Origin of the sequence: Clostridium sp. (genome assembly GCF_021372645.1) — a bacterium.
Lineage (GTDB): Bacteria > Bacillota > Clostridia > Clostridiales > Clostridiaceae > Clostridium.
Map to the genome: position 1 here is coordinate 57,672 of NZ_JAJFUC010000015.1, position 55,327 is coordinate 112,998.

Annotated in this window: 93 protein-coding genes and 1 tRNA gene (2 of these 94 only partly in view); 58 read left to right on the top strand and 36 right to left on the bottom strand. The window is 28.0% G+C overall.

The features are described 5' to 3' along the window. The 36 genes from LLF98_RS02115 to LLF98_RS02290 form a co-directional block, all read right to left on the bottom strand. Positions 1-425: the 5' portion of a hypothetical protein gene (locus tag LLF98_RS02115; RefSeq protein ID WP_291700373.1), read on the bottom strand. It extends 358 nt beyond the left edge of the window; only the first 425 of its 783 coding nucleotides appear in the window; it begins with the start codon at positions 423-425; its stop codon lies off the left edge, out of view. Between the two features lie 69 nt (positions 426-494). After that, positions 495-1,244: a hypothetical protein gene (locus tag LLF98_RS02120; protein ID WP_291700375.1), complete on the bottom strand. Its 750-nt coding sequence runs from the start codon at positions 1,242-1,244 to the stop codon at positions 495-497. 10 nt (positions 1,245-1,254) lie between these two features. Then, complete coding sequence (locus LLF98_RS02125; protein WP_291700377.1) at positions 1,255-1,734, bottom strand: hypothetical protein; 480 nt, start codon at positions 1,732-1,734, stop codon at positions 1,255-1,257. A gap of 13 nt (positions 1,735-1,747) precedes the next feature. Further along, positions 1,748-2,926 carry a hypothetical protein gene (locus LLF98_RS02130; protein ID WP_291700379.1) on the bottom strand — a complete coding sequence of 393 codons (1,179 nt, stop codon included), beginning with the start codon at positions 2,924-2,926 and terminating at the stop codon, positions 1,748-1,750. Between the two features lie 24 nt (positions 2,927-2,950). Beyond that, positions 2,951-3,493, bottom strand: coding sequence for a hypothetical protein (locus LLF98_RS02135; protein WP_291700381.1), 543 nt, complete (start codon positions 3,491-3,493; stop codon positions 2,951-2,953). Continuing rightward, complete coding sequence (locus tag LLF98_RS02140; protein ID WP_291700382.1) at positions 3,468-4,424, bottom strand: hypothetical protein; 957 nt, start codon at positions 4,422-4,424, stop codon at positions 3,468-3,470. Before LLF98_RS02140 ends, LLF98_RS02135 begins: the two co-directional genes overlap by 26 nt. A gap of 114 nt (positions 4,425-4,538) precedes the next feature. Further along, positions 4,539-4,862 (bottom strand): hypothetical protein, encoded by a 324-nt coding sequence (locus tag LLF98_RS02145; RefSeq protein WP_291700385.1) that lies wholly within the window; start codon positions 4,860-4,862, stop codon positions 4,539-4,541. Further along, positions 4,862-5,311, bottom strand: a complete 450-nt coding sequence (locus LLF98_RS02150) for a hypothetical protein (protein ID WP_291700387.1) — start codon at positions 5,309-5,311, stop codon at positions 4,862-4,864. Before LLF98_RS02150 ends, LLF98_RS02145 begins: the two co-directional genes overlap by 1 nt. A 15-nt stretch (positions 5,312-5,326) precedes the next feature. Further along, positions 5,327-6,040 (bottom strand): translation initiation factor IF-2 N-terminal domain-containing protein, encoded by a 714-nt coding sequence (locus LLF98_RS02155; protein ID WP_291700389.1) that lies wholly within the window; start codon positions 6,038-6,040, stop codon positions 5,327-5,329. 81 nt (positions 6,041-6,121) lie between these two features. Next, a complete protein-coding gene (locus LLF98_RS02160) occupies positions 6,122-7,120 on the bottom strand; it encodes a hypothetical protein (RefSeq protein WP_291700391.1) in 999 nt (332 codons plus the stop codon). 36 nt (positions 7,121-7,156) lie between these two features. After that, positions 7,157-7,690, bottom strand: a complete 534-nt coding sequence (locus LLF98_RS02165) for a hypothetical protein (protein WP_291700393.1) — start codon at positions 7,688-7,690, stop codon at positions 7,157-7,159. 16 nt (positions 7,691-7,706) lie between these two features. Continuing rightward, a complete protein-coding gene (locus LLF98_RS02170) occupies positions 7,707-8,657 on the bottom strand; it encodes a zinc-ribbon domain-containing protein (protein WP_291700395.1) in 951 nt (316 codons plus the stop codon). Between the two features lie 135 nt (positions 8,658-8,792). Next, positions 8,793-10,253 carry a hypothetical protein gene (locus LLF98_RS02175; RefSeq protein ID WP_291700397.1) on the bottom strand — a complete coding sequence of 487 codons (1,461 nt, stop codon included), beginning with the start codon at positions 10,251-10,253 and terminating at the stop codon, positions 8,793-8,795. Positions 10,254-10,477: 224 nt separating this feature from the next. Beyond that, positions 10,478-10,753 (bottom strand): hypothetical protein, encoded by a 276-nt coding sequence (locus LLF98_RS02180; protein WP_291700398.1) that lies wholly within the window; start codon positions 10,751-10,753, stop codon positions 10,478-10,480. Between the two features lie 35 nt (positions 10,754-10,788). Next, positions 10,789-12,306 (bottom strand): hypothetical protein, encoded by a 1,518-nt coding sequence (locus LLF98_RS02185; protein ID WP_291700400.1) that lies wholly within the window; start codon positions 12,304-12,306, stop codon positions 10,789-10,791. 50 nt (positions 12,307-12,356) lie between these two features. Further along, positions 12,357-14,219 carry a hypothetical protein gene (locus LLF98_RS02190; RefSeq protein WP_291700401.1) on the bottom strand — a complete coding sequence of 621 codons (1,863 nt, stop codon included), beginning with the start codon at positions 14,217-14,219 and terminating at the stop codon, positions 12,357-12,359. Continuing rightward, complete coding sequence (locus tag LLF98_RS02195; RefSeq protein ID WP_291700403.1) at positions 14,209-15,264, bottom strand: hypothetical protein; 1,056 nt, start codon at positions 15,262-15,264, stop codon at positions 14,209-14,211. The genes LLF98_RS02190 and LLF98_RS02195 overlap by 11 nt, the downstream gene beginning before the upstream one ends. Before the next feature lie 41 nt (positions 15,265-15,305). Further along, a complete protein-coding gene (locus tag LLF98_RS02200) occupies positions 15,306-16,349 on the bottom strand; it encodes a hypothetical protein (RefSeq protein ID WP_291700405.1) in 1,044 nt (347 codons plus the stop codon). Between the two features lie 222 nt (positions 16,350-16,571). Next, entirely contained in the window at positions 16,572-17,123 is a 552-nt protein-coding gene (locus tag LLF98_RS02205) for a hypothetical protein (protein ID WP_291700407.1), read from the bottom strand. A 49-nt stretch (positions 17,124-17,172) separates the two neighbouring features. Beyond that, positions 17,173-17,463: a hypothetical protein gene (locus tag LLF98_RS02210; protein WP_291700409.1), complete on the bottom strand. Its 291-nt coding sequence runs from the start codon at positions 17,461-17,463 to the stop codon at positions 17,173-17,175. A gap of 37 nt (positions 17,464-17,500) precedes the next feature. Then, positions 17,501-18,694 carry a hypothetical protein gene (locus LLF98_RS02215; RefSeq protein ID WP_291700411.1) on the bottom strand — a complete coding sequence of 398 codons (1,194 nt, stop codon included), beginning with the start codon at positions 18,692-18,694 and terminating at the stop codon, positions 17,501-17,503. Positions 18,695-18,729: 35 nt separating this feature from the next. Next, a tRNA-Thr gene (locus LLF98_RS02220) sits at positions 18,730-18,805 on the bottom strand. A 241-nt stretch (positions 18,806-19,046) separates the two neighbouring features. Continuing rightward, the gene (locus LLF98_RS02225; RefSeq protein ID WP_291700413.1) at positions 19,047-19,433 is read right to left on the bottom strand and encodes a hypothetical protein; all 387 of its coding nucleotides are present in this window, start codon (positions 19,431-19,433) and stop codon (positions 19,047-19,049) included. A gap of 119 nt (positions 19,434-19,552) precedes the next feature. Then, positions 19,553-19,828, bottom strand: a complete 276-nt coding sequence (locus LLF98_RS02230) for an HU family DNA-binding protein (RefSeq protein WP_291700414.1) — start codon at positions 19,826-19,828, stop codon at positions 19,553-19,555. A gap of 39 nt (positions 19,829-19,867) precedes the next feature. Next, positions 19,868-21,088, bottom strand: a complete 1,221-nt coding sequence (locus LLF98_RS02235; RefSeq protein ID WP_291700416.1) for a PhoH family protein — start codon at positions 21,086-21,088, stop codon at positions 19,868-19,870. 317 nt (positions 21,089-21,405) lie between these two features. After that, positions 21,406-22,257 carry a hypothetical protein gene (locus tag LLF98_RS02240; RefSeq protein ID WP_291700418.1) on the bottom strand — a complete coding sequence of 284 codons (852 nt, stop codon included), beginning with the start codon at positions 22,255-22,257 and terminating at the stop codon, positions 21,406-21,408. Positions 22,258-22,267: 10 nt separating this feature from the next. Next, complete coding sequence (locus tag LLF98_RS02245) at positions 22,268-22,855, bottom strand: hypothetical protein (protein WP_291700420.1); 588 nt, start codon at positions 22,853-22,855, stop codon at positions 22,268-22,270. Between the two features lie 283 nt (positions 22,856-23,138). Next, positions 23,139-23,825, bottom strand: coding sequence for a GIY-YIG nuclease family protein (locus tag LLF98_RS02250; protein WP_291700422.1), 687 nt, complete (start codon positions 23,823-23,825; stop codon positions 23,139-23,141). Between the two features lie 163 nt (positions 23,826-23,988). Beyond that, positions 23,989-25,926, bottom strand: coding sequence for a hypothetical protein (locus tag LLF98_RS02255; RefSeq protein WP_291700423.1), 1,938 nt, complete (start codon positions 25,924-25,926; stop codon positions 23,989-23,991). Between the two features lie 12 nt (positions 25,927-25,938). Next, positions 25,939-26,154 (bottom strand): hypothetical protein, encoded by a 216-nt coding sequence (locus tag LLF98_RS02260; protein ID WP_291700426.1) that lies wholly within the window; start codon positions 26,152-26,154, stop codon positions 25,939-25,941. 20 nt (positions 26,155-26,174) lie between these two features. Next, complete coding sequence (locus LLF98_RS02265; RefSeq protein ID WP_291700428.1) at positions 26,175-26,444, bottom strand: hypothetical protein; 270 nt, start codon at positions 26,442-26,444, stop codon at positions 26,175-26,177. Further along, a complete protein-coding gene (locus LLF98_RS02270; protein ID WP_291700430.1) occupies positions 26,431-26,757 on the bottom strand; it encodes a hypothetical protein in 327 nt (108 codons plus the stop codon). The genes LLF98_RS02265 and LLF98_RS02270 overlap by 14 nt, the downstream gene beginning before the upstream one ends. Before the next feature lie 242 nt (positions 26,758-26,999). Further along, positions 27,000-27,329, bottom strand: coding sequence for a hypothetical protein (locus LLF98_RS02275; RefSeq protein WP_291700432.1), 330 nt, complete (start codon positions 27,327-27,329; stop codon positions 27,000-27,002). 266 nt (positions 27,330-27,595) lie between these two features. Continuing rightward, positions 27,596-29,473, bottom strand: a complete 1,878-nt coding sequence (locus LLF98_RS02280; RefSeq protein ID WP_291700434.1) for an ATP-dependent helicase — start codon at positions 29,471-29,473, stop codon at positions 27,596-27,598. 7 nt (positions 29,474-29,480) lie between these two features. Further along, positions 29,481-29,984, bottom strand: coding sequence for a winged helix-turn-helix domain-containing protein (locus tag LLF98_RS02285; RefSeq protein ID WP_291700436.1), 504 nt, complete (start codon positions 29,982-29,984; stop codon positions 29,481-29,483). 452 nt (positions 29,985-30,436) lie between these two features. Beyond that, a complete protein-coding gene (locus tag LLF98_RS02290; RefSeq protein ID WP_291700438.1) occupies positions 30,437-31,033 on the bottom strand; it encodes a site-specific integrase in 597 nt (198 codons plus the stop codon). Positions 31,034-32,317: 1,284 nt separating this feature from the next. Here LLF98_RS02290 and LLF98_RS02295 point away from each other — a divergent pair. From LLF98_RS02295 to LLF98_RS02580, 58 genes are all read left to right on the top strand, one after another. Beyond that, positions 32,318-32,575 carry a hypothetical protein gene (locus tag LLF98_RS02295; protein ID WP_291700440.1) on the top strand — a complete coding sequence of 86 codons (258 nt, stop codon included), beginning with the start codon at positions 32,318-32,320 and terminating at the stop codon, positions 32,573-32,575. Between the two features lie 90 nt (positions 32,576-32,665). After that, positions 32,666-33,043 (top strand): hypothetical protein, encoded by a 378-nt coding sequence (locus LLF98_RS02300; protein ID WP_291700441.1) that lies wholly within the window; start codon positions 32,666-32,668, stop codon positions 33,041-33,043. Between the two features lie 5 nt (positions 33,044-33,048). Then, complete coding sequence (locus LLF98_RS02305; RefSeq protein WP_291700443.1) at positions 33,049-33,684, top strand: class II glutamine amidotransferase; 636 nt, start codon at positions 33,049-33,051, stop codon at positions 33,682-33,684. Between the two features lie 144 nt (positions 33,685-33,828). Beyond that, a complete protein-coding gene (locus tag LLF98_RS02310) occupies positions 33,829-34,233 on the top strand; it encodes a hypothetical protein (RefSeq protein WP_291700445.1) in 405 nt (134 codons plus the stop codon). A 95-nt stretch (positions 34,234-34,328) separates the two neighbouring features. Next, positions 34,329-34,691, top strand: coding sequence for a DUF4258 domain-containing protein (locus tag LLF98_RS02315; protein ID WP_291700447.1), 363 nt, complete (start codon positions 34,329-34,331; stop codon positions 34,689-34,691). A gap of 38 nt (positions 34,692-34,729) precedes the next feature. Next, on the top strand, positions 34,730-35,164 hold the full coding sequence (locus LLF98_RS02320) for a hypothetical protein (protein ID WP_291700449.1): 435 nt from the start codon (positions 34,730-34,732) through the stop codon (positions 35,162-35,164). 184 nt (positions 35,165-35,348) lie between these two features. Continuing rightward, on the top strand, positions 35,349-35,537 hold the full coding sequence (locus tag LLF98_RS02325; RefSeq protein ID WP_291700451.1) for a hypothetical protein: 189 nt from the start codon (positions 35,349-35,351) through the stop codon (positions 35,535-35,537). A 122-nt stretch (positions 35,538-35,659) separates the two neighbouring features. Next, entirely contained in the window at positions 35,660-35,890 is a 231-nt protein-coding gene (locus tag LLF98_RS02330) for a hypothetical protein (protein WP_291700453.1), read from the top strand. A gap of 82 nt (positions 35,891-35,972) precedes the next feature. Next, the gene (locus tag LLF98_RS02335) at positions 35,973-36,197 is read left to right on the top strand and encodes a hypothetical protein (RefSeq protein ID WP_291700455.1); all 225 of its coding nucleotides are present in this window, start codon (positions 35,973-35,975) and stop codon (positions 36,195-36,197) included. Between the two features lie 160 nt (positions 36,198-36,357). Further along, on the top strand, positions 36,358-36,570 hold the full coding sequence (locus LLF98_RS02340) for a hypothetical protein (RefSeq protein ID WP_291700458.1): 213 nt from the start codon (positions 36,358-36,360) through the stop codon (positions 36,568-36,570). Between the two features lie 95 nt (positions 36,571-36,665). Further along, positions 36,666-36,833 (top strand): hypothetical protein, encoded by a 168-nt coding sequence (locus LLF98_RS02345; protein WP_291700459.1) that lies wholly within the window; start codon positions 36,666-36,668, stop codon positions 36,831-36,833. Positions 36,834-36,886: 53 nt separating this feature from the next. Further along, positions 36,887-37,273, top strand: a complete 387-nt coding sequence (locus LLF98_RS02350) for a hypothetical protein (protein WP_291700461.1) — start codon at positions 36,887-36,889, stop codon at positions 37,271-37,273. A gap of 39 nt (positions 37,274-37,312) precedes the next feature. Beyond that, entirely contained in the window at positions 37,313-37,468 is a 156-nt protein-coding gene (locus tag LLF98_RS02355) for a hypothetical protein (protein WP_291700463.1), read from the top strand. 152 nt (positions 37,469-37,620) lie between these two features. After that, positions 37,621-37,800 (top strand): hypothetical protein, encoded by a 180-nt coding sequence (locus tag LLF98_RS02360; RefSeq protein WP_291700465.1) that lies wholly within the window; start codon positions 37,621-37,623, stop codon positions 37,798-37,800. Between the two features lie 120 nt (positions 37,801-37,920). After that, complete coding sequence (locus tag LLF98_RS02365; protein ID WP_291700467.1) at positions 37,921-38,172, top strand: hypothetical protein; 252 nt, start codon at positions 37,921-37,923, stop codon at positions 38,170-38,172. A 72-nt stretch (positions 38,173-38,244) separates the two neighbouring features. Beyond that, complete coding sequence (locus LLF98_RS02370; protein WP_291700469.1) at positions 38,245-38,784, top strand: hypothetical protein; 540 nt, start codon at positions 38,245-38,247, stop codon at positions 38,782-38,784. A 353-nt stretch (positions 38,785-39,137) separates the two neighbouring features. After that, entirely contained in the window at positions 39,138-39,578 is a 441-nt protein-coding gene (locus LLF98_RS02375; RefSeq protein ID WP_291700471.1) for a helix-turn-helix transcriptional regulator, read from the top strand. Positions 39,579-40,003: 425 nt separating this feature from the next. Next, on the top strand, positions 40,004-40,174 hold the full coding sequence (locus tag LLF98_RS02380; RefSeq protein ID WP_291700473.1) for a hypothetical protein: 171 nt from the start codon (positions 40,004-40,006) through the stop codon (positions 40,172-40,174). Between the two features lie 56 nt (positions 40,175-40,230). After that, positions 40,231-40,410, top strand: a complete 180-nt coding sequence (locus LLF98_RS02385) for a hypothetical protein (protein WP_291700475.1) — start codon at positions 40,231-40,233, stop codon at positions 40,408-40,410. Between the two features lie 39 nt (positions 40,411-40,449). Next, positions 40,450-40,662, top strand: coding sequence for a hypothetical protein (locus tag LLF98_RS02390; protein ID WP_291700477.1), 213 nt, complete (start codon positions 40,450-40,452; stop codon positions 40,660-40,662). Positions 40,663-40,748: 86 nt separating this feature from the next. Next, a complete protein-coding gene (locus tag LLF98_RS02395) occupies positions 40,749-40,994 on the top strand; it encodes a hypothetical protein (RefSeq protein WP_291700479.1) in 246 nt (81 codons plus the stop codon). 129 nt (positions 40,995-41,123) lie between these two features. Continuing rightward, entirely contained in the window at positions 41,124-41,336 is a 213-nt protein-coding gene (locus tag LLF98_RS02400; RefSeq protein ID WP_291700481.1) for a hypothetical protein, read from the top strand. A 73-nt stretch (positions 41,337-41,409) separates the two neighbouring features. Then, positions 41,410-41,631, top strand: coding sequence for a hypothetical protein (locus LLF98_RS02405; protein ID WP_291700483.1), 222 nt, complete (start codon positions 41,410-41,412; stop codon positions 41,629-41,631). A 34-nt stretch (positions 41,632-41,665) separates the two neighbouring features. Further along, a complete protein-coding gene (locus LLF98_RS02410) occupies positions 41,666-41,899 on the top strand; it encodes a hypothetical protein (protein ID WP_291700485.1) in 234 nt (77 codons plus the stop codon). A gap of 40 nt (positions 41,900-41,939) precedes the next feature. Then, positions 41,940-42,122, top strand: coding sequence for a hypothetical protein (locus tag LLF98_RS02415; RefSeq protein ID WP_291700487.1), 183 nt, complete (start codon positions 41,940-41,942; stop codon positions 42,120-42,122). A gap of 51 nt (positions 42,123-42,173) precedes the next feature. Beyond that, positions 42,174-42,590, top strand: coding sequence for a hypothetical protein (locus LLF98_RS02420; protein ID WP_291700489.1), 417 nt, complete (start codon positions 42,174-42,176; stop codon positions 42,588-42,590). Between the two features lie 59 nt (positions 42,591-42,649). Continuing rightward, positions 42,650-42,946 carry a hypothetical protein gene (locus LLF98_RS02425; protein ID WP_291700491.1) on the top strand — a complete coding sequence of 99 codons (297 nt, stop codon included), beginning with the start codon at positions 42,650-42,652 and terminating at the stop codon, positions 42,944-42,946. An 82-nt stretch (positions 42,947-43,028) separates the two neighbouring features. Continuing rightward, entirely contained in the window at positions 43,029-43,265 is a 237-nt protein-coding gene (locus LLF98_RS02430) for a hypothetical protein (protein ID WP_291700493.1), read from the top strand. Positions 43,266-43,315: 50 nt separating this feature from the next. Then, entirely contained in the window at positions 43,316-43,534 is a 219-nt protein-coding gene (locus LLF98_RS02435; protein WP_291700495.1) for a hypothetical protein, read from the top strand. A 36-nt stretch (positions 43,535-43,570) separates the two neighbouring features. After that, entirely contained in the window at positions 43,571-43,810 is a 240-nt protein-coding gene (locus tag LLF98_RS02440) for a hypothetical protein (RefSeq protein ID WP_291700497.1), read from the top strand. 50 nt (positions 43,811-43,860) lie between these two features. Next, positions 43,861-44,097 (top strand): hypothetical protein, encoded by a 237-nt coding sequence (locus LLF98_RS02445; RefSeq protein ID WP_291700499.1) that lies wholly within the window; start codon positions 43,861-43,863, stop codon positions 44,095-44,097. A gap of 33 nt (positions 44,098-44,130) precedes the next feature. Next, a complete protein-coding gene (locus tag LLF98_RS02450) occupies positions 44,131-44,532 on the top strand; it encodes a hypothetical protein (protein WP_291700501.1) in 402 nt (133 codons plus the stop codon). 43 nt (positions 44,533-44,575) lie between these two features. Further along, positions 44,576-44,857: a hypothetical protein gene (locus LLF98_RS02455; protein ID WP_291700503.1), complete on the top strand. Its 282-nt coding sequence runs from the start codon at positions 44,576-44,578 to the stop codon at positions 44,855-44,857. A gap of 210 nt (positions 44,858-45,067) precedes the next feature. Further along, a complete protein-coding gene (locus tag LLF98_RS02460) occupies positions 45,068-46,081 on the top strand; it encodes a DUF262 domain-containing protein (protein ID WP_291700505.1) in 1,014 nt (337 codons plus the stop codon). A gap of 50 nt (positions 46,082-46,131) precedes the next feature. Then, the gene (locus LLF98_RS02465) at positions 46,132-46,317 is read left to right on the top strand and encodes a hypothetical protein (RefSeq protein WP_291700507.1); all 186 of its coding nucleotides are present in this window, start codon (positions 46,132-46,134) and stop codon (positions 46,315-46,317) included. 71 nt (positions 46,318-46,388) lie between these two features. Further along, entirely contained in the window at positions 46,389-46,730 is a 342-nt protein-coding gene (locus LLF98_RS02470; protein ID WP_291700509.1) for a hypothetical protein, read from the top strand. A 111-nt stretch (positions 46,731-46,841) separates the two neighbouring features. Then, complete coding sequence (locus LLF98_RS02475) at positions 46,842-47,672, top strand: AAA family ATPase (protein WP_291700511.1); 831 nt, start codon at positions 46,842-46,844, stop codon at positions 47,670-47,672. Between the two features lie 53 nt (positions 47,673-47,725). Further along, entirely contained in the window at positions 47,726-48,076 is a 351-nt protein-coding gene (locus tag LLF98_RS02480) for a hypothetical protein (RefSeq protein WP_291700513.1), read from the top strand. A 25-nt stretch (positions 48,077-48,101) separates the two neighbouring features. Beyond that, positions 48,102-48,278 (top strand): hypothetical protein, encoded by a 177-nt coding sequence (locus tag LLF98_RS02485; RefSeq protein ID WP_291700515.1) that lies wholly within the window; start codon positions 48,102-48,104, stop codon positions 48,276-48,278. Between the two features lie 47 nt (positions 48,279-48,325). Continuing rightward, positions 48,326-48,487 carry a hypothetical protein gene (locus LLF98_RS02490; protein WP_291700517.1) on the top strand — a complete coding sequence of 54 codons (162 nt, stop codon included), beginning with the start codon at positions 48,326-48,328 and terminating at the stop codon, positions 48,485-48,487. Positions 48,488-48,666: 179 nt separating this feature from the next. Next, complete coding sequence (locus tag LLF98_RS02495; RefSeq protein WP_291700519.1) at positions 48,667-48,849, top strand: hypothetical protein; 183 nt, start codon at positions 48,667-48,669, stop codon at positions 48,847-48,849. 25 nt (positions 48,850-48,874) lie between these two features. Continuing rightward, positions 48,875-49,303, top strand: coding sequence for a hypothetical protein (locus LLF98_RS02500; RefSeq protein WP_291700521.1), 429 nt, complete (start codon positions 48,875-48,877; stop codon positions 49,301-49,303). A gap of 46 nt (positions 49,304-49,349) precedes the next feature. Then, positions 49,350-49,637 (top strand): DUF1653 domain-containing protein, encoded by a 288-nt coding sequence (locus tag LLF98_RS02505; protein ID WP_291700523.1) that lies wholly within the window; start codon positions 49,350-49,352, stop codon positions 49,635-49,637. 31 nt (positions 49,638-49,668) lie between these two features. Further along, positions 49,669-49,926, top strand: a complete 258-nt coding sequence (locus tag LLF98_RS02510; RefSeq protein WP_291700525.1) for a hypothetical protein — start codon at positions 49,669-49,671, stop codon at positions 49,924-49,926. A 57-nt stretch (positions 49,927-49,983) separates the two neighbouring features. Next, complete coding sequence (locus LLF98_RS02515) at positions 49,984-50,145, top strand: hypothetical protein (protein WP_291700526.1); 162 nt, start codon at positions 49,984-49,986, stop codon at positions 50,143-50,145. Between the two features lie 15 nt (positions 50,146-50,160). Continuing rightward, the gene (locus LLF98_RS02520; RefSeq protein ID WP_291700528.1) at positions 50,161-50,298 is read left to right on the top strand and encodes a hypothetical protein; all 138 of its coding nucleotides are present in this window, start codon (positions 50,161-50,163) and stop codon (positions 50,296-50,298) included. After that, a complete protein-coding gene (locus tag LLF98_RS02525; protein ID WP_291700530.1) occupies positions 50,291-50,476 on the top strand; it encodes a hypothetical protein in 186 nt (61 codons plus the stop codon). The genes LLF98_RS02520 and LLF98_RS02525 overlap by 8 nt, the downstream gene beginning before the upstream one ends. Beyond that, the gene (locus LLF98_RS02530) at positions 50,469-50,633 is read left to right on the top strand and encodes a hypothetical protein (protein ID WP_291700532.1); all 165 of its coding nucleotides are present in this window, start codon (positions 50,469-50,471) and stop codon (positions 50,631-50,633) included. The genes LLF98_RS02525 and LLF98_RS02530 overlap by 8 nt, the downstream gene beginning before the upstream one ends. A gap of 86 nt (positions 50,634-50,719) precedes the next feature. Then, positions 50,720-50,932, top strand: coding sequence for a hypothetical protein (locus LLF98_RS02535; protein ID WP_291700535.1), 213 nt, complete (start codon positions 50,720-50,722; stop codon positions 50,930-50,932). Positions 50,933-50,993: 61 nt separating this feature from the next. Next, a complete protein-coding gene (locus tag LLF98_RS02540) occupies positions 50,994-51,347 on the top strand; it encodes a hypothetical protein (RefSeq protein ID WP_291700537.1) in 354 nt (117 codons plus the stop codon). 18 nt (positions 51,348-51,365) lie between these two features. After that, entirely contained in the window at positions 51,366-51,632 is a 267-nt protein-coding gene (locus tag LLF98_RS02545) for a hypothetical protein (RefSeq protein ID WP_291700539.1), read from the top strand. Positions 51,633-51,679: 47 nt separating this feature from the next. Further along, entirely contained in the window at positions 51,680-51,841 is a 162-nt protein-coding gene (locus tag LLF98_RS02550; protein ID WP_291700541.1) for a hypothetical protein, read from the top strand. 19 nt (positions 51,842-51,860) lie between these two features. Further along, positions 51,861-52,379, top strand: a complete 519-nt coding sequence (locus tag LLF98_RS02555; protein ID WP_291700543.1) for a 3D domain-containing protein — start codon at positions 51,861-51,863, stop codon at positions 52,377-52,379. A 1-nt stretch (position 52,380) separates the two neighbouring features. Continuing rightward, positions 52,381-52,557 carry a hypothetical protein gene (locus LLF98_RS02560; RefSeq protein WP_291700545.1) on the top strand — a complete coding sequence of 59 codons (177 nt, stop codon included), beginning with the start codon at positions 52,381-52,383 and terminating at the stop codon, positions 52,555-52,557. Between the two features lie 29 nt (positions 52,558-52,586). Next, positions 52,587-53,483, top strand: coding sequence for an HNH endonuclease (locus LLF98_RS02565; protein ID WP_291700546.1), 897 nt, complete (start codon positions 52,587-52,589; stop codon positions 53,481-53,483). 8 nt (positions 53,484-53,491) lie between these two features. Continuing rightward, positions 53,492-54,076: a DUF5317 family protein gene (locus tag LLF98_RS02570; protein ID WP_291700548.1), complete on the top strand. Its 585-nt coding sequence runs from the start codon at positions 53,492-53,494 to the stop codon at positions 54,074-54,076. A gap of 77 nt (positions 54,077-54,153) precedes the next feature. After that, positions 54,154-54,951, top strand: a complete 798-nt coding sequence (locus LLF98_RS02575) for a hypothetical protein (RefSeq protein WP_291700550.1) — start codon at positions 54,154-54,156, stop codon at positions 54,949-54,951. A gap of 269 nt (positions 54,952-55,220) precedes the next feature. Next, positions 55,221-55,327, top strand: partial view of a type II toxin-antitoxin system PemK/MazF family toxin gene (locus LLF98_RS02580; protein WP_291700552.1) — the 5' portion only. The gene runs 745 nt beyond the window's last position; only the first 107 of its 852 coding nucleotides appear in the window; the start codon lies at positions 55,221-55,223; the stop codon falls past the right edge of the window.

Below are 55,327 nucleotides of genomic sequence, written 5' to 3' on the forward strand. Positions count from 1 at the left end.
TCAGAAGCTTCATATACAAGGATATCAGCAGCAGCTTCATTAGGTGTAAATGCTAATGTAATTGCACCACCAGAAGTAGCAGTTAAAGGATAATTAACTCCTTTATTAGTCATTACACTATCAACTGTTTCCCATACAGTAGATTGACGCATATGGATTGTTGCTGCCCCAACAGTCACAGCATTGCCGGAAAGCATAGAAAATGATTTAGGACTCATTAGGGCATCCTGGACTTTCATGCTTGAAGTCCTATTGAAATCCCATGTCAAAAGTTTTGGATTTCCCTTACCACCTCTTGCATCAGATTCATCAGCAGCATTTTCAAGACTAGAAAGTTTTAAAGTATCACAAAACAAAACAGGTTTACCAGTTACAGTATCATAGAAAGTTACATCCATAACTTCCTTTACACCAAATTTTGACATATTATAATTCCTCCTTAATTATATTTATAAAATAAAAGAGACTAATAATAATTAATCTCTTAATTGGTATTATTTAATTTTTGACATCCAATGTTTTAATTCAATTTTCTTTGGATCGCCACCAGCTAATAAACTACGAATATTAATATTAAAATCTTCAAGCATTTTCATTCTATTAAATTGATTATTAAATTGATAAATAGTTAAATCCCATACATTAAAAAGATTTATATTATTACCATTAGCACACAATATTGATACTAAATCAGATAATGTTAAAGGTTCACTATCTCCATCTGCATTTTTAACTTTAGCAAGAACTTCTCTTGCTTTTTGACGTTTCTCTAAAATTTCTTTTGCTTTAGCATTAGCAGGATTTAAATCAGTATCCATAGAAGAAATATTATTTAATTGTTTTATTAACTCAACAATCTCATCAAAATTATCCCTATAAATAACTCTCTTACTTTCACCACTTATAATTTCATTAATGTCACCAAAATAAAAAAACCCATCTCCAATAGAAACAGGTTCTTTAAAAAATAACTCTAACATATCAAAATACTCTTTAAGAAAATCTTTATGATGCAAACAATTCTCATATATAATATCAAAATTTTTAATTTCACTTAAATCAATATCTACACCTTGATTTTCTAAATATGATTTATCAATTGTTAATAAAGTAAGATAATAATTATATTTACTGTAACCCAATTCAACTATTTCATCTAATGTTAAAGGATGTATTGTGCCAATTTCTATAATAATTGGTTTTCCTCTAAGTAATTTTAATTCCAAATCTTCTTTACTGAACATTTTAAATCACCTACTGAAAATCGGTGAATTTATATGACATCATTGCACCAAAATAATCATCATTTACTTGAAAATCTCCACCACCATTACTTAATTCTAAACCAAATACCCCAACATCATATTGCTTATTAAATAAAGCATCAATCTCACTCAAAATATAATCATACCTTAAACCTACGTCTGTTGGAATCAATGATTTATGCATAAATATATAAAAAGTTACAATTCCAGATTTAAAACAATTATTAATATATTTAAAATTTCCAAAAGACATAGTGATATAAGATTTCGGTGTTGTTTCAATTGAAGGATTTACTCTCCAAGGAAAGATTTGTGTATAAATTAAACTTGTAGAATCAAAATTATTTGGCAGAGGTTGATTTAAAAAGTCACGGGTATTATTAACTAATGCTTTAACTAAATCTTCATTGGTAATCAGTTTATATGCAATATTATTTTTATATTGTGTAAGTTCTAAAAAATGGCTCAATAATCCACCTCCTTTAGAATAATGGTTTAATCTGCACAACATATTCACTATAAACCGAACCATCATCACTCTTACTTACTCGAACCACAACATATTTACCAACATAACTACTATTATTTGTTGCTTTTAATGTAATACTTCCACCATCTTGAGATACAATAGTAATATATGAATTGCTAGATTCATCTTGATTAGATACATTCCAAACAACACTCTTACTTGAATCTAAAACTCCATTGTTATATACACTAGCATTTAAAGTAATATTACTATTTAATTTAACCAAAGTATCTCCCGTGATTGAAACAGTATAATTATCTTGAATTTGTTCAGTTTGGACAGTTAAATTCAAAGTATCTGAAATACCATTAAATGTTACCGTTATTACTGTCGTACCTTCTGCAATACAAGTCAAAACTCCATTTGAAATAGTAGCAACTTCTGTATTAGAGGATTGATAAGTTAGGGTAGGGGATGTAACTTGTTGTGAATTATCAGTACAAATCACATCTAATGTTAAAGTATCGTTTACATATAATGTTGCATCACTGTTTTGAATATCAACAGTATAAATATGATTCACTACACTCTCGGCACTAAATTTCAATTCAGCAACCAACAGCCCAGGTTCAATAATGTCATTCAAATCTTTAATACTATAACTCTGTGTTCCAATTTTATAAACCTCGTCCCTAGCAATTAACCTAGTTATTGCAGTATTAGGTAATCTCATAGTAATAGTACTTGATGGCATTTCAATATAGGTGTTTTCATCTGTACCTAGTTGAGAGGTTTTTATACCAGATTGTATGACACAGGGGATTTGGTAGGATGTGTTGTTTTTGTAAATGGTAATAGTTTGTGTAGATAAATATACTTTCCCATATTGAAATACAGGATTTGTTTTATCAACCTCAGTACACAACCATGTTTTACTATCAAAAACTATTAAATCACCAACATCAATAACTTCATTAGGTTTCATTTGTATTGTTTTAATATAATATTTATCACTATCAATTATCTGTATATCGGTGGCAGTTGTTGAACCATTAAAATATGCAGAACGGAAAGATGGACTATTATTAAAATTGTTTAATATACCATCTTTCATTAAATTAATTTGTCTATCTCTTGTGGTATTGCCATTAATTTTTAATTTACGTTCATATAATGTCCAATCAATAGACAATAGTCCATCCTCCTTTCAATTATTTTAATAGGTTTCAGGGGTAAATCTTTCCCATGCAACATCATCTTTGTTTCCTGCAGTTGTACATATATAATGATAAGTAGTATCTTTAACAATTGTATTAACTTCTGGACAAGGAGTACCAAATTGACCTCCACTTAATGCAGTAACATCTACACCGAAAGATGCATTTGTGCAGGTAGTAGCTACTGTAATTGCATTTCCTTCTGTACCAACTATATGATATGCAAGACCACAATAATCATGCTCATTGCTATCTACTCCAACAGATGCTACAACATTGTCTAGAGTGGCAGTAATAGCAGTTACTAATTTTGCAACTGCATTTACGGATGTTAAAGTTGTACCTACAACAACAGGAATGTTAGTAGGTTCAGCAATATCACCAGCAGCAGCAACAAATTCAAACACTGTACCATCAATTGTAACTGTCTCTGCCGCAACAACCACATCAGTAAAAACTAAACTAGCAGTTGCATGTTTTGGATTCACCGGAGCCGATTCTGCGAACCAACGACTTTTAAGATACCATTCTTGATATATCAAAATTAAAAACCTCCTTTTCTAAAATTGTTTCAATATTATTAAATTCCCAATACGGAATCCTTAATAATTTTATATTGTTATTTTTACAATAATCATTTTTTAATTTATCATGATGTTGTGTTATTCTTAGTTTTTCTAAAGCATCTTCTTTATTTTTATAATTATATGGTTTATAATGTAATTCACCATCATACTCAATTAACATTAATAAATTATTATCTTTATCAAATATAGCAAAATCAAAAGGTAATTTATTTTTATCTCTACAGTTATTAAATTTATATTGAGATATAAATATAATATCTTTTAATATTAAATAATTACTAATTCTTTTTTCTCCTTTTGATTTTTTACAATTAGGACAACCAGAATTTTTACTAAGAAAATTGTTTGGTGTAACTTTAAAAATATAACCACAAGTATTATGTTTCATTTTTACATATTCTATCGCACTTATATATTCAGATAAAACTCTATACTCATCTCCAACTGAATTGTAAACATCTAATAAAAATTGATTATTTGACTTTATTTTATTTATACCAACCATTTTCATTGTACAATCATTACACTTAAAATATTTACTTCTTGTTCCTATCTCTATTATATTTCCGCAAGAACATTGGATTTTTAAAGAAGTCTTGCTGTCTATATAAGATTCGGATAATAATATAGAACCATCTTTTTCAACTAACTTCTTATAATAATTAAACTTCTTCCACTGTAAATATGTTTTATTTCTTTTTTTACATTCTGGACAGTTATATCTACCTGAATGAAAACGGGCAAATGTTTTTTGTGTTATATTCCCGCAACGACAAATATAATTCAATAAAGTATCACAATTTATATATTCTTTAGATAATAAAATACAACCGTATTCTTTAAATTCATTATAAACTATTTCATATGTAAATTTTGTTTTTCCCATTAATTTCTCCTTCCTTAATAAGAGACAAAATGGGAAAGAGACTGTGCCTAAGGAAACACAGTCTCTACTATTACCCCATATACGTTTCGAACCATATATGAGAACCATATTAAATTAATTTTTATATTTATCTATCAACTTTTTAATAATATCAATACACTTAAACACTTCAGATTTTATCACTTTATGAGTATATTGATTTTCGGACAAAGATTGTAATGTAGCGATCAAAGATAAGAAACTAGCATCTTTTTTTAACTTCAAAATCAAATCCTTACTGCCTAATAATTCAAGCACTAAAGAATCCAAGTAAGACCTTAAAGTTTCAGGTTCGCCCTCACTTATAGGTAAAATTTTGTACACACGACCAATCAAAAAATTTAAATAATTTAAAAAGAACTCGTTATCTATAATGTTGTCAATGTTTACTTTAACCATTATGAATCTCCATAGGTATATAAAGTATAGTCAACGATCATTCTTGATATTTCCTTGTCGAGTTCCTGATTTAAAACCGTAAGTCTCAATAAATGCTCACTTTGTGAAAACATCTTCCAATCTTTATTAGTCATCCTTTGTTGCAATAATTCAAGATTATAAATCTTATCATTCAACCAATATTTTCTCATTATTGTAGCAAGAATTAATTTTTCTTCTTCTGTAAGAGTTTCATTAAATTGTCCCTCTATTGCTAGTTCAGTTTCATTTGCTTCAATTGCTTCAGTTCTATCAGTTAAATCTTTTTGACAAGCCTTAAACCTTGTAATAGCTTTTATCCTTAAATCATTTAAAATACTTAATCTTTCTGCTTCAGTAAAATCTAAAAAAGTATCATCTTTTATATCAGCAAGAAACATATTGTCAATTTCACTATATAGGGTTGCCATATATTTCCAACCCCTTTACTTTATATTAATAGAATTATCAACTGGTTTGCTATCAGATTGTAAAAGAATATCTAACTCAATACCCATTTCTTTTTCGATATAATTTTTTATCTTAATAGAATCAAGTTCACCATTCTTAATCATTTGTGCAGCTTGTTCTACTACTGAATTCTTATATCCACTAGGTAATTTATCAAATTTCTTTTTGAATTTATTAAAATCAAGTCTTAAAATATCTGATACATTTTTCAAACCAAGAATCTCTTCATAATGTTTAAATATGTTTGCATATTTCAAAATCTCAATTTCATCATCTTCAATGATTCTTACCCAAGGTTCTGTTACAAACCTAGAATCTGAGTTTTTAAGATTAATAAATTCGCCTAATTCTATATAATTGGTATCTCCTGGTTTTTCCCATTCAATCTTATATCCAATCTGACGTTTAGATACATAAATCAATTTACCACTTGCTATATTTTTAAGACAAATCATACGATTAAGATCAGGTTTAAATTGTTTTGTCGATTGTTTATTTGTATCACTTTTTTTAGATGAAGTGTCTAAATCAATCAAATCTGTTAAATTTAATGTTTCTTTTATCTTTTCAACTTGATTATCTTCAAGATTTGATAAATGACTTTTAACATCTATATCTAATCCTTGTATGACTTCAAGTAATTCTTTACTTTCAACGTTCAATTCTTTTGCTAATTCAAAAACTTTCACAATAAACATCCTTTCATTCCAATATAATTAAAAGGAGAGGATATACCTCTCCTAAAAATTATATTTATAAATTAATTATAATTATGCAGAAATTTCATATTTACCAAAGAGGTCAGTTATAACTACACCAGTACCATACTGGTTGGCACAGAAATGATCCTGAGTCAAATCTTGGTTAGCAAGAGCATCACCAGCAATAATTCTCATTTCACCTTCAGTTACGAATTTTACAGGTTTTGCATCAGTAGCAACTATATAAATATCATTCTCAGAAAGTTTGAAAGTATATGTGCCAACGGTATGAACCTGTTTAATTCTCATCATAGCAGTACCATTGAAACTACCATAGAATCCCATCTTATAAATATCTTCTTTGGCAGAATCGGAAACTGTAGCAGTTGTGACTTTTCTTAAAGCCTTACGGGTTCCTGCAAGCATAGCAGTTTTGCCAGTTGATGCTTCAACATGCTCAATAACATCAAGCATTGAATCTTCATCAAAAGAACCAGAAGCAGTAAATCCAGCAGGTAAACCAGAGAAAGCACCAGTGAATGCGGTGTAAACATCATCATTGATTTTAAGTCTAAATGCTTTATCTAATGCTTGAAGCATTTCATTAAAATCTACTCTACCACTCAAGAGACGAGACAAATGTTCGTATATCTTGATGCCTTTCCAAGAAGTGGTAATGGAAGTGTTAGTTCCAACGTCCATTCTCTGTCTACGGAGAGATTGGGTTCCGTCTGCAATTTGAGATATTACAAGCATAGTCTTGTCGGGGACGTAGAATGAATTCTGATCGCCCAATGCGAGGTTTTTATACTCCACAAAGTTTTCAAAGAAATTATCTTCAGGAAGTCCTTCAAGAACGGTATTCTGAAGTATCTCTTCCATAATTTCAAACATCTGTGCACCATTTCTACGAAGGGATTTATAATCTAATTTGGTTGAACCACCGTTGAGTTCTATGAAATGCTGACGCAATGCCTCTGTTGCATCGGATTTACTAAATTTATCATGTGAAAATTTATTTTTATAAATATCTTTCGCTAATTTTACCAAAGTTTTATTATCTTCCATTTTACAATATTCCTCCTTATTATATTAATAAAATAATTACCTAACCATTTCCATTTCAATTACATTCAATACTTTTGTACCATTATAAACTTCTCTAGCAATTATTTTTCCACGAAAAACTTCTGTATTAAGAGATGTTGCCAGTATTTCTGTCCATTTGACACCAGTAGCAGAAGGAGTTACATAGTTATCAACGGCGGGAATGTCATCCGTATCGTTAATTTCAGTAATCACATCATCAGAAATACTAAAAGTGTCACCAACTTCAAGGGGTACTAAAGTAATATTTGCTCCAGCCGCATTTTGAAATTTATCTAATGCACCAGAACTTTTTAAAGTCTCGTCATAAATAATCTCCGGAGTTGCGACAATGTATAAATTTCCAGCCGTAATCGCGCCAGGAGCAACGACTTTCCATAAATCTCTTTCACCGGAAATAAGAGAATCTAATTTTACTATACAACCATTATCAATAGCAGTAGGAGTAGTACCTACATAGTACCGTCCACTCTTAATTCCACCAGCTTTAGTAGCTTTAACTGAATCTGTTCTTACGATTCCGTATGCCATATTATAAATTCCTCCTTTAAATTTTTAGTTCATTTTTTAAAATTTCCTCAATATTATCAAATTCCCAATAGGGAATACGAAGCAAAATTATATTATGCTTTTTACAATATTCATTTTTTAGTTCATCATGAATTTGTAAAGTTTCAAACTCCTTCTTGGTCATCATACCTTTAACCCATTCATAATGTTGTTTCCCGTCATATTCAATCAACATTCTTAATTGGGTTTTTTCTTTGTCCCAAAATACAGGGACATCAAATTTAAGTAAACCTCCTCCAACGCCCTTTAAATCATCAAAAGTATATTGGGTGTGATGTGGAATATCATATTTTGTAAGTAAAATATCTAATTGTTTCTCTCCTTTAGATTCTGCACACTGGGAACAACCTCTATTATTGCAACTTCTACTGAATATTTTTGCTTTCCATTCATACCCACATTCTAAACATTTCCACCAAGCGTACTTATTACAACCATAAGTTATATCATAGGGAGTTAAATCACCATTTTTGGTAGGATGCCACTCTAAGGTTAGGTCTGGTCTTTTAGTAGCGAGACAGTTTGATAATGTTACTTGCGCCCCTACGCAAACACCACATCCATTACCACTATAAATACCACTCCAATCAGCTAGAAAAATTTCTCCACAATCTTCTTTTAAACATCTCCATTGCATTTTAGTTTTTGCATTGCTATAATTTGTACTTATTAACTCAAAAGGTTTATTATTTAATACACACCAATTTTTCATATTTTGAATTGTGTATGGATTAGAAACATCAAATTTCATTGGATTGCTTCTTAAAAATACCGATATACTTTGAAAATAATAATAACTATCCATATCTTTAAATGTTAATTTTGAAAGCGCATTCTTATATTTCAAATCAATCAAAATATAACCTTTTGCTAATAAAGTTTCCTTCACTAACTCATAAGTCCATTTAGTACCACTTGTATAACCCATAAATTCCTCCTCATCCTTGTTTACAAACAAAAATAAGGAGAGGGAAGGTTTTTATCCTTCAAATCTCCTTTTATATAAAGAGGTAGTGGGAACATACCCCACCAGGAGTAACCTCCAAATCTTAATCAATATTAATTATCTTTTTGAATATTTTTCAATAAATTCATCAACATCATTTGTTTTAACATCAACCTTACCGAAATCTAACCTAACCTTATCATTCTTATTTTTATCTTTTGGTTTTGCTGAAAAATTTGCACTTTTCATACCAAGAATTACATAGCATTCTTTTTCTAAATCTTTAAGTTCAAACTCTGATGCAGTTTCTTTAAGTTTTTCATATTCTTCTACACCTTTAAGTTTTTCATCAAATTGAGAGAAAAGAGTATCTTCTGCTTCTTTACGTACTTCGGTAAATACATTCTGTTGGAATTCACGCAATTTTTCAACTTCTGCTTCAAGAGCAGAATAATTACTTCTCATTTTATCAAGATTATCTTTTTCTTCTTTGGTAAGTCTCTCTTGGAAAAGTTCAACTCTATCTCCTTCAAAAGATACAATATCATCTTCTTTTTTATACCCTTGACGATATATTTTTGTTCCTTCCCAATTCTCATATTCAAAACGATCATCATAAACCTGATCTACAAAATACCATTCATTATCTTCATTTTCTATAGGAGATAATAATTGATATAAAGCATATCTTATCTCTGAATGTGAAAGTTCAAAAGATTTTATGAATTTTTCAGGTTCATTATTATCTTCTTCTAAATTATTATTTGAATATAATTCTTTTAGTTTTTCCTCAATTTCTTCAAATTGCATTTCTTCTATATTAAAAGGTAATTCTTCTTGATTTACCTTATATTCAGAAAGCAAAGTAATTATCTTTTCATCCACTTTACTACCTCCTTCTTCAGTTTTATTTATATCATAATTAGAAAGAGTTTCTTTTAACTCTTCCATCATTAAGATAAACCTTTGTTTTGTATTTTCTTCAAATGTTCCAGTAGTAGCTAAAGCATTTTCCATACCTGTACCCAAATCTTTGTTTAAAAATGTTATGCCTTGATATCTATAGTCGGTTATATTAAACACCTTTTCTTTGGCATTGAAATTATAGGCATCAACAAGAATTTCCATTGAGAGTTTAACATCTTCATCTCTCTCAATAATATCCTGGGCATAATTTGAATACTCTTTCCACACATACCCATCAACAAATACATAATTTTTCCCATTATATTCACTTATTTCATGATTGCATGTTTCTGGAATAAGACCAATCGGAACTTCTTTATAAATTAATTTATACTCTCCCTCTTTAACTTTACTAGATTCTAATTCCATATCATGACCACCAAATTGAGGTTGCCCATCTTCATCAAATATTACATTTGCAAGAATAGGAATATTTTTTATAGAACCTTTTGCATTTTCCATATCTGATACTACAAATGCTGATTTATTAGGATTTACACCATCATGGCACACTCTAAGTCTCATTTTAATATATTTCTCAGAATCAAAGGATTCATCAACTTCATATGTAGTAGTAAGAGATAAATGTTGTAATTCTAGTGCCTCACTCAATACCTTATCACCACCTTTATTAAAAAATCATTTTGTTACTAAAAGTAAATTGGTTTTTATCTATATTATTAAAATTAAAAGATAGGGTAGGGGAGTTTTCAAAAATAAAAAAACCATTGGTAGAAACCAATAGTTTAAATCCTTTTTGTATTAATTTATCTTTTAATTCAGAATTAAAACAGTGAATAAATTTCACATTAGGATACCTCCTATAAATCTGTTATTTACTCTAATCTACCAACTATACAATTTACACTTGCCGGAATTGTTACTGTTTTTCCAACTGTACCTCCAATTTTAGTTCTATAACCATTGGCAGGAACAGTTAATTCAATTCCGTTTACCGTGAATTTTTGTGCGGTAGTTTCAGAATGATAGATTTCAATTGCATGAATGTCTTTAGTAAAAGTTATTATATTTGAAGATGCATCTGCTTGTGTTTTTTGTTCAACGAGGATACTACCTCTTGTATTTTTTAATACTTCTTCATAAAAACTCAAATTATTATCACCTCTTTATGGAATTAATTTAAAATTTATATTCTGTTATCAGGGTTATTAGTATCAAGTTCCTGTCCTATTTCTGTATTACCCTCTATGTTATCACCCTTACTTGGTGCACCACCTTTATTAGAATCCTGGTATGCTGATTTAAGGGGAACAAACTTCTCTGTAATTTTCATCACATCATTTTCCAACAACATTGAATTCATCACATCGGAAGGGGATAACCCCAATGAAGCACAATAATGACGTTTTACAGGAAGTCCAACTGTACTTGCTTCTCTGTAAATAGTTGCTATTTCATTCTTGTTGTATCTTGTAATATCCAAGAAAGTAACTTTAAAATTAATTTTTTTATTTTCATCTTTTAATTTACGATTCAACCATCTTTCAAATTGACGAAGTACAGCAAACACCGTATTTTCATCATTAACAATAGCTTTATTTAAAGCAGCACCAGATGCTTTATCACTATTGAAAATTAATTTAGGTACACCTGCAGAATTATAAATTGAATTCTCTGCCAAACTAACTCCGTCTAAATCTTTTTCACTTTTATTAAGTTTAATAGATTCTACCGAATCGAAGGGTGAAAGGGCGATCCCGATTTGCTCAGGTAAATTATTTGCCATAAGACCATAATATTCTTTTGCAATATCTAAACTTAATGCCCATGCATTTTCCCTATCTTTAGCATCTGCTTGATATGGAATCTTAGCAATAAGTAACAAATAATTCTCTAACTCAGATTTTGACATTTGCAAATCTTTATATTCGTACAAACTATAAATATCTTCAAATATTCCTGCCAACGGGGGAATTGCATAATCTGTATTTGATACTTTAATACAAATAGTATTACGAGAATCTAACTCTTGCCATCTATAATTTTTCTTGTCTGTTTTATATATTTCATATTTTTCTTGAAATTCAGGAGCAAATCTTTCTAATTCTTTAGGATAAGCATTAAAATAACTAAAATCATAATTGTAATTATAGCAACCATCTTCAACACTACTTATAGCACAATAATCAGGATTAAGAATATCAAAAAAGAACGAATTTTTAGTAGAATAAATATATCCATATACAACATCATCAATAAACGCTTTATATATTAGTTTAGAAAACTCATGTTTAATATTCATTGTTTCTAATAAGTTCAATGTTGCTATATATTTTTTTTCTATAGTTTCTATTAATTCTTTTGTTACTTTATAGTCGGTTTGATTATAAATATCCACAATATAATCAAAAGTTAACATTGTAGCAAAATAATCAATTAATCTTCTATAGTGAGAAGAACTATCTAATAAAAACCTAGATAAATCTCTAAGTTTTTTTTCATACTTTTGAGGATTTGCCAACCATTTTACTACGTCTTCTTTTTTAAAAGATTTATTAAAAGTATAAGTTGGTTGGGTATTATTGTTTAAATCCTTCTTTATATATTTAGCAAATTGTGCAAAATGGAGCATCATGTGCTGAAACTGTTGATCGTCTTTACTTAATGGTTGGTCTGTTTTAATAATTTCTTCATTAGTGGGCAAAATGTCACCACCTTTCTTGTAAATAATATATAATATTTATATTTTACTTTTTATCTTTTATGTATCTGAGGTTTTTTAAATTGAAATATATCTTGAATATTGATATTACTATTGGTTTTCTTTTTGTTTTTAACTTCATAATATCTAGCAACCCACCAAATTGCTTGAGAAAAACTTGAATAACGGTCTTTTCTCTGAGATTTAGTCATTGTTTTTAATCCAACATTATTGCCTTTCATATCAATTTCTAACTGCATCATCTCTTGAATAAGAAAATCACTTTGATAATACTGAACCAATAAATCACTTTTAATTTCAGGAGTAAGTTTCTTCCCATATTTAATTTCTAAATTATTTTCTGCTTCCATTGGTGTAGTTAATAATCTTACTGATTTTGTTTGTAAATGCCCTAATGTAGTATTATGAATATCATTATATAATTCAGAAGTTACCACTTTCATCAAGTGTAAAATAGGTAAAGCACCCTCAGTCTTTTCTCCTTTTGATTCATCTCCATTTACTGAAACAACACTATAAGGTTTATATGTTTTACCATATTCTTCATCTTCAATTGTATCAGTTAAAAAATCGGTCAGTCCCTGCCCCACACCCCCTGCATCCAACAGGACAGCCTTTACTTGATACTTATCGACCAATCTTTTAATTTCAATGGCTTGATTTTTAAAATGCATTATACTATTAATACTTGTATTATTCTTATTTGAATCTTCATAAGCATAAATAGCAACAACATTCTTATAAAAAGTACCATCTTTTTTAGGAGTACATCTAACAATCATTGCTATACTAGCATCATTAGCACTACCACCCATTCTACTAACATCATAGGAAAGTATATAAAAATCATCTTTATGATTTTTAAAATCCGCTTCTAATTCACAATACTTAATAGTTCTACAAGAATTAATAACATCTAATTTAAAGAACGATTTCTCAGAAAATTTTATCCAAATACTTCTATATTCTCTATCAAAAGATATTTGAGAAAAAGAAGGGTCTTTCTTAATAGAATCAATTTTAGATTGTTTTAACAATCCATGATATAAAGGCAATTCATAACTTGATCCTAAAACAAAATATGTACCATTACCTGTATATCTAGGAGTCTTACACATATTTTTTAAAAACTCAATTTGCTTTCTACAAATATCTGTATCATAGAATCCAGCGGTAGTAACATACCAAACCTGTTCATCAAATTCTACTGGATTCTCATACCCTGTACATGTCCTTCTTTTAACATTAAATAAAGGCAGTATAACCTCATTCATAGTTGTAACATCAATATCAAATGCTTCTTCAATTGTGCCTAGGTGTTTTCTTCCACCACGAGAGGTGTTGTGACATCCAACAATGTTTAATTCAGAATTACTATATGTTTTTAAATCAAGATAGTCTTTACCTATACTTAGACTCATTATTTCTTTTTCTAAAGCAGGAAATAAAGATTTAATTTCATTAAACTTTTCATTAGCAATATCTCTACCTTGTTGTTTTGAACCTGCTGCGGTAACACTATTTTTTAATCCAGGTTTCATAATATCTAATAAAAAGTTTGCTAATATCTCAACAAATGATTTACTCGCACCTCTAGTTAATGTATCAAATACATATTGGTATCTAAAAAACACTCTAAGCATAATTCTTTGATAAGGATATAATTCAAAATGACTATCTGCTGGAGTAATCATATCAATGAAATAATCTGGATATTTTAAGAAAAAACTTGCCCAAAGCATAAATTTATCTTGATTCGCTTTTAGTTTATTTAATTTATCTGCTTGTGATTTGTCTTTATTATAAAAACTATTAAATTCTGGATTATTTGTATTATATCTATTTTTAGTATATTTTTTATTATCAGTTTGAAAAGTATGATTATTAAACGCCATCTATATCACCAATATCTTCATCAATTATATCTTCATTCATTTCTTCATCTGCAATTTGTTCTATATATGGGGTAAATACAATTTCCTGCCCTTTTTGATAATCATATGTCATAAAATTTTTAACTTCACCTAAAGATATTTCTGGTAATCCTAATAATGTTCTATTGTAATTAATAAACATAAAAATAGCATAATCAATATCATCTATAATTAAATCAGGAAAAGTAGGAATAAAATCATTACTCTTTTCAATATACTGAAAAAATGTTGCAAAATTAGTTACTCCACCCATTTTATCTGATTCAGATAATTGACTAGGTTTTAACTTACCAGAAGCCATGTAATTATCAAATAATCCACCCCATTTACTTGCTTCTTGAGCATTTCCTTCTCTTATTGCTTCAATATTTCTTAATTGATATAAACAGGCTGTTTTTAGATATTCTTCTTGCGATCTATTATCAATATCATAACTATTAAATAGGTTTTGATATAAATCTTCCAGCATCATATATTGTTCTGGCTCGAACCCATTCCCCCATTTAATAATCATATCTCTAGTAACTGTAAAATCATCGGCTATATCTACATAACCTACTTTATTACCATCAGTATTATTTTGATTAAAATTTATTTTACCAATTTTATTTTCTTCATAATTAAAAACAGAGTCTTTCCATGTAAAATTTTTATATTGTTTAAGACTGTTAATGTTTTTGAAGTATAGTTGTATTGGATTTGCTTTTTGATATTTACCTTCTTTATTGCTTTCATCATATGCATACTGCAAAACATCTTTTAAAAATGGTTTGTCAATCTTTTGAAGCAATTCTGTAAATTTATTTATATTAAAATTATTATCTTCATCACAAGATAGTAAAATGCAACAATCTTTACAAAATTGGACTCTGCCAGTATTAGCATGATAAACACTTGCACTAGCATAGAAATCAGTTGCTTTTTTAGTGGTTTCACAATTTGGGCAATATATTTCTGCCACTAATGGTTTCTTCTTTTCTTGAGGTTTTCGCCCAAGTTTAGGCATACCACCACTCTCCTTTAATCCAAATAAAAAGAAGTTAGTATTTAACCAACTTCTTTTAAATCTTTATACTTACCTTTGTTATAGTTATCTATAAATTCATAAAATTGTTCAGGTGTATTGTTACCGTAACCAAATTCCAAATGAAATTTTACATGATATTTATTTTGCATACAAATACCTAATGGATATCTATAATGTAATTCTAAACACTTATCTATAATTGTTTGTAATTCTTCTTGAGTATACCAACCAATACTATCATATAAGGGTAATTTAGTTTCACTTAATGCATCTTGTATAATATTATCAAGACTATATAAATGATGAATAACATCAAATCTTTCACCTGTAAAAAAACATTTATAATTGGAATTTTTCATACTATCAAATTTCCACTGTTTTATATTTCTTCTAATTTCTAAAGATAAAACACTAATGCCACCTTTATAATTAGGATTTAATTCTCCAAATCTTTGACTATTATAAAAAGGATTATCCGAACCAATCCATTTATTTTCTTCCTTTTTCCTTATTGATATTAATTTACCTGCATCTTTATTTATTCTATTTTTAGTTTCTAAAGTTTTATATAATCCTAACTCTTTAGCCTTATGTTCTAAAGATGATACGTTTCTATCATTTAAAAATAATTCAATTATCTCTAAATTTGAATAATAAGGATAATTGATTATCATCAAATTTATTTCTTCATCTGTCCAAGGTTTAATAGGTGAGTTTATTCTAAATAATTCCCCTTTACACTCTCTACAAACATTTCTCAATCCATCAATAGTTCCTTTAATATCCGTAGGAAAATAATCTTCACTACAAGGTAGATATCTTTCACATTGTTTACATAATTTATATTGAACATCATCAATATATTTGTGTTTAATTTCATCGTAATTTTTTATAACTTTCTTTTTTCTATGTATCCCAAACTTACTTAATTTATGTTGTACTGCTTTATGAGTTCTTTTAACTGATAATAAATTTATAATCTCATCAATTTCTAAATCTTTGCCCTTCTCTCTAATAATATTTAAATCTTCTTCACTCCAAGGTATTGCATTTCCTATAATCATATTTCATTACCTCTTTCTACACTTTTTATCTCTCTACACAAATAACCACAAAACAAAAAGAAGAGAGGTGTGCAGAGATAGGGAGCGACCCTAAAAACCTCTCTTCTTTATCCACAATATTTTTATGGATACAAAAAACACCTGATTATTAACCAACCAAGTGTCTTATAATTCATAAAAACTTATATTTATATTATAAAAAATCATTATAAAACTATAATTCTATTGATATTTAGCACCCATTGATTTAATCTGTTCATTTATACTTTTTAATAGATTATTTAAACCTTCTTTTGATAAATTCTCAGTATTTATATTAATAGTTATATTAGGTGCACAATCTAGTGTATTAAGTTTATAATCAATTGCTTTTTCATATTTATTAAGTTCATTATCTAAATCTTGTAATGATAAATTATGTTTTTCTTCACTTTCAACTACAATATGATTAACAATCTCATTCATAAACTCAATCAAACATTCCCTAATACACCCTGGACAACCACCAGTAATATCTACTAATTCATCAACATACCGTTCAAGTGTACAAATCGGGCAATCACATTGTTCGTTTATATCTTCATCTCGTTCTTCTTCACATTTACAATAATTTTCATCATTAATTTCTTCATCACATTCATCCTGAAAATTATTCAAACTATCCAACATCTCTGCATATTCATCAAAACCGCACTCATTGCCATCTATATAAAACTTAGTGGCAATATGGCTACCATCTTGATTATCGAAATAGTTATTAACTGTTAACTTCAAAATATTAATCTCCTTTAATCCTTTTATTTTTATAATTTAAATAAAATTATTATTCATCTTCATAATCTTCATCACAATACTCCTCATCTTCAGGAGCATTATATTCAAAACCAATTGCGTTAATTTGTTCTCTTATATGTTGATCACTCAATTCAGGATAATCTTTTAAGAGTTGACAATTGGTAGCCTGGATATTAGCATTGTGAAATACAATTTTTTCACTCTGTTTAGCAGTAAATACTTCTAAAACCATGTCCAGAGCAGGGAAGATATACTTCTCACAGAGCAATCCAAAAAATAATCCTATAAATATGCCTAATAATATATTAATTAAGGTCATATAAGTACCGTTTTTAACCTTCCAAATTAAATTTATATTATCTATCTAGACGAATAGAATATGTACATTCTCTTCCTTCTTCTTTATTAAAAACCATAAACTTTTGTGCTGGCTTGCTGGTTTTTCTTAACCGTTTTGCGTACTCATCTGTCCCGCACAAGCTAGAATTTACGATAACTTCACAACTATGTATTTCATCTTCTTGACTATGATGATAATGACTTAAAAAAACATAATCAGGGAATTGTTTAACCATCATTGCCAAATCAGATGTAGCACTTTTTACACTGTCTTGATGACCGTGTACCATAAAACAAGTATATCCACAAACATCAACAACCCCAATACTACTATCTAATTCATTTTCAATAATAGAAATATTAGGTATATCTTTTAATCTAGGTTTTAAATACCAAGGAATAAAACGAGCAAAAGATTCATTATCTATTGCTTCTTTTTTATTAGGTGTAACTCTACTGTGATTATCTAAAACACTATAGAAATTAACTTCTTCAAATTCATTTGCAAATTTACATAATACTTCTGCTAAAATCTCTGAAATAAATTGAGTTTGTTCAATCACATCTTCAGTATTTGCAATTCTAACGGTAACGTGAATTAATCCTGATACAAGATCATTGAGATTTACAACATGAAGTGTTTTAATACCATGAAATTTACCATATTCTATAGTTTTCATAGTCAATCTATTAATTCTCTTTAAAAATTCTTCTTTGTTATATGTATTTAAAAAATTCTCAATTTCTAAACCAAAGTGAAAGTCTGAAATCAAGAGTATGCCTTCTTTATAATTACCAAACTTATAAATTGGTTCCCATTCTAAAGGTTTTTGTTTAGAAACATCTAAAGCAACTTTTTCTATGTGTTCTTTAATATGGTCTAATCTAGCACTTTCTCTTAGAAGATTAAAATACTCTCTTCTTTGGTCTTGAAACTTTATTTTTTCTTTTTCAAATTCAATTCGTTTATTATTCAAATCTTTTAAAACGTCATCTTCAGTAATATTTTCATATCCTTCTTCTTTAAGTTTAGATATAATTTTTCTTACACCATAAATACGTTTCCTAGATTCTTCTGAAGATAATTTTTCATTAAATAATAAATCCCATATTTCAGATTTATCAATATCAATAATATTATTTTCTTTTGCTTCTATAAGACGATCACAATAATCAAGAAAATTTTCATTATCTTTCCTTAAATATTCCATCCTTTATCTCCTTTATTTTATTTAAAGGTTAATTATGGAGCTGGATGTAGGACTTGAACCCACAACATTCTGAGTACAAAACAGACACTCTGCCAGTTGAGTTAATCCAGCATAAATTTAAAAAGTGGGTATCTGCCTACTTAAAGTAAGTCAAATCCCACTCTTTAAAGTTTCCCACTAAGGCAGGGACTCTCCATAATAGGTAAGGGTAGTTGCTACTAAAGTCAACTCCCAACAAATTAATATTGCATCTACTCTTATACTTCATTGAGAACGCTCATCTCCATATAATTTCGATGCTACAGAGTCCATTTAAGGACAAATCAGTTTAATCGCCACAAGAGGAATATATTTATTCTTTCTCAATCAAAACTTTTTTCTTTTCAGGTTTATCTAATATCAAAGTAATAAAAGTTAATCCATTTTTACTTACTACTTTAATTTTTTCAACTTCATTCATAATACTTTCGGCTATTGGTAATTCAATATCAGTATCATACGTAAAATCATTTATTACTGAAGAACCACTAACCTTAATACCATAATCAGTAGTTTCTACAATTACATCTTCAGGATTAATACCTAATGTTTTTACTGTGCAAAGATAAGTTTTATCATCTTTCTTTTGCCAGTAAGAGGGTAATAGGTCTTTAACTCTTGAGTTAAAAACAATTCTTTTAGGTTTACCAAATCCCAAAGTAAAAAATTCATCAAAAACATCATCAAAAATTCTAGTCATAAAAAATTCCTCCTTAAAAATTTAGTTTAAAATTAATATATTGATAATGCCCAAATAGAGCAATTATCCAAAATAAAAAGTAAAAAACTATAAAATTATATTAATAAAATAATTAAAAATTATCCATTAACCAATTTCTTCAAAGTCTTCGATGGTTTAAACCGTATTTTCTTTCCTTCTGGAATTCTAATCTCTTCACCCGTGGCGGGATTGTGTCCCATGCGTGCAAGAGTAGGTACTACTTCTACACTCCAATTATCCATAAACTGAACCTTACCATCTGTTATAAGTGCCTGTTGCAAGGTTTTAAGAAAGGTATCTACTTCAATACCTGATTCTTTCTTGGTTTTGTTTGCTACCTTCGTGTATTCCTCAATAAATTGTGTTTTATTCATAAAATTATTCTCCTTTTATTCTTAATTTTTATTTATTATTTAATCAAACCAATCCATTTGACTTACCATTTTACTAATTTCACTTCTATAATCTTCTATCATATTTACCTGTGCAGAATTTATTTTATCTTTAAAATTATCACTAGCAACAGTTAATCCGTTTCTATTTAAACAATATTTATTATCAATTTGAGCAGTAGAACCATCTAACAAAGCAATAGTATCTTCTCCGATTCTTGATAATAATCTTTCCATTTCAGAAGGAATAAAGTCCTGACACTCATTAATATATAAAATTGATTTACGAAGTGACCTGCCTTTTGCAAATTGAATAGGTAGTATTTCAAGTTTATTATTTCTAAGTAAGATATCAGTAAGATTGTCTTCTGAAGTGGTATCACACAAAACACCTAAAAGTGGTTCGCACTTATCTACTACATCACCAGGGATTGCAGGAAATTCTTTTCTACCTTTAGGTGGGGAATCACTTTTAACAAAATATAATTTATTTACTTTTTCTTTATCAAGCATTTGCAATGCCCAATGTATCATAAGAAAACTTTTCCCTGCTCCCCAAGTTGAATCTGTAATTTTAATTTTTACATCATCATTTTGAAGCATATGTATAAATGCTTTTTGATAAATATCTAGAGGTGTTATCTTATTCACATATTTATTAGTAATTGGTTTTATCTTTACTTCTTCAAGATACCTGTTATTCCAAACAAATAACTTCTGTTCATTGGATGTTATATTATTAATAATCACATATTCATTAGGATGAAGATTATAAAAATCTGGATTTTCAATTAAATTAGTACATTCTTCTTTCGTTAATGATAATTCTCGAATGCCAGTATATTTCTCAAAATTCTCATCTTGCCCAAACTCCTCAATTGGCAACCCCAAGCATTCACACTTGTATTGAAAATTTAAATCGTTACTAAGACAAATCAAATTACTATCTTGGTTATATAAATCTCCATATATACTAATTATTCTATTATCATTACTATCTAACCCAAAAGAATCAGGTAATTTAAAATCACCATTCTTAATACAATACTTAATTTTATCTTTGTTTTGTTTAATTAATCTATGCGCTTGTCTTGCTTGAAATTGTTTATTTGGGTCTGAAGATGTTTTATGCTTATCTAGTTCAGATAAAACCACATCACAAATATAAATGGTGTTATCCTCACTAAATAATTCTATTGAATGAGACATTAATACATTTGTATCTATGAAAAAATGTTTCATATATTCACACCAATCTATAATTGTTTATGTTACTGTTGTCATTAGCTTCAATTTCTCGAAACACTGATCAGTTACGTACCTGTTTTTCCGCTTACTCTTTCCATTCGTCACGATTACATCTATTAATCGTCCACTTCTTTGTTTAATATAGTTGTTAGATATTAACCATAAGAATTCAGTTTTTGTTATTGGTTTCAAAAGTAAAATATTTCTCCTTTAAAGATTATTTTATTAATTTCAGTAGGGGATAGCATTATCGACCTGAACGCTATAAAAATATTATATTACTAATTTAATCCATACTGATAAATACCATTCTAAGATGTCTTAATTTTATTATAATATCTTTTATTTGTTTGTTTTTTAAGTTCTTTCTTTCTTTTATCCAAACAAGAATGACAATATTTCTTCCTATTGCCCCCAACTATTTCAACACCGCATACAATACAATTTTTCTTTTTGATTTCTTTTGGTTGTAAATCTCTAATATAATTTCGCATATATCCAGTTAGACTCTTACAAAAATATTTTATAATATAATTGTCTTCTGACCATCCATCAACTATCACATTTGCATCCCAACCATATTTTTTCTCATATTCTTCTATAGGAATATAGTTATCAAATATTTTCTTTATATATGTATTTATTAACTTTTTATATTGGTCAAATTTGATATTATATTTCTTACTAATACTTTGTTCTTTTAAAATCTCTGCTTCTTTTAATGCTTGCTCAATGTTATTTTTAACTTCCTGATAATCAACATTATCTAAATTTCCATCAGTTTTCATAATCTTAGTAATTTTGAAATATTCTTTTTTTGGTTTCAATAAAAAATTATAATAATTTTTATCATAATAAACATCTTTATCTACTAAATATCCATACATATTATTTATATGTACTCTAATATAATCAATAGGTTTTAACTTTTGATTTTTATAAAAACTCCTACAAACAGTAAATTCAATACATTTATATTTATTAAATAAATCAATCAAATCTATTCTGTTATCTAATAACTGTTCATTAATCTCATATTTGTAATACTTTTTATATTTATGTAATGAAAATTTACTATTCCATAAAGTATCTAAAAACCTATTCAAAACAATATCTTTATCATCTGATTCTTTATATTCTTCAAGTATTTGGTTTAAAAACAAATATATCCTCCTATATTTCAATTAATTTATAATATTTACCTAAAAATTCATATGTATCATTATCTACTTCCTGAACTTCTTCAATCTTACATTGTTTTTTATCAGGTGAATTATTCTTTAGATTTTTTAACATAATATCACTAAATAATGACCAACATAAAACTTTATCCTCACTAATAGACCTATATGCTACTTTGATACAATAATTTGCTAACAATTCTCGATCTAAATTAATTTCATTTAACTTGTTTTTGTATTTATCAAACAATATATCAAATTCTTTATTATCATCCTCTTTTTTCTCATCTAACAAGTTCTTTAAATCAAATTTAAATTGATCATAAATATATTTTATTTTTTTAATAATGTGTTTATTAGATAAATCTAAATCTCTATTAACTAATAAATGCCCATTATTTATAACTTTTTTATCCCAAACAATATTATGTTTTTCCCAATAACAAATATAATCACATAATTCATTAAGCGGAGAAGGGGAACGATAAGCATTATATGGGATTCTATCTTCATTATTATTTTCTTTATTGATCCTGCGTATTTTATTATAGACATTTAATTTTTTAGGATAATTATACAAAAGAAAATATGGCAATCTTTTTAAATGTTTACGTAAATTCTTAGTCAGTACCCATCTATAACCAACTTTGATAAAATCAATTTCTTTCCTTTATACCCTCGGTTTCCCGATATTTATTAGGGGAGTAGACCATATCATTACCCACTAAGGGCAATCGGCACTTCGGAATAAGGAGTTTCACCTTAAACCTACTTCCTTACGGAATGGTCGTTACACTTTACTTTTAAATAAAAGTCTTAGCACGGGATTATCATATTATTTATATTATATTAATAACATTAATTTATACTACAACATGTTTCCAACGATTATTATATTTTAATTGATAAGCATATGATTTTGGAATATTATATTCATCTTCAATTTGTTGAGCAGTATATCCATTTTTAAGTTTTAATTTTACTTCATAAATTAATTCCTCGGTATATTTTGAAGTTGGTTGTTTAGAACCTTGATTAGCAACTCTACATTTATTTTTAGTTTCTTCTGAAATAGTCTTACCAGTTAATGATTTACTCAAATTCTGTCTATGTTCTTCTGTTTTTATATATCCCTTATGAGATTCAGACATTTTATTTTTTGTTTCTTTAGAAAATTTTTTACCTATCATATTAATACGATTCTTTTCTCCAATAGTCTTTTTTGCTTCCTCAGAAAGTTTATGCCCTAATGTTCCTTCTCCACCAAGTGTTTGATTATATCCATTGTTATAAGCATCATATAAAGAAATATAATGTTTTTCTAATTCGTTAATATTATCATTTCTATTACATATATGTAAAATTTCAAATTTAAAATTTTGTTCACCATATTTATTAAAAGACCTTTGTAAATGTTTATTATTATGAGTGCCATTTCTTAATAAACATCTATGATGAATCATTCTATCATAAAATCTTTCTTCTGTTTTTCCAATATAAACTTTATTATTTATAAGATTTTTAATCATATAAATACCAAAATCATCCATATTTTATCCTCCTTCCTTGTATAATTCTTTTCTATTTATTTAATCAATTATATAATATAAATAACTTAGATTTTCCCCGTTAGCTAATTCATTACCCATCATTTCCTATGGGACACTAAACGCTGAATTAACACCCTAGATTTCTAGGTTCACCGATTTTTCTCTATATATTACTATATAGAGGGGCAATACATTTACCCTGATATAACCTTAATAAACTAACTTTATCTGCATTAACTTTTTGCCAATATTCATCTTCAGTATGTTGATTTAAAATACTAGTTGCCACATTAGTAATTTCACCAATTCTATTATCTCTACTATTACATTCATAATTAATAATATTTTCCTGATTATATTTAACCGCATTAGATGATTTTTTATCATCAATGTCTACAACTATTGGTTTATTAATTTTAGAAGATACAATCAATGGGTCGTAACACAAATAAAAACTATCACCGTCAGCATCACAACCTCCTTGCTGTGGCATTGTCAAATCATACATATTTATCATACAAATATCTTGATCTTTAAAAAATGATAAATATTTTTTAGTTAAATTATTATGTACAATATTAATTTTATTCACTTCAGAAGGATCAACTAAAGGGCTTCTAAAAGATAAACATTCCCCTAGTGGGATAGTATCACAATAAAACTCTCCTGAATCCAAACATCCTATAACTTCTTTTCCAGCACAATATTCTAGATATCCAATTATATCTCCAATTACTGTATGATAAAATCCTTTTGTATAAATCTTGCCATATTTCATTTGAGTAATAGTTTTTTCAAGTTTTCGTCTTAGCATATTTTTAATACAAGGGTCTTGTAGCATATCATCATTAATTAAAATTGCTTTAGCATATTTACCATTAATAGAATCTTTTTGAGTATTATTAATACCTAGAAATTTTAAAGTATAAAATTTATCTCCTTTAATAATTTTCTCAATTAAATCAGTAGAATATTTGGCAATTTCAATTATTTTCCCTGAATTATTTTCATTAAGAATATTATATTTATTATGTTTATCTTTATACTGCTGAATATATTTATGATTATATAAATCTAAACATTGAAGATATTGGAAATTCATTCTTGAATATATATTTATATCATTTACATGGTGACTATATTTACTAATACCAATTTTATATTGATAATCACCTATTCTTTTTAAATATTCTTTCCAGGCATTATCACCAAATTTGTTTTTAAAAATATCATATGCTTTCCACATACTAACATTCCAAATACAATCAATATCTTCAACCTTATGAGTTTTATTGAATATATCTGTTATTTCAGTTACACCTATATCTTGATAAAACTCCTTTATAGGTGCTTGAATACTCATGCCTTTCAGAAACGGTAATCTAATTTGGTAAGCAATAGGTATATGATTTACATCACAATACTTTGAAAATAATTCACTTATTTCTTTAGTGTGACAACCAAATCCATCAAAAGGAGATAATTTTACATCATGTAAACCTTCTTCAATTACTCTTTGATTTTTATATATTTTTTTTTCATTAGTATTCTTATCAATATATTCTATATCTTTTTTAATAGCATAACGCACATATTGGTCTGGCAGAATCTTTGTATATTCATCTACCAAAACAATATTAGGTAATTTTTCTTCTGTAACCAATTGGCAAGCACTAAAAATGAGACAACGATAACTTTCATATTTTGATATTATACATTTGTCAATATTAATCCCTAATTGACTACGTTCCATCATTTCTTTATAAAAATCTTTATCAATAAAAACTGTAATTCCATCTTTTGCTTGTGAGTTTGATTTACCGAATCTAAGATAATGAATATCATTATATTTAAAACCATCTCTTAATAATTTTTCTAATTGTGGTTTGCGTTTTTTATTATGTTTGGCTTGCACAAAAATAAGTTCATTTATTTTATCTGTATCATAACCTCTAGTTAATTTAATCTGATCAAAAAGAGGGGATTCCTGTTGCCTAATTAAATATTGATATTCGTCTTCTTTTTGAATATGTAAATCAAAATCAGCATTTATGATATGGGAAATATTTATTTTAAAAATATCATATAATTTTATTGCCAAATAAAAAACTCCTTAAATAGATAGTATAAAAACTAAAAACCAAAATGCAATAATACCAACTACTATATTTGCGATTGTATTTGTAACTGGATTAATATTTTGTTTTGAGTTTAAATGCGTATTTTTATTAGATGTATATTTCTTTCTATTATTATCTCTTAATGCATATGTAAGTCCTCTTGCTATTGATCTATTTAATACACTGTAATTCCGAGGTCGCATCATCATGATAAAATATCTCCTTTCTTTTAATCTCTCCCGATCCACTCTCTAAAACAATCATCCATATCACTTCTTAATTCAGCATAATAATCCTTTTTACATTCCCATGAGCAAAACATATCTTCGGATGGTTCTTCAAAATCCTTTCCGCACTTTTGGCAGAATTTATACAATATAACTTTCTGTTTACCATATGTATTTATATTACCATTATAATTATTATCATTATTATCAATATTTTTAATAATTTCACGATTTTCATAACTTTTTACATCATTTTCATTAACTTTTACCATATAAACCCTTAGTTTTCCTTTCTTTTCTAACAGTAATTTCTAACACTTCATTCGTTTCATAAAACAATAATTTGCTCAGATTAAGTCCACAAATATAGAAGGACTCCACTCTCTGTTCATCCATAGCGATTGTTAATCGTCCATCTTCTTCAAACAATAAATTACCGCATTTTGCAACTCTAACATAAACCAACGGTCTCAATTGTGAATCGAAAATATCATTTAATATTTTGCTTATATTAGTTGTACCGGCTTCGGTATGTATTATAAATTCACCATCATCATTCATATCAAGTTTTCCGAAAAATTCCATATAAATAAATCCTCCTTAATTATCTTTTAATTTTTGGTTGTTAAAATTTGTGGTTAATCCCATAAAAAAGTAGGGTAATTTTTATTGTATTTATAAGAAAATTTGCCTCCAGAATCATCGAAAAGGTATCAGGGAATGTAACTATACCCCGGAGATAATTTAGAGCGTTTTTAGAGGGTATTTTATTATTAAATTGATATAAACTTATGTATGTAGTTTTTAAGTATATTTATATTACTATTTTAATCAGTTTTAGATTTAACTTTCTTTTGTCTTGCTTGTTGCATCTTTTTCATTTTCTCATCTTTAATTTTCTTTTCTTCCTCAGTTGATTCTTTCTTCTCTCTTGGTGCTCTTGGATATGGAACTAACTTTTTATCACAAATATATTCTCTTCCAACCAATTCATCTCCATCCATTTGATCACTAACATGTTTAAATGATTTTGGATATTGTTTACATAGTTTATCAAGTTTATTAGTCCAAGGTTTTATAAAAGAAATTATTTGTGCATCCTTAGAATCTTCATCAATTCCTATAAGAACATATCTTTCAGATTTTTCTAATGCCAAGTTATCTATTTCCTCCTTTCTTCAAATTTAATAACTTCAAAAACCGTTTACCGTATGTAGTGAGTCTGCCGTTTAGTACTAGGTAGTTTTTTGAACCTGGGGCAGTAGGGTAGAATAGCATAATGGGTGTTCCTCCTTTTTATTGTTGTTTTGTTTGGGTTTTGGGTTGTTTTATTGAGTTATTATATTAGTTTTAGTTTTTTTATTAGTTATATTATATCAAAAATAAAGGTAAAATGCAAGATATATTTATATTAATATTTTAATTAATCTGTTTTAATATCTTTCTCATCAAATATATCATAAATAAAATCACTTATTTCCATATCTTTATCCCGATAAAACATTGTAGATGATATGTATAATTCTTTTTCTGCTCTGGTTAAACCTACATAAAACAACCTGCGTTCTTCATTAATATTATTAGATTTAGCATGAGGCAACAAACCATCATTTACACCAACAATAAATACTATAGGGAATTCCAATCCTTTTGATTTGTGAATTGTCATTACTTTTACTTTATCTTCAATATCTGAATTTTTGGAAAAACCTAATAATCCATCTACCTCTTTAAGAAATAAATCAACTGTATTATATTTATTTGCTAAATCAACCAAAGTATCCAAATTATCAATTCTTTCACTTTTTATATTCCCATCAACATCTTCTTTTAATATATATTTATCATAATCTAAATCTTTCCTAATAATATTAATTAAATCTCCTACTTTATAATTTTTACGTTTTCTAATTTTTAAAATGATATTATTTAATTCACTAATACCTTTCTTATATCTCCATTCACCACTTCTAGGGAACATCTGCATACCATTAAATAAAGAAATATTATGCCTTTTTGCGTAAGTGGATACCTCATCTAAAAATACCGTTCCTAAATATCTATTTGGAGAATTAAATATTTGTTTAAATGCGATATCATTATTAATATCCTGAACTAATCTAAGATAGGAAATCATATCTTTAATTTCTTTTAATTCATAAAACATAGTTCCACCAATTACTTCATAGGGAATATTATTTTTATATAAACCTTCCTCGATTGCCTGTGCTTGAAAATTTGTTCTTGTTAAAATAGCAAAATCAGAATAATTGTATTCTTGTGGTTTCAAACTAATGATTTTTTCAGCAATTTTACTTGCTTCTTCAAATTCATCTGAAAAATAAGCAAACGATGGATTTATATACTTTGATGCGTTAGCTATAGATTCACAATAATTTTTGTGAGTAGTCTCTTTAGTATTTTCAACTAACTTATTAGATATTTCCACAATATCTTGTGTACTCCTATAATTAATATTTAAAGGAATTACTTTTGTATCTATCCAATCATTATAAAAATCAATAATATAACTGTTGTTGGCTAAATTCCACTCATAGATACATTGAAGAGGATCACCGACCACAAATACATTATTATGTTTTTTACCCAACAGTCTAAGAATTTCATATTGTGCCAAATTAGTATCTTGCATTTCATCAACCAAAATAAATTTATATCTATCCTGATACTTTTCTCTTTCTGAATCATTACTGGTTAATAATTTATATGTATTAATTAACATATCATCAAAATCCATTAATTTTTCATTTCTTTTCATTTCTTCATATTCTTGATATATTCTTCTCATAATATTAATACCATATGGCATTGCAGAGATAGATATTATCTCATCATTGTAATCTAGTAGATTATTTTTCTGATAAGATATAAATGATAAAATAGCATTAGTAGGGACATCATTTTCATTATTTTCTAAACCTAGAATTTTAACTACAATATTATTTACAAACTGTTTTTGTTGCCAGAATTTAATCTTATTGTGATAATATTTATATTTACTTTCTTTAAGTATTTTATTACCTAAAGCATGAAAAGTTTCTATTGTAACTTTGTTTAAATCTTCACCTATTAAATCAATTAATCTATTTTGCATATTTTCTCTTGCTTTAACACTAAAAGTTATAGCAAGTATGTTTTTAGGATCAACTTTATATGTATTAATAAGATTTGCTATCCTGTTAGTTAAAACCGAAGTCTTCCCACTTCCTGCGGAAGCCATTACACAACAATTGCCTTTAAAATGATTAATCGCTTCTATTTGATTTTTATTAAATTCCAAAACTATTTTAATCCTCCTTAAATATACTTACCCATTTAGTTGTTTTAAATAAATCTATAAGAGTATTACTTGCATATCTTCCTTTCATAAAAATATAAGGATTCATTGCAATATATGATTGACCTTCTGTTTTACATCGTGCGATTATACCTTTATCTTCTAAACTTTTTAATATTTTATATGTGTAACTTGGTTTAAGACCACATTCATCCATAATGTCATCTATAGTAATACAATCCCCATTATCATTTTTTAATATCCCAGAAGTATAATTTAAATATTTTAATAAATATGTTACAAACCAACCTTCAGGATTTGTAAGCATTGTACTTAATTTAAGAAGTGGTTTCACAAATATTTTTATAAATTCTTCTTTAGGATTTAATAAAGTATTATTTCCCGCAAACTTATCTTGTTCTTCTCGTCTAATTCTATCTCCTTGATACATAACATTAATTAATTCTCCAGATTGAACATCAACAATATTAAATTTTGGTTGTTTATTTCCCATATTTTACCTCCATAATTATAAAATCAGAATCATTTTTCCACAAATAGCGGAATTCCGATTAAATATATTTATATTACGATTATAATGAATTGCTTTAAATATCTCGTTTATACTAGTGTGTTTAAGTCTGAAATAATTCCACAAATAGCGGAATTTTGAACTCAAGGAATCCCTATATATCGGGTCTGGTTGACGGTTTTATATATCTTATCTTCTCACTACCACATCCTCTCATTTAATAATATAATTTTCTATATAAATATCCTAATCATATTATACAAAATAAAAATATAAAAGTCAATGGATATATTATTCTAATAAGTTAGACGATATATTTTACTAAAAGTTCCAATAAAAAATAAAAAAATATATAAACAATAAATTATTATAAAGTGGAAGGTTTTGCGGATGAGCAAAAACTGAACACTTTGCCCGTCTGGCAAGACAATAAATTACACAACCATTTTATTTCTTTTGGATTTAGGTTTTTCATCAAAATCAAATGAAAATGAATCTATTAAATCATCCATGTTATCCTGAGTAATTCCTATATATCTTAAAGTAACTGATGGGGAAGAATGATTTAAAAACTTTTGAACAATAGTTACATCTTTATTTGCGTGAAGGTACATATGGTATCCAAAGGTCTTACGGAGCGAATGTGTACCGATTTCTTCATTGATTCCAACTTTTTTAGCAACATCATTTAATATTCTCCAGGCTTGCATACGTTGTATAGGTTGATTAATTCCTTTTTGGGATTGAAAGAGATATTCATCATCTTTTAGATTCTGAAGATATTGATTTAATTCTTTTTTTAATGTTGGTTGAATTTTAATACGTTGAGTTTTACCAGTTTTTTGTTCTTTAAGATTGAAATAATCTTGATTGCGTAAATCTTTTGCTTTTAAAGATAGGATATCTGATATACGAAGACCTGAGTTGATGCCTAAACGGAAAAGCATATAGTCTCTGGTGGATTGAGATTTTAATATTTTTTCAATTTGTTTGATTTGAGAGAGTGAACGAATTGGTTGTACTGTTTTCATGGTGTAGGTTCCTCCTTTTGATTATTGATTAATTTTTATTGTTGGTTAATTTGTTAATATAATATTATAACTAAATGATACATATGTCAAGAGAATAATAAAATAAATTTAGAACGAATAGTTTAAAATTTATTAATTGATAAATAATCAGTAATCGGTAAGATTGGTAATTGAGTATAAAGATTATTTGTTTTACCAGAGTTTATAAGGAGTTTTATGTGTTGAGGGTATTATATATAGAAGTTTTGTAAGGGTAGATTTTTATTGTCGTGAATGTAGGGTTAAGTGGGATAATTTTTGGTTGTATTTTTATTATATTTTGTAAGGGAAATTGAGTGGAGAAAAGGAGATTTGATGTGAGGTAAAGGGAAGTTAAGGGATGGGTGGAAAAGTGGTTTTTGAGAGGAGTTTTTAATGGTTTTTTGTTGGAGTAGGTTGGGTTGGGATTGATATGAGATGGTAAGTGGTTGAAAGGTAGATTTGTTGGGATTTGGGAGGTTAAACGAAATTTAGTCGAAAGTCGATTTTAGGTAGGGTCTGTTGATGGAATAGATGTGCGAACATCTGTTCTACAAACATCTGTTCTTTTTGTGAACTACCCGCCCACCTGAGTAAAAAAATATATTGATATCATAGTAAATAATAATTAATGGCCAAAAATGCCTATATATAGGCATTTATAAGCATTATAAAATGATACACAATGTAATTAAGTATCATTTATGGGATTAATGATAGGTAGCAGGGAATAATAATATAAAGATATTGTACTGGATTAATATATGAAACATAAATTTTATAATGATATTTGAGGTTATCAGGCCGGAATAACCAGGATAATTGCTAATTAATAGCTGAGTAATGATCGAATTGGTACTAGACAAATAAAACTAGCTGCTAGAATGACTCAGATTGAACGAAAATAAGCAAGGTAATGTAAAATTATTAGGAATAGAATACCAACACGTTACAAGGGAATTAGAACCCTTGTTTTTTGTTGCCTTGATATGTCGACAGGATCGGGGTTAATAACAGGGAATCATTGGTGGAAGACTTACTGTATTAACTGTATATATACACTATATACAGTCTAACATATTCCCACCATATAGACAATCTAATAATATACTCAAAAAGTATAGTTTAATCTATTCCCACTATATCACCGATTCAACCAAACCAAGATAATCATAAACAAAATATAAAATAAACTAAAAAATCCTTGTATTAATATTGGTAGTATGATATTATAATTATAGTAATTAAATCAAAAGAGGCCATTAAATGAAAATATACAGTTTCTGGTCAGCAGATACAACATACTTCACTAAATCAAAAAATCTCAAAAAAGCTCAAACTATAGGTAAAGAAAACATGGAGCATTACTTAGAAACTTGTGAATATTTAGGAGAACAACCCGAAGAATTAGAAAACTATTTTATCCCCGAAGAAGTGGAAGTAGTAACAAAAGAATGGTTTAAGCATCTTATAAAAGTTGATCCTGACACAATGATATTAGATGAAGAATTGTATAACATATAAACCCTCTGATGAGCTTGTGAGATTCAAGCGAAACGGGCCATAACAAGCCCGTCAGGGTAACAAAATAAAAAACAAAAGGAGTATGATAAAATGATAATGGAAACTTTAAAAAAAAGGAATATCATCCGCAATACAAATTTTGAAGCAATATACATATTATTTAACGGACAATATATAAACCAGGATTATTTTGATGACAATTACAAAAAATGCGAAGACTGCGGAGAATATCATGAAAATGATGAGATGACAGATGTAGGTGGATCATCAGAATATAAATGGATTTGCGAATCATGTTTAGATGATTATGGTTTTTGTGAGTGCTGTAACCAATATACTCATACAGATAATATGGTACGTTGTGATTGGTGCGGAGAATATATCTGTAATAATTGTAGCCATGAAGATAATAACAATACGGTATTATGTGAGTCCTGTATTGTTTTGATTCTAACCCTGATGGAGTAGGTTTAATGTACCAAGACAATAACAGTAACAAAGTAATAATCCAAAAAGGATTTATGTCCTTTGACGATCTTATAACAGCAGTTAAAAACCTAAACAGTAAAATTGATATAACAGCAAACAATATTGTATTACATTTCCGTTACGCTACACAGGGGAGTATAACAGAAGCAAATACTCATCCTTTCCCCATAACAGCGAATATAAAAGAGTTAAAGCAAACTACTATAACAACTAATACTGCTATGGTGCATAATGGTATAATTCCTTTTTGCTCAGACTATAACAGCATGAATAAATTATCTGACACACAAATATTTATTCGTGATTATTTGTCTAAAATGGATAACAGGACAATATTCAATCCTGCTGTATTAGCATTGATTGAAGAATTAACTAACAGCAAATTTATATTCATGGATAACAGCAGAGTTAAAATGTTAGGCCGTTTTATTGAAGACAAGGGTATATATTATAGTAACGATACATATAAAAAAACACGCTGGTATAAAACATCAAAAAGTAAAAACAGTAAAAAAATATATATGTACTCTATAATAGATTATTGTGCATATTGTGGGCAGTATGGCCATGTTGACAAATACAATGGTTTATGCTCACAATGTCAGGAAATATTAAAATAACTATAACAGCATAAACTTAAATCTTTTACCGAGTGCTAATAATATAACAACATACTATAACAGAACCATAACAGCATAACAGTAACCTATTAGCACTCCATTAAGGGTTTAAATCCTTTAAAATCAATAACAGGAGGTAACACAATGATAAATAACGATAAGAATTTAACTATCAATTACTTTGTAGAATACACCAATGAAGTAGAACGAGATCCCGATTTTGAAAACATCAAACAATTACCAAAGGTAAAAGACCTAGAGGACGCAATTAACCGTATGTTATCACTCAGGAAACAGAATAAGCATAACATTGCTATAGGTTATGAGATATCCGATAACAGCACAAATAAATTGGTTGTATCGGATGATGTATGGAATATGGAATATTTAAGAACAACCACTCATGAGGACGAACTACAAAAGGAAATAAACAAACAAAGTAATCTAATAACAGAACTAAGCCGGGAATTAGAATTACATCAAGAATTTTTAACTAAATACAATGCTATGGATCGATTTAATAAAGAAATGAAGAACCATAATATATAATCTTTTTAGATAGCACTATAACAGTAATATAGTGCTATTTATAAAGGACTATAACAGCATAACAGAACTATAACAGGGAAGGAGGTATACTATAAATGAATAACTATCCAGCATCAACATATGCTAAAATACATAATAACAGGAGGAAACACGGTAAAATGATTAATACATTTACATTAAACAATAAAACATACTCTATAAGACTAACAAATCACGCAGAGCAGAGATTAAACCAAAGGAACATTGACTTATTCCAGGTAACAGGCAGTATTCTCAGTTTAGGCCAAAAGACTATAACAGATTACTCAGGCAGTAACAGAGACATTTTTATAATGGATAAAGAGCATAATTTTAGCGTAGTTTGCAACATAACCATAAACACAATAACTATTGTAACCGTTATTGATAACTCCGATTGTTGGGTAAAAGATGGAACTATAGCCGTTAAATTAGTATAACAGGTTCTAAAATTTATTACTGAGGAGTTGGTATAAAAATGAAGGGTTACAAAGCCACAAATGGAAATTATATAACTGGGAAAGAACTTGAATCAGCACAAAGAAAATTCAAAAAACAGCAAATTGAATACAGGAAACAAAAAGAACAAGAGGAAGAAATTCAAAATCAAATTAATATAGCAAAATACATAGCCGAAAAACAAGAACAAAAACAATACCAGGAAAAACAGCAGGAATTATTAAAAGTAAAAGATAAAATCTTATTAGCACTCCGGCAAAATAATCCTTTTACTTATAAACAATATCTCATTATATGGGATATCCTAACTACAAACTACGATCAAATTTTCTCAGACCTAAATAAAAAACGTATTATAAAAGATGATATATTAAAGGTTATACAATATGTAAAAGGTTTTAGTTCTGAATTATTAAACCCGTACTGGGAGGAAAGATTAATAAATACACTATAGCAGCCGTTAATATCCTGTTAAAGTACATTAACACCAATATCACAAACCAATAACAGCCGTTAATGTACTTACTAGAGGATATTACAACCAAAAAATAAATATTATCATTTTAATACTTGCGTTACTATTACCAATATGATAATATAATAGATAACAGGATAACAAAATGAAGGGATGGGATACAATGTATAATTATTATTTTGTTACTTTTAAATGTAATGAGGAAATTCAAACTATTGAGGTTTGGCATCAATTTAGTAATATTGATGATATTAAACAAAAGTTTTTAAAAGATTGGAACCAAAGAGGTTATATGGACGTTGAAGTAATACATGTACAGCGGAAAAATGGTATTTATAAATTAGCATTATAAACAATTTAACTCGATCTGGCGAGTATAAATAGGTTTTAGGACGGAAGCGTTACAAGGCAATAACAGCAAACATTATAGCAGCCTTGTAGGTAACAAATAAAATATAAAAGGAGGATAACAGCATGAATTATAAATCTCTTTTAAGAACCACTAAAGATCAAGCGGAAATTACAAGTTATATTTGTGGTAGGGATTACAGAATTAAGGCCGGATATAGACAACCCGTATTAGATACAGGATATCAATATTTAATTAGTAAATTCCCAGAACTAAAAGAACAAATAAAAGACAATTGGTTAAAAGGTTGGGAGCAGCAACACAAAATTATTCTAAGTGCATTTAAATTAGTATAACAGATTGATAACAGCATAATAGCCGGAAATAATCAGTTGAGACTATAACAGAATTATAAATATTGAGGAGGAATATAACAGAATGAAAACATTTAAACAATTAACAGGTTACATGGGAAATCAATTTGTAAAAGAGGATCATGTTTTTATATCTGGAGAAGGTTGTTTTTATGAAACAAAAGAAAAAGCAAGAGAAATCTATAATAACAAACCTAACTCAGCAAATGGAGCGAATTTTGAATTTACTGTTGCTATTGTTGATGGGGTAGAAGTTTATAACTATCACGAAACAAATATATACAATTAACCAGCAATAACAGCCTCCCTTTACTACTTGTGACCAAAGATTGATTTTATCCCATAATTAAGAGAATAAAAAAATAAATATTAGCATAGAATCATATTGACAATATGGATTGTAATTTGATAGAATAAGATAACAGATAAATTAAGAGGAGGTATTTTAAATGAAGGTTAAAGATTTAGTTTTAAAGCTTGGTAATTCTGAAACAAAGTTTAAATTTGTTGAAGCAGATGAAGAAACATTAGTAGTTATATCGGATGTTGATAGCATGAAAAAGACATATAAGAATAGCACAATAGGAGAAGTGTTTAATAGAAATATTAAAAAGTGGATTATTCAAGGAATGGGAGAAAGTATTTTAGTAATATTAAAATAACAGATTAATACTTGTTAGAGTGCTAATCAATCCAAACACAATAACAGCCGAATAGCACTCAATAGAGGTATTAATAATAACAGGAGGTGAATAGATTGAAAACTAAAGAATTTAATAAAATGTATTGGATTAACAGAATAACAAAAGAGCTTGAAGAAAATGGTGAACCAATATGGTATGATGCAGATTTAATTAAAAAACTGGATTATTTCAAAATACTTGAAACAGACTTAAATCGGATGTCATTAATCACATTTAGATAATAACACCAATAGCAAATTTTATGCACAGTAAATAATGGAAGGTGGAGTAAAAAATGAATGAAACCATGATGGAGTCAGCAATGGTTAATAATAACGAAAAACTTGCAAAGACATTAAACTTAAAACCCATAACAAAACAAAGAAGTAAAGACCTGAACACGATATACAAATGGATTTCTAATAATCAGAACAAATCTATTTTATTATCGGTAATGGCTGGAAGTATTTGTTTTGATGTTGAAATGAAAAACGGTTATCGAATTAATGAAGGTGGAGGCATTGATGATATTGAATTGATTGATAACATAACAGAAAATTCCTATCATATCATGTTATTTTCAAGCGATATTAAATATACTACAGATCAAAGCAAAATGGAATTTGAAGCAGATTTTCAGCTTGAGACCGATGAGGCAATAATTATTTTTATGTTTGTATAGAACTGGTATATGGTAACGATATTTTAAGGAGGTTACAAAATGAAAATTTATGTAGAGATTGAACTTGACGGAGTTATAACAGCAAAAAAATTAGAAATGCCTAACGATATTCGCCACACAGTAGAAGAAAATCAATATATCAGAGATTACTTTATTAATTTAGGTTACAAGGTAGGGTATATAAGAATTTGTTAACTTGTAACCTAATGACGATTAGGTTATGAATTAACATTTTAAAGGTTAACACAGCATAAACATAATATAAATAATAACAGCAATGTGTTAACCTCTGTAAGTGCTAATAAACTATAAAATAAAAAATCTAGTATAGAAAGGAGGTCAGGCCAATGAATAACAACCACACAAATTCCCGCCACATTGACGGAGTGAAAGCCTACTACAAGGCTGGCGTATGGTATGCAGATTATAATCAGTATCAGCAGGTAAGATGGCAGCAGGGGATTAAAACTAATATTGAAGTATTTTGCTCATGGTGTCAGAAGTGGGATTTATGCCCACAAGGGTAAAGAAAAAATAATCAATAAAAAATCAATGAATAATTAAAAATTAGTTTGACAATACTATTTATAACTGCTATACTTAGTACAACAGATAAACAAAATAAAAATATTAAGGAGTTGTTTTAAATGACAGATAATACTTATAACGGTTGGAAGAACAGACAAACTTGGAACGTGGCATTATGGATTAATAACGAAGAATCACTTTACCGGGCAGCAGTTGAATTTATGAAAAGTTACAAAGGTAAAGCACCTTATAAAATGTTTATTAAAAAGAACTATATGGAAGGTGATAGAACTCCAGATAATATAGCTTGGAATGGCACAAGATTAGATTACAAGGCATTAAACGAAATGATGCAGGAATTAGTTAATTAGAACCTTTTAACCCTGCCCATTGTCGGGCAGTCTAAAGGGTTTTAAACTCTTAAATAAAAGGAGGTAATTAGAATGGATCACAATTCAAGCAAAAACCAGGAAATTAAAAGGAAATTTGTTGAAAGAGAAGTTTATTGTTGTGTTAGTGGAATGGTAGAGTACATTTTATCAAAAGGGTATGAAGACGGGGAAGCCCCGTTTTGTATGGATGATGTAGAAAATATTTACATTGATAATAATGAAAAAATTGAGGAACTACAAGACCAGAAAGAAGAATTAGAAAACGAATTAGAAGAATATGAAAACCAGGAAAATCCTGCTCCGGCTATTGAAGAAAAAATGGAACAATTAGAAAAGAAAATTTCTAAACTTGAAGACCGTATCGAAGAACTAGAAGACGAGCAAGAAGAACCGCAAGAAGTTTATGAATGGTGGATGTGTTCGGGTTGGTTAATAGATAAACTTGCAAACCATAACGAGCCAGTGTTAAAAGATGAGGGCATATGGGGCAGAACTTGCACAGGTCAGGCTATTTTACTAGATGGGGTTATATCTCGCATATGTGAAGAATTAGAAATATTAGAAGGGCAGAGAAATGAATGGAAGATATAACAACATGGTACACATGCCCGAACTGTAAAACAAAACTATTCAAATTATTACCCAATGCAACAGCAAACAATATTATAGTCTATTGTAAAAAATGTAAGCAGGAAATAACCGTAAACCTAACACCAAACACCACAAACTAAAACAGAGCCAGAGCCACAGAGCCAGAGCCGACAGCCTATAAAAAGGTTGTCGGTTTATTTTTTGTTTATAGAGTAAAAAACAACCTCTCACAATGCGTTATAAGCAAAGATAAACCGCAAGGTAATACCTAACAAGCTAAAAATATATAAAACTACTTACAAAGCAAAATAGAAGGTAATAAAACGATATCAATAAAAAGAGGTATTTATATTATGGATTTAAAGCAGCAAAAAGAACTAATAATCCTTTACAATCAATACCAGGAAGTAGACCGGGACACCATCAAGGCTAACATTAAACAATATATGGATCAGGTCAATATTAAACCTGCCCAACTATCACAGTTAACGGCAATTCCCTTACAGACTATTTACCAATTACGCAAGTTTAACGTGCCATATAAACCAGATTTTATAACAGTCTTAATAATATGCAATGCGTTAAAAATTACAATAACAGCCGTACTTGCACCACTCCCAGGTTTACCAATAACAGAACATAAAACCAAATGGACAAGCAATAAAAAGCAGCAATTTATAGATGACTATAACAGTTTACATATAACAGAACTGTGTAAAAAATACAGTATAACAGAAAGAACAGCAGGGGAGTATAACAGATTATTTAATGTAGATATGGAAGATAATGTATAACAGCAAGTCTTTTATTAATCAGCATAATACCTATTAACAGCCGATTGTAAATTTTACTGAGGAAGCATAACAGCAATCTAAAATTTCCACAGCAAATTTTTAATAAAACATTAAAATAAACCATAACAGAAAGAAGGTATAATAGCATGACAATTACTAATCAAGATTATATAAACATGATTATATTACTTCTGATGTACTTCGCAACAGGTTGGATTTTAATCGGTATATCTGCGTTAACGGTTAAATACTTTGATCCATTAAACAAAGCAACCAAACATATACAGACCGTAACAGCCGAACAGGATAAGACCAGGAGAGCAGCATAATTAAATAATTATAGTAAAAAAATAAATTTAGTTGTTGCGTTGCTATTGTGAGTATGATATACTAATAAAAAGAGAACAGGAAAGGGGTATAACAGAATGATAAATTGGGATGAGTTAACAGCAAAATTTATAGAGGTACGCAATACATTAAACCAAACAAAATATAAAACTGCATACCGTATGTCATTTAAACAGCCTTGGAAGTTTTACCGTAACAATACACCAAAAGAAGCAATAGAAATTCTTATTGATACATATGGTGAATAAAACTAAACTTATAACAGAATTCAGAGTTGGTCACGATTTTAAAAGGAGGTTTTAAAATGTTGGCAAGCGAATTAATTAAAGAATTACAAGAACGAATTGAAATGTACGGAGATTGTAAGGTTATCTTATGGGATGAAGATACAAAGGAAAATAAATATCATTTAATTAATGTAACCGCAGATGTGGCTGACGAAGGTGATAATTTAGAATCATTTATAGAATTAGAATTTGAATAAAACTGACATTTTATTCAAAAATAGAAAGGATGGGTTATAATGGAAAATTGGAATGATGAAAAACTAATGAGAAGTAAAGGTTTAGTAAAATATGAAGAGTTAGAAGATAAAGCACAAAAGGAAGCTCATGACAGATTTGCATGGGATTTTATTAACAATAAATGGAAAGATATAACAGAAGAAGAAGTTTTGATAAAGTTAAATAGATTTTGGTTTGATAAAAATGGTGGAACATATATGGGAACTGCATAACAACATAAATCAGGCATTTCATTCAATATTTGGATTGAAAAACGGAGTATAACAGAGTATTAAAGAGATTGCAGGAGGGTTTTATAATGAAAAAATGTGCATGTGGTTTTGAAACTAAAAATTCAGAATTCAAACTTTGTCCTATGTGTGGGAGAGAACTGGAAGTAGATAATGGAAAAAGATTTTATACGATGGGGTTATCCGCAGAAGAAGATCATTTTGCAGAAATTGAAATGACACATGAAGAAGCAGAAATAGTGTCTAGGGTTTTGAAAGAGTTACATGAAAATAAACCGGGTTATTGTGGTAGTTGTTGGATTGATTTTGATTAAACCAAATAGGTATTTGGTCGATATAACTCCTGGGTAAAATTCCTGGGTATTAAAAATAAAATATAAAAATAGTATTTACATTCATACTGTCAATATGATATAATTATAAAAAAGGTAAGGAGTGATTACATGTTAAAAGTTTATGAACAATTAGAAAACGGCAATTACAATTTTTATGTTTTAAGATCAAAATCCTGGGAGAAAGTTAATTATGCTGAGATAACAGATTTTAGTAAAATTGATGATGATGCAATACCAGTAAAGGAATTTTTGAACCAGGCTTTTGATACTGGAAACCACAAGGAAATTGATAAATTCATAAAGTTTAGACAGATATTATAATTCCTTGTTAAAGCCCATTTATAAAGTGGGCTTTATAGAAGGAATTATAATAAAACAGAAGGGAATTGATAGAATGAAGAATAACAAGGAATACCGCCAGGATCAGAAGCAATTTATTGAGAATTACAAAGGGGTGGATATTTATCACACCAGGAAAAATGGTTTTGAAATTGCAGGGTATTTTTTCACTTATCAATCATTAGAGGAATGCCAGAAGGTTATTGATTACAGGTTAAATAAAGATATGAAGGTAAACGAGAATAAGAGTTTAATATTTGCTTGTATTCCTAGTTAATAACAGATTAATAATATAAAGGGAGGTATAATAGATGAAAGTAAGTGCTATAAGAAAAGCCATGATGTCTGCGTATGATAACGGAGGTAAATTAGCAGGGAAAACCAGATCACTTTATACATTAAGAGAAATTGAAAGATTTTGCACTTTGATAGACAGTAAGGGAGTTTATGAGTATACAACAATTAGTAAAGAAGTAGCAGATATTTTAACTCATTATGGAATAAATATAAAAGAAAAAGGAATTGGATACCAAGTAATAAAATAACAAAAGAATCGTTTTGTAATGAGTGAAAGGAGAGATTGAAATGAGTAAAGAAATTTTTAAATCTGGTGATAAAGTATATAGTAAGTCTATGAAGAAGAATTTTGTGATTGCTAAGAGGGAAGGAGAATTTGCCTGTACTGTCATTGATATTAATATGAATAACTCTAATAATTTTGAAACTTACGTTTTATCTAATCATGATTTACAAAAAGGTTGGACATAAAATATTAACGTCAAACAATCATTTGGATAAAATATGAAAGGTGGTTTAACAATGAGTATTGAAAAATTAATTAAACCAGTAGAGATTAAATATAAAAATAGCGGTCTATCACCTGAAGGGTTGGAAATATGGGAATTAGAAGACGAATATAGTTTAACAGAAGAACAACGTAATAATATTGAAGAAATTGAACACTTTGATTTAGAATCATATGGTGAAATGGGAGTAGATTATTTTGGTTGTGAAAGTGGTTATATAGAACTTAAAGAAGGTATTTTTCATTTTGATTTTGAAAAACTTGAATTTAATATTATTAAGTTATATATAACAGGTGAAGATAAAGAAAGATTCTTACAGGAAGATTATAGAGAGTTAATAGAGCATTGGGAAGAAGTGTATTATAATAACTTTGATGAATACGAAGAAGACATAGAACAATTTAAGACTTTTGATGAATATTTTAAATAACATTATAAATCCTGGGATTGGTTAAATAATAAGATATAATAAAATAGGAGTGATTAAATATGCAGACATTAGAAAATAGAATAAAGGAAGTTGACCAGATGGAAACACAGAGAAGATTTTTAGAATTAATCAATAATTATAATTCAGCAGACCGTAAACTTATAAAGGCAAATTTCAAACGTATTCTAAAAGAGTTTAATATTCAACCAAAGGATATAATGGAACTAGGATATTCTAGTAGTAATACTTATGCTTGGGGTACAACTTGTAATAAAAATATACCACTTTTTAATCAAGCACTTCATATAGCTTGTGAATTCAATTTTGACATACAGGAATTTCTAAAAGAAATTTAATTTTATTATTGATTTACTATTGACAGTATGGATTATATCGCCTATAATTATATTAATAAAATAATTATAGGAGGTATCTTTAATGGAAATATCAGAAATGTATCGTGTTAGAAGGAATGCTTTAAGAGCAGGAGAGAATACTAAACAGGCTGTTAAAGAATATTTAGAAGGATTAAATGATGCAGAAATCGAACAACATTTAATAGAAATAGAAAGTAGAAAAACCAAAAGACCAAAAAAGAGAGAAGATAAAATTAAATTAATTGCAGCTAGAGTATGTCAGGGAGATGTATTTTTAAGTAGTCAAAGTAATTATTAAACTTTTAACAGAAGGTGGAATTGGATCAATATTTGAAAGGTGGAATAACAATGAAACACGAAGAAATGATGGATAAGGCATGGAGGTTTATTAACGAAACAGGTATAACGGAAAGCAAAGAGGATTATGAAAAGAATAATGATTTAATCCTGGTGGAAAGTATTTATCAGGTTAGGGGTGCTTATTATGCGGATTTAGAAAATGGTAAAGATAAAGATTATGAAGATGTTTTTGAGTTTTTAAATAAACATGGGATTAAGTTTGAATAGATTAAGATATTCATTTTAAGTTAGGAGGCGTTTAACATGGATGAATTTAATAACTGGTTTAACACTGGCAATACGGAAAACGGATTAGAAATATGGTGTGCGGTAGATGTATTAGAAGGTGAAAAATATCTGAAGGTAAAGTATAAAAAAGATGGAAAGCAAGTAGATACTATACAAGTTTACCCGGTGAAAAAGATAAAAATGCTTAGTAATCTTATTGATATCATCAATTATAAAACAAATTACCCACATATAGATTTAGTGGCGAGAAGGTAATATTAAATCCAAACAAGGTTTCTATAACAAGTTAGGAAAGGAGAAAATTTATGTATGTAATTTGTACAAACGATGTGCCTTTTGTAGTTTTAAATATTAATGATCCTGAAAAAGCAGAGAAACTAACTAAATTAATTCAAAAAGGTTTCGATTCTCGTAAGAAAACTGGTGGTTTTATGCAAAAAGTTTATGTGTATTTAAGAGAAATCCCAACTATAGATTCAATAGACAATATAAAATTTCCAGGTTGGGATAACGAATGGCCTAGAGTTATAACAGAAGTATAATTCCATAATGATAAATATAAGGGAGGAATTATGATGAAAATAATTATTAAAGATCAATATCAAGGTGATGTTGAAATTGATGTTAGAAAAAATTATGGTGGAAAAGTTTACGAAAAAGGTAGTATGCTTTGTAGAGTATCACCGTGGAGTGCTTCTGGATGTCCGTTGACATTAGAAATAGCTATTACACCAACAGGAGAAATTTTATTTAGGGAATGGGATTGGTCGGGACTTGGTAATTATTATTTACACACAATTGTTAATACTGATATTGAAGTTACTGAAGCTATGTCTGATACGGTATCAGGTTTATTTAGTGGTAGAATAAAATTTGAAGGTATTAAAATAGCAGTAGGTGCAAGTGTACAAGAAATATGCCCTATTAATATCGAAAAAGAAGAAAGGTTAATTGGTAAGAAAATTTATCTGGCATAGTTTTAATAGAAAGTACATTTCATCATGAAAGGAGATAAATAAAATGCAACAAATCCGATACAATAAGAAAATAAATCCATCAGCAATTTTGATTGAGGATGGCAAAGTAATAATATATGTTTTTGATTTGGAAAACGAACTAGGTGAATATAGTTACACAATGGAAGATTTCCAGAGATGGGGATTTAATAAACAGGGTAAATTTTTAAGGGATTGTTGGGATCATAAATACAGTTATCTATCAGACCAGGAAATAGAGGAATTTATAAACCAGATTGATATCTCAGCTTTTGAAAGAATTGTAATGGAAGTGAAATATAAATGATATTAACTATGTAAGGATAGGGCATTACACCACTATCCTTTTATTATAGGGATGATGTTATAAAACGATCCTAGTTATAGGTTGTGCGGAGTTGGGTATAAAAATTCTATGGAAAAATTTAGAGAAAATTTCATTTTACTATTGCAAATATTAAACGTATCAATTATAATAGTAATATAATAAATTATAAAAATTAAGGAGTGATTTACAATGCAGAGAAAGAGTTTATCATGGTCAGTAAAGCAGGTTAATACAATGATTAATAAGGAATCTATCATATTTGACAATCCTGTGCAAAGACCAGCAGGACAATGGAAAGATGAAGATAAGTCATTACTTATCCATTCTACACTAGAAATGTTTGTTCCTGATATCTATGCTATACAGGAGAAACATGAAACAGGGAACACCTATAGTATAATTGACGGACTCCAGAGACTTACTATTATTCATTCATTTTTAAATGATGAATGGGCATTAACAGAACTCCCACAAATCAGACTTGAATCAACTGGTGAAAAGTTTAATATTTCAGGCAAGAAATTCACAGAACTTCCAGAAGAAGTACAGGATGAAATTAAAGGGTTTATGCTCTCCTTCAAACTGATTGAACTTGAAGAAGATGATGATGAAGAAAGTATTGTAAATGATATTTTCTACCGTTTGAATAATGGTAAACCTGTAAGCAAAGAACATCTTGCCTTAGTATCAGCAAAGAAGAATATACAGGAATTTGTACATAAGATCATAACAGAACATAAATTATTTACGGACGTAGCACACTTTACAAATAATGCAGTAAAGAAATCAGATAAGCAGATGACGGTATTACAATCAATCATCTTAGTATCGGGGTTGGAATATAACACATTCAATACAAAGGATGTTGAGAAATTCTTTATGCAAAATGACATAACGGATGAAGTCTTAAACCGCACAGAGGAATTATTCACAACCATAGCAAGTAGTTTTGGTAATGAGTATAACAAATTCTGCACCAAGATTAATATAGTATCTATGGTAGGATTCTTAAACAGTCTGGACAATCAAGAACAGATTAAGAGTTTCCTCACATGGTATCCTAAAAACAGTAAACCAGGAGATGTATATAAAAACAATTGTGGAGCAGGATCAACGAAGAAAGAGAGAATCAATGGCAGGATTAATGGATTGAAGGAAATTTATGATAATTGGATTAAAGATAATTTTAAGTTGACAGCATAAGGGATACTTTAGTAAAATAAATATAATAACAAAAAAAGGAAGTGTATTGAATGAGTGAACAAGAAGACATTTATCAAGAAAATGGTTACGATAACAGGGAAGATTATTTACAGGCAATGAGTGATGAGTACGGAGTACCTTTAGAAATGGTAATGGAATTAGCAGACCTAATGCCAGGAGAAGAATTTGATGGCCTAATCTCAGCCTTAGAAGATGCAGAAGGAATGTTTGACTAATAATAGAACATATAGGGAAGGTGAAACAATCCTTCCCTAAGAAACAAAATATAATAACAGGAGGAATACATATGATTGAAGATTGGATGAAAAATTGTAACCATTGCAGATTTTTTAGAGAAGGGTATTGTACTAAAGAAATTTTTGAAATTGATGTTGAAAATAACATAGATACTATTATAGATGATGGATTGATTGAAGAAGCAGTTCGTGAAGGATTCTCAGAAAAGGTATTTAACAGCATCAGTAAAAACAAAAAGAAGGTTTTTGACGAAGAATTAAATAATGCAATAATTAATTGGGTAGAAGAAATTAGTGATCAAGTTGCAATAATGTTAAGGAATAATTTTAGTTATGAATATGGAGTAGTACCGAAGAATAGTAGAGAATTTTATTGCAGTTATTGGGATTAATACATAAGAAAATATGATATGTTAAAATAACATAATAGAAGTGGGGATTTATCATGATTTTTGTACGAGTGAGTATAACAGAGTATAAGGGAGAATAAAGGAGGTATAATTATGAAGATAATAATATTGATGGGTTTACCTGCAAGTGGTAAAACTACTTTTGCTAAAAATTATATAAAAGAAAACGGAAGTAATAATTATGTGAGAAAAAATAAACGCCTTATAGCACATATAGATATGGATAAATATAACGGAAGAAAAGATAAAGACCAAATTTTAAAAAGAGATGTTGCAAGTTATTCAAGAAGTAAATACGATGAAGTAATTATAGATGGATTGTTTTTAACTAATGAAAGTATTTTTCATATAATTGACATTATTAAAAATAACATAAAGAATGATAACCTAGAAATACATTATTGGAAACCAGATATTGAATCATGCCTTTATAACGATCAATATAGAAGAAATAAAGATTCAGCGATTACAATTAAAAATGCAAAAATAGAAGTAATAGACAAACAGTCTATCCAAGAAAAATATAGCATAGAAAACATAAATATTATTGAGCATAAAGTAAAAAGAAAATCTGATTTACAAATGTTTATAGACCAATATCATATTTATGTTAATGACCGCTATGAAATGACTTCTTCAAGTTGGTGTTTAGGTGGATCATGGGGTGATTGTTGGGGTGGTCATGGTACTGTGAGTGCCGAAGCACAACCTGTAGGATTTGAACAATTTGATTCTTTATTACAAGAAATATGTCCTCAAATAACATTCCTTCAGTATAAAAATATTTATAATAAGTGTGTATCAACAGAAACTTCTTCGCAGGGTGATTATTATGGTGGAAGCACAGAACATGCCAATTTTGTTTGTAATGTTAGCATATTATATAATGAATTAGTTGGTTTAGGATTAATTGAAACCAAATAGAAATTTGGTTTGGAGTATAACAGATTTAAATTTAAAGAAAGAAGGAATTAGGAATGAAAAGATTATTAATGTTAAAACCGAATATGTGTGCATCCGGTGATACTAAAGAAGGTAAAATATACGAAATTATTGAAGATTACTTGTCTATTCCCGATGATGAAGAGAATGATAAAGTTGGATTTAGTATTGAATACAGTAAAGAAAACGCTTTGAAATATCTTGATGCTGAAAGATGGGTAAAAATAAAAGATGAGAGCAGCGAAGATGATTTTGAAGCGTATGAAGATGATGATAGATTTATTATTTTTGAAAACGATAAAGAGCTTGCTCATGAATTAATAAATAGAGTTGAAGGATTAGATAAAGCAATTGTTAATGTAGCAGTTTTATTTATGAAAGCATAACAGATTAAGAAAGGTGGAATTGAAATTGTTAAGTTTATTATCAAAAGAACAAAGGGAGTTATTTGATCTTAAAAGAAACTTAATAGCAGATTCATATCATAGAATGGCTACTAATCGTTGTGTGGATTATAGAAAAGAACAAATAGATAAATGCGACCAATGGTTAGAAGAAATGACTAAAATTTTAGAAGAAGTTAAATAACAACACCAAATCGTTGTTTGGAAGTATTTTAAAGGAGGTCTTAATAAATGTTTAAAGTAAGAGATATTCAAACTAAAAAGGAATATAAGGTTTATGCGGTAAGCGATAAGGATGATGATAAAAAATATATCCCGCAAGATTTATGGTTTTTAATTTGGGATGATGATTGGATGTGGATCAATGCAGTAGACACAGAACCTATAGATTGATATGAAATGGTTATTTGATAATAACAGGAAGGAAGGATAATTATGAATTTTATAAAGTTTATCATAGTTTGGTTTTCAATGATATTAACAGCAGTATTTCTTCCATTGATTAGTACGTTATATAATGTGGAATTAGAGTTAAACAGAAGATAATAAGAGATTAAAACAAGGAGATTTATATGATAGAAATAGAATGTTACGACATAAGAAAAAGTGAACGATTTATAAGAAAATTTAAAAATCCTTATAAAGCCAGAAATTTTCTATCTAGAGTATATCATTCAAAGAACATATTTACGGAAACAGTAAAAGCAGATAATAAAAAAGAATTTAATATTGCTACATGTAATGGAATAATATAATAATGAAGTGAGAGGAGAGAATTTAATGAAAAATTACATAGAAGAAAGTCTTAAACTTGATAACATGGAACAAGATTTAATTTACGCATGTAAATCCTGGTATGGTGGAAACGGTATTGAAAAAGTAATTGGTGATTATTGCGGATATGATGCTAGTAACGTTGGAGCAGAAGCAAAATATCATTTTCTTTCAAAATTGTTAATCAAGTTAATTAAAAACAAAAATATAAACCTTACAGAATTATTTGATGATTTATCGCCAAGAAATATTAATGAATTTGGTGGATTAGGGAAACAAGATCAAAGAAATACTAATGAAATAATTTTTGGTAAGATGGTTTTATTAATATGTAATTTACAGGTCAAAGAAATGCGTAAAGATGGAACGTATATAAATCTTGTTGATTTAGGCGAACCGAATGAAAAGTTTCGTAAGAAAGAAATTACTATGTAGAAACATTACAAAATGTGAATTTGGACATAAGTGAAAGGAGTTTATAATGAATAGGAATATAGACATTGAGAATTTAACAGATGAAGATATGAGATTACTTGAAGTTATTAATTGGCAAGGTAGAGTAGTTAGACATTTCAAAGGTGGTTTATATTTAATTGTAGACGTTCACGTTCAGCATACAGAAACTAATGAGAGAATGATTTACTACAAGGCATTATATGGTGAATGTAAAACATATATAAAACCATCAAAGATGTTTATAGAAAGATGTACGGAAGATCAATATAAACAATATAATCAAAAATATAGATTTCAACCAGTGGAGTTATGATAAATAATAAAGAAGGAGAGATAATTAATAGATGAATAATATTATTTTTGAATACAAACTTGAAGTGCCAGATAATTATCAAAAAATAGAAGATATAATTAATAAACCATTTATTATTAATGAAATTCCGATTGGGATTATAAAAGAAGCAATTTTAGTAGATGAAGATGAGTCTAATAAATATTATTTATGTAAAGGTGTAATTTGGGAAAATTTTATTTATCAAGAATTTTATAAAGGTAAAAAAGAAAATAGTATTGCGTTAGCTTGTCTTGGTATTGATGAATAATGCTACAAATGATATATTCCACTACAATACATATAATAGAAAGGGTGGAATGTCAAAATGAAAAGATTTATAATCCATTTTTATCTTATTTCAGAACCACTTAATAAAAGAATGTTTATGGGAGAGTTTGAAAATAAAGATCAAGCAATAAAGCAACTTCGTTCCTATATTGATAATATTGATATTGTTATTTTTGAAATTGTCGAAATGGAAAATTAAAAGGAGGAAACAAAAATGTCAAACAACCAAATTAAAAAACTTGTTACCTGGGCAAAAAATCTTCCATCAGATTATCAATTTAAGAATATAAAAGAAGCACATGAATATCAATTATATTTAGATTTAAAATGGAGTGGATTAGTGTATGAATAAATATAAAATAGATAAATTACCTACTGGTTGGATTGTTTATAATAATCTATTCGACGCTTCACATTTAACAAAATGGCAAAAGTTTTATATATTTATTAGATATGACGTTTCATATTGGTTTATTATTAGATGGGAAAGATTTAAAGATATATTTAGGAGGAAAAATTATTTTGAATAAAGTTTTTGTGGGTAAAGAAGCAACTATATTAAATGGTAAATGTGCTGGAATTACTGGTATGGTGGTAGGTGCAAATAGCGAAGATAAAATGGTGGAGATAAGGGTTGAAGTAGGCACTTACATTAGTACTACTTATGAAAATATATCTCAAGAATAATAACGTAAAAAGCCAATTCTATTTCAATATTTTCTTGACAACAATTAATTAAAAGTATAATATAAATAAAAGGAAAGAGAGATGAAATGTTAAAAATGTTTTTCAGAAAAAAATATTTAGTTATAATCAATCTTTTTATGAAGAGTACAGGCGAATTATTATATACACACAAATGTTTATGTTATGATAATGGTAAAAAACTTCAAGAAAAAATTGACAAAGAAATAATAAGACTTGCCGATATAATGCCTGGAGTAAATACGGAAGTTCTTTCTATAGAGGAAATTAAATGCATATAAATTGGGAATTGTAGCTTGTGGATAACTTTGATTTTTACGAAAAGGAGGTGCATTTAATATAATGGAAAGTATAGAATTAGAAAAGAAAAGATCAAGTAAAATTCAAGAATTACTTAATCAAATTCCAAAAGTAGGGGATAGATTAAAATCACATATAGAATCGGATAGGTTCCCATACACATATGCGTATGATTTTGAAAGAAGTGGTTCCAGAAGTGATACGGGTACTAAATTAAGAGAGAAATTTAAAGAAGATATAAAAGGGTATGCAAGAGAAATTATTTCTAGAGCCTTTAGTTATATTGTAAAAGAATATTCATTTGATTTATTGTGGGATATTATAGACGAAGAACCTGGAGATAATATTAAAGAAACCTATCTTTATATTATGAATAATTTTTCAATTTATAATTAGATAGAAAGGATGGGAAAGATGTTTAAAGTCACAGAGAAAATAAACATTAAAGAAAATGTTTGGGAGTATATTTTTAATTTAATTCAGGAATTTAAAACGGAATATGGATTTATAATTAAATCTTTAGGACACTTAGAAAAAGATATTTATTATTTTTCAATGGATAAATACACAATATATTTTGAAGTTAATTCAAAAGGATTTTGGTTAACATTAGAAGCAGATGTTAATTTAAAAGATTTTAATATGAAATATAATTTTATTTTCGGAAAAGATGAAAATTAACACCAAATAATCTTTTTGAACACTTTTATGTAGGAGGTGAAATCATAATGAAACAACAAAATGTATCTTACTATAGTGACAAATTACAGAAGTTAATCAGAGATGCAAAAAATAATAATATACATATGGAGGTAAGAACAAATACAATAATATTTGTTGATAAGAATACAGGAGAAATAATATCTCTTGATTTAACAAATATTAGATAATTGGAGGTATCACAGCACAATGAAGAAGTACATTCTTACACTATTACTAATAACCCTAATGGTGACAATAGGATTATGTCAAGTTCAATCACAAATACAAACACAAAATATAAATACTGTTAAACATAAACCAAAACCAGAATTACAAGTTAAACCACAACCTAAAGAACCAAAAAATAATTATGTAATAATGCAAGCAACGGCATATGATCTTTCAATTAGATGTTGTGGTAAATCTTATTCTAATCCATCTAGGGGTATTACCAGAGATGGAAGTAATCTAAACAATAAATCTTATAGACAAGCACTAACAGTAGCCTCAAATAAATTTCCGTTAGGTACAAAATTAAAATTAGAATTTCCAGAATCACATAATAAATATAATGGAGTTTATACCGTACGTGATACTGGAAGTTTTGATAAAAATGTTTTAGATGTTTATGTGGGTGATTATGGGGAGAGGGTGAACCAGGATACTATTAATTTTGGAAGAGTAGATGTTAAAGTTTATATAATAAATAAGAAAGGAGAAATATAAAATGTGGGATGAATTATTACAATCTGTAATATTTGGTAAGAAAGTTACCTATAATAACGAAGAATATTTTATAATACATAGTCTTGAAAAAGATTTCTATCTAACAGTTAAAGCAAAATCAGAATATCCAGCACAAGTATATTTATTAAAAGTTGAAAATATTGATATAAAATCCTGATTTTATTATGAGTTGGAAAGGAGGTAAATTTGGACAAAAAACCATATATAAAATATAAAGATTGCCATAAAATTATTGACAATGTTGAACATAAAATGTGTAAAACATGTAAAAGTTGGTTTGAAATGAATAATAATAATTTTGTTGTTCAACCAAGTAAAAGAGATGGTTTTAGTGATAAATGTATTGTTTGTAACAATAAATATAAAAAAGAATATTATGCTAAAACAAGGGAACATCAAATCGCTTTAGCAAGTGAAAGGCAAAAGAATAATAAAGATAAAAAAGCTATTTATAATAAAAATCACTACAAGCATGAATATGTAAGAATTAAACACAAAGAACAATTAAAACAACAAAAAGAAAGTGGTTATCATGCTGAATATTTAAGAAAACATCCTGAGAAAATAAAACAATATGCTAAAAATCATAGACATCATGATATTACTAACAAAGAATGGATTGCATGTAAAGATTATTTTAAAAACGAAGATGGGGAATGGTGTTGTATTTATTGTGGTTTAACCGAAAAAGAACATAAGCAAAAATATAAAGAACAATTACATAAAGATCATGTTGATAATGAGGGTTATAATGACATTAGAAATTGTGTTCCTGCTTGTAAGAATTGTAATAGTAATAAATGGGCGTTTCCGATGGAGGAATGGTATAAAAAGCAAGACTTTTATAATGAAGATAATATTATAAAAATAAATAAATGGTGTGATGGTGATTATAAAAAATACATAGAAAATAAACCTCAATATAAAATAAAAAGAAGTAGGGTTAATAATGAGGATGGGACATATTACATGCAACATGAATTATGGACAGTGGATGAGAAAAGAAATCTAGTTGAATGTGTGGATATAGCTAAAAACAAAAAAGATTTAAATTTAGATTTAATAATTGAGAAAGGAGAATAAAACGTTAATTGATTGAAACCTGGGTGTTAGCACTTTTATATAGTTGGCATAAGAAATTAAACATTAAATTACTCTTTGAGAGTTGGCCTATATATCTTCCTTTGTGCATGTTGTGCTTGTATATAATAGCTGAGATATTAATATTCAATGACCAATATTGGATTACTCAATATGGATCACAAATAAAACAAATAACCTTACTTAGTTATTTAGGATTAGTATTAAAATATAAACTTTATGATTCTGAAAATACAAACCAAAGTGAATTGAAAAGGTTTTTAACTTCACCATTTATAATAGCAATTATATGTTTAGTAATTGGTTATAGTATGAATTTCATAGCAATCACTATGAATTCAGGACATATGCCAGTATTCCCATCCACTACGTATTTTACTGGTTACACGGACTCTAGTAGTTTTACTAAAGATAGTTTTTATGTATTAGGAGATAGTACAAGCAAGGCAATACCACTTTGTGATATATATGATATTTATTATAGTAATCTTAGTTTAGGAGATGTATTTGTTAGATGTTATGTGTTTTTATTAATATACCATTCTATTAGAAGAATTAATAAAAACATAAAATAATTATAGACAATTTATACAACATTGTGTTAATATGTAATAGAAGATAAAATATATTACATATTAAGGAGTTGTTTGAAATGCAGAGTATTGTTAATGCGGTGTTGAATACGGTATTTGTTAGTATTCCAGAAAGTATAATATGGGTTTTATTTGTTTTATTTTTACTAAAACGTAATGATCTGTTAGACATTTACAGATGGAAAGATAATTTAAAACAAATAATGATTGCTGTTATTCCAGTATCTATTAGTATAAATCTAATGAGATATATTTTACATATCGGCAATCTAATTAATTTTATCATTATTGAAGTTATGATGATTTTATTAATTACTTATATAATAAAGAAAAATAATTTTCTACAAGAAAAAATTAATTATTTAAAAATTGTTATTTATGTATTACTGGCAGATTTTATTTTAATTTTTATTACAGAAGGTTTATTGGGTTTAATAGTAATACAAATATTAAATATGAATATAGAAACAATTAATAATAACATTTTATTGAATATCGTTTTGTCATTCATTCCACGAAGTATACAAATCCTCTTGATAAGTTTTTGTATATATAAACAGAATATAGGAAAGATGATAAATTATATAGAATTAATAATAGAAAACAAAGTGTTATCTATATCAATGAGTATATTTTTAATTATGGTAATAATCTCTAATGCTATTTTAGATAGATTCATATTAGGAATGAATTATTTAAATCATTATATTATTCCTGTTAAAATTTCAATTACAGTTATAATAATTTTAATCCCGATAATTATGATTAGTTCTTATATTATCTCTATTTATAACTTATTGTGGATTAATTTAAAAATACAAAAAGAAAAAGATAATATGCTAAATGATATTTATTAAAGGAGGTGAAATTTTTGAAGAAGTATGGTCTTATTGCTAGTATAGTTGTTATAGCAGCTACTATTTTTGGTACATGTGTTGCATCACATCTTTTGTTTAACGAACCCCGTGTCCCTTCCATGCTTTCTAAGTAATGAAGCAAAATATTCTGTACAGTTTGTTTTTACACTCTGTACAGAATAAAAAAATAATAATTCTCAATAAAAGTATTGTAAAAAATTACAAGAGGTGATACAATGATTACATAAAATATGAAGGAGTGATTATCAATGATTAAAGAGAAAACCAGGGAGGAATTATCAAACGAACTTAGAAAGGCGATTGGTTACAGATCAATATCTCAATTCGCAAAAGATTGTAGGATGGTTGATGTTAG

Coding starts and splice junctions, on each gene's coding strand:
- LLF98_RS02495 (WP_291700519.1), top strand. CDS start 48,667: ATGATAGAAATAGAATGTTACGACATAAGAAAAAGTGAACGATTTATA.
- LLF98_RS02145 (WP_291700385.1), bottom strand. CDS start 4,862: ATGGTTAAAGTAAACATTGACAACATTATAGATAACGAGTTCTTTTTA.
- LLF98_RS02410 (WP_291700485.1), top strand. CDS start 41,666: ATGAAAGTAAGTGCTATAAGAAAAGCCATGATGTCTGCGTATGATAAC.
- LLF98_RS02525 (WP_291700530.1), top strand. CDS start 50,291: ATGAATAAATATAAAATAGATAAATTACCTACTGGTTGGATTGTTTAT.
- LLF98_RS02540 (WP_291700537.1), top strand. CDS start 50,994: ATGGAAAGTATAGAATTAGAAAAGAAAAGATCAAGTAAAATTCAAGAA.
- LLF98_RS02370 (WP_291700469.1), top strand. CDS start 38,245: ATGGATCACAATTCAAGCAAAAACCAGGAAATTAAAAGGAAATTTGTT.
- LLF98_RS02170 (WP_291700395.1), bottom strand. CDS start 8,657: ATGGGTTATACAAGTGGTACTAAATGGACTTATGAGTTAGTGAAGGAA.
- LLF98_RS02430 (WP_291700493.1), top strand. CDS start 43,029: ATGGAAATATCAGAAATGTATCGTGTTAGAAGGAATGCTTTAAGAGCA.
- LLF98_RS02420 (WP_291700489.1), top strand. CDS start 42,174: ATGAGTATTGAAAAATTAATTAAACCAGTAGAGATTAAATATAAAAAT.
- LLF98_RS02320 (WP_291700449.1), top strand. CDS start 34,730: ATGAAGGGTTACAAAGCCACAAATGGAAATTATATAACTGGGAAAGAA.
- LLF98_RS02460 (WP_291700505.1), top strand. CDS start 45,068: ATGCAGAGAAAGAGTTTATCATGGTCAGTAAAGCAGGTTAATACAATG.
- LLF98_RS02445 (WP_291700499.1), top strand. CDS start 43,861: ATGTATGTAATTTGTACAAACGATGTGCCTTTTGTAGTTTTAAATATT.
- LLF98_RS02120 (WP_291700375.1), bottom strand. CDS start 1,244: ATGTTCAGTAAAGAAGATTTGGAATTAAAATTACTTAGAGGAAAACCA.
- LLF98_RS02300 (WP_291700441.1), top strand. CDS start 32,666: ATGATAATGGAAACTTTAAAAAAAAGGAATATCATCCGCAATACAAAT.
- LLF98_RS02510 (WP_291700525.1), top strand. CDS start 49,669: ATGAATAATATTATTTTTGAATACAAACTTGAAGTGCCAGATAATTAT.
- LLF98_RS02195 (WP_291700403.1), bottom strand. CDS start 15,264: ATGCCTAAACTTGGGCGAAAACCTCAAGAAAAGAAGAAACCATTAGTG.
- LLF98_RS02415 (WP_291700487.1), top strand. CDS start 41,940: ATGAGTAAAGAAATTTTTAAATCTGGTGATAAAGTATATAGTAAGTCT.
- LLF98_RS02395 (WP_291700479.1), top strand. CDS start 40,749: ATGAAAAAATGTGCATGTGGTTTTGAAACTAAAAATTCAGAATTCAAA.
- LLF98_RS02515 (WP_291700526.1), top strand. CDS start 49,984: ATGAAAAGATTTATAATCCATTTTTATCTTATTTCAGAACCACTTAAT.
- LLF98_RS02235 (WP_291700416.1), bottom strand. CDS start 21,088: ATGAAACATTTTTTCATAGATACAAATGTATTAATGTCTCATTCAATA.
- LLF98_RS02555 (WP_291700543.1), top strand. CDS start 51,861: ATGAAGAAGTACATTCTTACACTATTACTAATAACCCTAATGGTGACA.
- LLF98_RS02505 (WP_291700523.1), top strand. CDS start 49,350: ATGAATAGGAATATAGACATTGAGAATTTAACAGATGAAGATATGAGA.
- LLF98_RS02215 (WP_291700411.1), bottom strand. CDS start 18,694: ATGGAATATTTAAGGAAAGATAATGAAAATTTTCTTGATTATTGTGAT.
- LLF98_RS02520 (WP_291700528.1), top strand. CDS start 50,161: ATGTCAAACAACCAAATTAAAAAACTTGTTACCTGGGCAAAAAATCTT.
- LLF98_RS02165 (WP_291700393.1), bottom strand. CDS start 7,690: ATGGCATACGGAATCGTAAGAACAGATTCAGTTAAAGCTACTAAAGCT.
- LLF98_RS02470 (WP_291700509.1), top strand. CDS start 46,389: ATGATTGAAGATTGGATGAAAAATTGTAACCATTGCAGATTTTTTAGA.
- LLF98_RS02325 (WP_291700451.1), top strand. CDS start 35,349: ATGTATAATTATTATTTTGTTACTTTTAAATGTAATGAGGAAATTCAA.
- LLF98_RS02435 (WP_291700495.1), top strand. CDS start 43,316: ATGAAACACGAAGAAATGATGGATAAGGCATGGAGGTTTATTAACGAA.
- LLF98_RS02550 (WP_291700541.1), top strand. CDS start 51,680: ATGAAACAACAAAATGTATCTTACTATAGTGACAAATTACAGAAGTTA.
- LLF98_RS02330 (WP_291700453.1), top strand. CDS start 35,660: ATGAATTATAAATCTCTTTTAAGAACCACTAAAGATCAAGCGGAAATT.
- LLF98_RS02425 (WP_291700491.1), top strand. CDS start 42,650: ATGCAGACATTAGAAAATAGAATAAAGGAAGTTGACCAGATGGAAACA.
- LLF98_RS02190 (WP_291700401.1), bottom strand. CDS start 14,219: ATGGCGTTTAATAATCATACTTTTCAAACTGATAATAAAAAATATACT.
- LLF98_RS02450 (WP_291700501.1), top strand. CDS start 44,131: ATGAAAATAATTATTAAAGATCAATATCAAGGTGATGTTGAAATTGAT.
- LLF98_RS02405 (WP_291700483.1), top strand. CDS start 41,410: ATGAAGAATAACAAGGAATACCGCCAGGATCAGAAGCAATTTATTGAG.
- LLF98_RS02365 (WP_291700467.1), top strand. CDS start 37,921: ATGACAGATAATACTTATAACGGTTGGAAGAACAGACAAACTTGGAAC.
- LLF98_RS02140 (WP_291700382.1), bottom strand. CDS start 4,424: ATGGGAAAAACAAAATTTACATATGAAATAGTTTATAATGAATTTAAA.
- LLF98_RS02310 (WP_291700445.1), top strand. CDS start 33,829: ATGATAAATAACGATAAGAATTTAACTATCAATTACTTTGTAGAATAC.
- LLF98_RS02455 (WP_291700503.1), top strand. CDS start 44,576: ATGCAACAAATCCGATACAATAAGAAAATAAATCCATCAGCAATTTTG.
- LLF98_RS02270 (WP_291700430.1), bottom strand. CDS start 26,757: ATGGAATTTTTCGGAAAACTTGATATGAATGATGATGGTGAATTTATA.
- LLF98_RS02350 (WP_291700461.1), top strand. CDS start 36,887: ATGAATGAAACCATGATGGAGTCAGCAATGGTTAATAATAACGAAAAA.
- LLF98_RS02230 (WP_291700414.1), bottom strand. CDS start 19,828: ATGAATAAAACACAATTTATTGAGGAATACACGAAGGTAGCAAACAAA.
- LLF98_RS02305 (WP_291700443.1), top strand. CDS start 33,049: ATGTACCAAGACAATAACAGTAACAAAGTAATAATCCAAAAAGGATTT.
- LLF98_RS02225 (WP_291700413.1), bottom strand. CDS start 19,433: ATGACTAGAATTTTTGATGATGTTTTTGATGAATTTTTTACTTTGGGA.
- LLF98_RS02315 (WP_291700447.1), top strand. CDS start 34,329: ATGAATAACTATCCAGCATCAACATATGCTAAAATACATAATAACAGG.
- LLF98_RS02535 (WP_291700535.1), top strand. CDS start 50,720: ATGTTAAAAATGTTTTTCAGAAAAAAATATTTAGTTATAATCAATCTT.
- LLF98_RS02295 (WP_291700440.1), top strand. CDS start 32,318: ATGAAAATATACAGTTTCTGGTCAGCAGATACAACATACTTCACTAAA.
- LLF98_RS02160 (WP_291700391.1), bottom strand. CDS start 7,120: ATGGAAGATAATAAAACTTTGGTAAAATTAGCGAAAGATATTTATAAA.
- LLF98_RS02545 (WP_291700539.1), top strand. CDS start 51,366: ATGTTTAAAGTCACAGAGAAAATAAACATTAAAGAAAATGTTTGGGAG.
- LLF98_RS02440 (WP_291700497.1), top strand. CDS start 43,571: ATGGATGAATTTAATAACTGGTTTAACACTGGCAATACGGAAAACGGA.
- LLF98_RS02285 (WP_291700436.1), bottom strand. CDS start 29,984: ATGGGAAATAAACAACCAAAATTTAATATTGTTGATGTTCAATCTGGA.
- LLF98_RS02385 (WP_291700475.1), top strand. CDS start 40,231: ATGTTGGCAAGCGAATTAATTAAAGAATTACAAGAACGAATTGAAATG.
- LLF98_RS02475 (WP_291700511.1), top strand. CDS start 46,842: ATGAAGATAATAATATTGATGGGTTTACCTGCAAGTGGTAAAACTACT.
- LLF98_RS02150 (WP_291700387.1), bottom strand. CDS start 5,311: ATGGCAACCCTATATAGTGAAATTGACAATATGTTTCTTGCTGATATA.
- LLF98_RS02250 (WP_291700422.1), bottom strand. CDS start 23,825: ATGGATGATTTTGGTATTTATATGATTAAAAATCTTATAAATAATAAA.
- LLF98_RS02355 (WP_291700463.1), top strand. CDS start 37,313: ATGAAAATTTATGTAGAGATTGAACTTGACGGAGTTATAACAGCAAAA.
- LLF98_RS02340 (WP_291700458.1), top strand. CDS start 36,358: ATGAAGGTTAAAGATTTAGTTTTAAAGCTTGGTAATTCTGAAACAAAG.
- LLF98_RS02500 (WP_291700521.1), top strand. CDS start 48,875: ATGAAAAATTACATAGAAGAAAGTCTTAAACTTGATAACATGGAACAA.
- LLF98_RS02260 (WP_291700426.1), bottom strand. CDS start 26,154: ATGATGATGCGACCTCGGAATTACAGTGTATTAAATAGATCAATAGCA.
- LLF98_RS02575 (WP_291700550.1), top strand. CDS start 54,154: ATGCAGAGTATTGTTAATGCGGTGTTGAATACGGTATTTGTTAGTATT.
- LLF98_RS02490 (WP_291700517.1), top strand. CDS start 48,326: ATGTTTAAAGTAAGAGATATTCAAACTAAAAAGGAATATAAGGTTTAT.
- LLF98_RS02390 (WP_291700477.1), top strand. CDS start 40,450: ATGGAAAATTGGAATGATGAAAAACTAATGAGAAGTAAAGGTTTAGTA.
- LLF98_RS02480 (WP_291700513.1), top strand. CDS start 47,726: ATGAAAAGATTATTAATGTTAAAACCGAATATGTGTGCATCCGGTGAT.
- LLF98_RS02265 (WP_291700428.1), bottom strand. CDS start 26,444: ATGGTAAAAGTTAATGAAAATGATGTAAAAAGTTATGAAAATCGTGAA.
- LLF98_RS02380 (WP_291700473.1), top strand. CDS start 40,004: ATGATAAATTGGGATGAGTTAACAGCAAAATTTATAGAGGTACGCAAT.
- LLF98_RS02210 (WP_291700409.1), bottom strand. CDS start 17,463: ATGACCTTAATTAATATATTATTAGGCATATTTATAGGATTATTTTTT.
- LLF98_RS02335 (WP_291700455.1), top strand. CDS start 35,973: ATGAAAACATTTAAACAATTAACAGGTTACATGGGAAATCAATTTGTA.
- LLF98_RS02560 (WP_291700545.1), top strand. CDS start 52,381: ATGTGGGATGAATTATTACAATCTGTAATATTTGGTAAGAAAGTTACC.
- LLF98_RS02400 (WP_291700481.1), top strand. CDS start 41,124: ATGTTAAAAGTTTATGAACAATTAGAAAACGGCAATTACAATTTTTAT.
- LLF98_RS02465 (WP_291700507.1), top strand. CDS start 46,132: ATGAGTGAACAAGAAGACATTTATCAAGAAAATGGTTACGATAACAGG.
- LLF98_RS02200 (WP_291700405.1), bottom strand. CDS start 16,349: ATGATTATAGGAAATGCAATACCTTGGAGTGAAGAAGATTTAAATATT.
- LLF98_RS02360 (WP_291700465.1), top strand. CDS start 37,621: ATGAATAACAACCACACAAATTCCCGCCACATTGACGGAGTGAAAGCC.
- LLF98_RS02290 (WP_291700438.1), bottom strand. CDS start 31,033: ATGAAAACAGTACAACCAATTCGTTCACTCTCTCAAATCAAACAAATT.
- LLF98_RS02375 (WP_291700471.1), top strand. CDS start 39,138: ATGGATTTAAAGCAGCAAAAAGAACTAATAATCCTTTACAATCAATAC.